The sequence below is a fragment of the Pseudomonas taiwanensis genome (assembly GCF_013393345.1).
Classification (GTDB): Bacteria; Pseudomonadota; Gammaproteobacteria; order Pseudomonadales; family Pseudomonadaceae; genus Metapseudomonas; species Metapseudomonas resinovorans_C.
In genome coordinates, this window is record NZ_QJRF01000040.1 from 172622 (window position 1) to 230292 (window position 57671).

Genomic DNA, 57671 nt, shown 5'->3' on the forward strand with positions numbered 1-57671 from the left:
GCGCATCGTCGCGCAGGTTCACCATGATCACCGTCTCGCCCGGGCGCGTGTAGCTGTCGAGCCGGTCGAGCCAGGGGATCTCTTCGAGCTTCTTCTCCAGGCGATCGGTCAGCAGCTTCGTCGTGTCGTCGATGTTCGCGCCGGGCCAGCGAGCGGCCACCACCATGGTCTTGATGGTGAAGGCCGGGTCTTCGTTGCGGCTCAGTTTCGAATAACTCATCGCGCCGCCGAGCAGCGTGATCAGCATGAGGAAGAAGATCAGCGGCTTTTGAGCGATCGACCAGGCCGAGAGATTGAAGCCGCCCTGCCCTTCCGGACCTGCCTTGTTCGAACTCATTTGGCCACCTCGCCGACATCGTAGGTGACTTTCTGGCCGGGCCTGAGTTTGCTCACACCCGCGGTGACCACGGCATCGCCTTCGCTGAGCCCGGACTCGACCAGCGCTTGCGTCGCCGTGTAGCGCGCCACCACCACCGGTTTGCGGACAAGCTCCTGGCTGGTGGGCTGGACCACGAACACCGCAGCGTTGCCAGCCTCGCTCGTCAAGGCCGAGGACGGCAGGATGATGAGCGACTTACCGGGCAGGATCAGGCGTCCACTTACCGTGGCGCCCAGCGCCATGGTAACGGGGGCGTCGGGCAGCGCGATACGGACGCGGTAGGTGCGGGTCGCCGGGTCCGCGGTTGGACTCGCATCGCGGACCCGGCCGATCACCTTGACCGAGGGATCGGAGAGGAGCGCCACTTCGACTTGCACGTCGGAGGGCACACTGGTGTAGATCCGCTCGGACACGTTGAAGACGGCATCGCGTTCATGGGTGGAAGACAGCTTGATCGCCGGCTGGCCAGCATCGACGACCTGCCCGGCATTGACCAGTACCGCGCTGACGATGGCGTCGTCGGGCGCACGGAGCTCTGTGTAGGTCAGCTTGTTGCGGGCGGTCTGCAGTCCCGTTCTGGCGACCTTGAGCTTGGCGTTGGCGGCGCGCCAGTTGGCCTCGGCTTCCTCGACCCGCGCACGCGCGACGAACTGCTTCGCGAAGAGGGTGCGCTGCCGATCGAGCTCCGACCTCGCCAATCCCTCCGCCGCCTCGGCACTCTTCACCTCGGCCTCGGCGGTCAGCACTTCGTTCTGGACGTCGTTCGGATCGAGTGTCGCCAGAACCTGCCCCTTGACGACACTCATGCCGATCTCCGCGGCACGGGTCGCGACGCGGCCGTCGATGCGGAAGCCGAGGTTGGTTTCGACATTCGCCTGGATCTCGCCCGTCTGGGCGACCTCATCGCCGATTGAGACAGACTTCGCGATGACCGTGCGGACGGGACGCGGCGCCTCTGTCGTTTGTATTTCTTCCTGACACCCCGTCAGTGCCATAGCCAGGCTGCAGGTATAACCGCAGAACAGGAATGTCTTGAGTAGCTTCATCTCGGGTCTCCTTGCTCAAGCACGAGCAGTACTGAGCGACGCACGCACTCCTGGAGTTCTGTGCGTGCGGCGCTGAAAATCGATAGAGCCTTTCATGGCACGAACCTCTGAAGCCTGTGGTGTTTTGCTGAACGGTAATCCCGGATAAATTTAACACAACACACGTTATTATTAATATTCATCAGACGAAATTAGCCCTGCTCCAGAGCTCGGCAACGGAACGGTAGTCCGGTATCAGGCATTGGCGCCTGGCTCATTCCCGCGTGGCCTGCGGGTGTCTGTTTCGCCTGTCCGGGCGAGTCCCTTTCTCAATCGACGGATGGCCCCCCGTCCTCTAAAAAGGAACCAAAGGGCTGGCCCCTGCCTCCGAACTCGGCGTCCCCGCCCAGCATCGTCGCTCCGGGAGTACGGCGCGAGGGACGATCCATTCCGCTCGCCCGCCCTGACGGAGCAGTTCGCGCGGCGTCACCTTCATTGCGTCATTTCAGGTCCGTACAGGAATCCAGGACTGCGTGGACTCCCCGGCGCGAGTCACCCCTCTCTTCTTCAGGGGTAAAGAGGCACGCTTTCGAAATCATCGCTTCCGGTGCCGATGAACGACTGAGCGCGAAGCGATCCCGCTGGGGCGCAGAGCGGGGGCGGGAGAGAGGGCAACATCCGCAGGCTTGGTTTCAGACAACGGCGCTCGCGCAACATTGCCAATCCAGTGTGAACAGACCTCTCCCCCCGACATTCCGCGAAGAACCGAAAAAAAACCGCCCCGAAGGGCGGCAAAAAGGAGCGGGCTTGTAGCCCACTATGGAGTAGTCGTCAGCGAATGCCTGAGCTTCGCAGTGCGGCGGCGGTGTACTCGGCGGCGCTGGAGGTGAAGCCGAACTGCAGCGCCTTTTTCTCCTCGTTGTGCATGCCGGACACGATGTATCGGCCGTTGATCAGGTCATACAGCGCCTCGGTGCCGAGCCAGGGGATCTGCAGGTCGTACATCGGTGAGAGGTGGCCTTCGGCGACGCGCCAGAGGGCGCCACGCGCGTCGTAATGATCGGCCAACGCAATCTGCCAGCTGTCCTCGTCGACGAAGAAGACCCGCTTGGCATAGATATGCCGCTCGCCTGGTTTGAGGGTCGCCTCGACCTGCCAGACGCGATGCAGTTCGTAGCGGGTCAGCTCGGGATTGATATGCCCGGGCTTGATGATGTCGCTGTACTTGAGGTCCGCCCCGTCGAGCCGGTAGCTGTTGTAGGGGATGTAGATTTCGCGCTTGCCGACCAGTTTCCACTCATAGCGATCCGGTGCGCCGTTGAACATGTCCTGGTTGTCGGCGACACGCTGGCCGTCAGCAGCCGGATAGGGACCGTCATAGGAGACCTGCGGCGCACGGCGTACGCGTCGCTGCCCGGCGCTATAAAGCCACGCCAGGCGCGGCTCCTTGACCTGGTTGAGGGTCTCGTGCACCAGCAGCACATCACCAGCCAGACGCGACGGAGCAGTCACCAACTGCTTGTAATAGAACAGCACGTTTCCTGGGTTCGCCGGATCAAAGTCGGCAACGCGATCACGGAAGGTGAACTGATCTTTGAAGTGCACCGGCACAAAACTGCCATCGGCCAGCGGAGTGGCCTGCACATGGCTGCGCTTGGCGCTGCCGCCACGGTAGCGGGTGATGTGGTTCCACACTACTTCCAGGCCATCCTGCGGGATGGGAAAGGGCATCGCGGTGGAGAAGTTCTCCAGACCGTTGCCGCCGTCCACCATTCTGGTTCTTGTCGCATTCTCCCTGGCCGCCTGATAGACAAAGTCAGGCGCATTGGCGGAGCGGTGGCTACGGTAGACCGGTAATTGGTAGGTGCCTGGATAGCGTTTGAGCATCGCCATTTGCCCAGGCGTCAGGTGGTCCTGGTACTGCGCCATGTTCTGCACGGTGATAGTGAACAGCGGCTGCTCTGTGGCGAAGGGGTTGCTGAGAAATCCCGCGGCATCTCGGTTGCCGGCACCGCTGGACAGTCCCCCGTCCCAAGGGGGAATGGTACCCGCGGCATTACCCGCCTTTTCGGCTCCCAGAGGCGTGAGCGACGCGCCCAACTGGGCGGCCTGCTCGACACTGACCGCCCCCAGGGCGAACTGACCGATCAGGCCAAGGCTCAGCGCCAGCGAACAATTTGAAAAGACCATCTTTCCCATGCTTTCGCTACCTCTTGTTGTTGTGCTTCGTGAGTAAGCGCTGGAGTTTCTGAATACCTGCACGCCCCCCTCGCACGTCAATCACATACTTCCGGGGAGGCATGTAGGAATCAGCACTCCGCTCAATCCATTGAACTGATGAAAAAGGGCTGTCTGCTTCCGATGGGGCGATCGTTAAAACCCAGGCTCTGACAACAACGATATCGTTGCCGTACAAAGGTATCGCCAGCATGAAGTGGAGCGTTTCTTACGGGGACAAGTTGGTGCTGTGTAGTGAGCCGCCAGACAATGGTGGCTCACTACCGTCAGACTCCAGGTCACTTACCTGGCGTGGACAAACGATTGAAACGAATTGTTCTTCGCCCGCTCCAGCGCGCCGTAGGCGTAGTACTGCTGGATTATCTGGCAACCCCAAACGGTCAGGGCGTAGATCATGAACTCCATCTTGTCCTCGTCCCCCGGGATTGGGAGGAAGTCATAGACGACCGCCACGGCCAAAGCAGCCGCCGTAGTCAAGGCATTGAGCAGTGCATGCATGAACTCGCCGGCGCGCAGCAGACGCCAAGTGAAATAGCAGAGATAGAGGGTGTAGCAGGCCCACATGATCAGGTAGAAATACGGCAGCAGCCCTTTAACGAAGTCGGCCAGTACCAGCACGAAAGTGGCGGCGAAGGTGACCCCGAAAATCATGATGTCCTTGGTAACCGAAGGCCTGTAGTTATGGGTGACCGCCATCAGGCCAAGCGTGGCCACAATCGGGACACCGAAAGCGCGGGAAAAGGCATCGAGGAAGAAAGAGATGCTGTAGCCAACCTTGAACCCCGTCACAAGGAATAGCAGTAGATTCGAAGCAGAGAAGGCCACGATCAGCCACTCAAATCCGAGCAGATAGTTCTTCCGAATGCGCACATACTTGAGGCCGTAAACCACACCGCAAGTGATCAAGAAAACGCTAGAAAGCAGCGCAAGAACTTCCTTAATTTCCATAGCAATAACCTCTATCAAATACTCTACCGATCGTTCACTTCGCCACAGGGACGAGCGCTGCGAGATAGTGGGAAAGTGCCTGACGATCATCCGCGGACAAGGTCGAGACGATGGCTGTCATCGCGCCCGTCGAATCCTTGCGCCTCCCTTCCGCAAAGGCATTCAGTTGGGCCAGCAGGTAGTCATGCCCCTGTCCGGCCAACCGCGGGAACTGGTCGCGCCCCATCAGCCCTTCGCCGTGACACGCCGCGCAGCCTCCGTTCAACGCCAGCCTCTGCCCCTTCTCCCGCAGCACGGGATCAGCCTTGAAGGAGCTGTTTTGCGCAGCCGACTGCTTGGCGAAGTACGCCGCCAACTGCTGGACGTCGGCCTCGCTCAGGGTCATAGCCAGCGGCCCCATGTTCGGATTGGCCCGCGCGCCACTGGCGAAGTTACGCAGTTGGTTGGCCAGGTAGGTAGCAGGTTGACCAGCCAGGCTGGGATACCCCTGATGCTGCGACTTGCCTTGAACACCATGACAACCTACACAGGCATCGCTCAGTCGTGGCCATGGGCCGCCGTCGGCTTCCTTGGCCTCTGTGGAAGTGCTGATGTGGTCCATCAGACGATAGAGATCAAGGGCATCCCGACCGTAAAAAGCCAGCAGCCCGGCAAGGACCACGACTACAGCCACCGCTATCAATTTCTTCATCTTCGCCTCCTATGCCCGACGCAGCGCGTTGAGCGCCTGCAGGGCACTCTGGTGGCCCGAACGCACGGCGCCATCCATGTAGCCGGCCCAGATATCAGCGGTCTCGGTACCGGACCAGATCAGGTTGCCGCAGGGTGGCCGCAGCGCCTCGCCATGGGTGGTCCAGAAGCCCGGCGGGATGGCGGATACGCAGGTTAGCGTCCAGGGGTCATCACGCCCCCAGTCCTGGTCGTGGTACACCACGGGCTGCAGCGCCTCGTCGCCCCAAACGTCGGCGAAGATTTCCGTCAGCGTGCGCTTGGCCGTTTCATGATCCGAGGGCAGATTGGCGTTGGAGAGGAAGGCATTGATGATGCCGATCTCGCCATTGGGCGGCGAGTTGTCCCAGGCCCAAATAATGGGGCCATCCATCATCATGATGTGCCCGTTCAAGCCCTTGTCCCGCCAGAACGGCCGGGAATACACCATGGCCATCTTGCGTGCCGGCGAATGCGCGGGCCAGGCACGTTGCAGTGCTGCACGCGCCGCCGGCAGGGCCGGCTCGAACTGCACCCGGTTGCACAGGGCCGGATGGATGGCCACGATGACCTTACGCGCGCGAATCGCCCCCTGGTCCGTGTGCAGGGTCACGACCTCGCGATCCCAGTCGGAAATCTTCCGCACCGGGCACTGCAAACGCAGCTTATCGCCCAATTGCTCGGCCATCTTGATGCTGAGGATCTGCGAGCCGCCAACGAAACGCGTGCCTTGCGCGCTGTCCTTGATCGAGTCGAGTTTTTCGTAGTCGCAACCGGCCGAATTGATCATGGACAGGAAATGCAGCAGCCCCATTTTGGCCGGGGTGACGCCACCAGTCAGCGTCATGCTGGCATCCCAGCCGGACCGATCCTCCGGCTTGATGTTTTGCTGGGCCAACCAGTCTCCGACCGAGAGCTTGTCCAGCTCAGCAGCCCTGGGGGATTTCCAGGGGGCCCCCGAGGGGACTTCGCGAGACATCTCGCTCAGCTTGCCAGCCACGGTCATGTCGGTGCCGAAGGTTCCTTGAAAATCGACTTCCAGCCGACCGTCACCGCCGATGACGACCGTGCGTCCTTCGTAGAACGTCGGGAAGGTGCCAACCTCCAGCTGACGCGCGAGGTCTTCGACGGCGGTCTGACCAGGCCCGATCCACTGACCACCAACTTCCGAGACGTAACCATTCACCTCGTAATTGAGGGTACGCCCCCCTACTCGATCCCTCGCTTCCAGAACCAGGAAGGACTGGTTGCCGGCCAATTGCAGGTCACGGGCGGCGGTCAGACCGGCCAGCCCCGCACCGATAATGACGACATCCAGCACGTCGTCCTGCCCGGTCGACACCATCGCGTCACCTGACGTCTCGCTGGCATGCGCCAACCCTGTGGTCAGACCGAACCCACCAATCGCTGCAGTGGCACCCGCCAGCTTCAGCAACTGCCGTCGCTTGAGATCGAGAGAAGAATTTGAGTTGGGCTTGTTCGCCATACTCGTAGCCTCACGTATTTTTTATTGAAGTCGTCGTTCTTGTTACGGCATGGGAAAGACGGCAGCGAACAGCCAAAATGGCCGGCGATGGCATGCCGCGAGATTCACCGGGGCGCCCTGGCGATCGATGTGCTTATTGGAATTCAACGAACCTCGGGGCCTGGCCCTGGGGTTCACCCTGTGGCGAGTATGAAGGTCGATCGGCGCAGCAACTGCGTGCCGAACAGGATCATCCACATCGGGAAGATCAGGACGACCAAGACCAGTAGGGCCGCCGAAAGTCCGGTCAGTTGCGGGAAGAACCCGGCCAGGAAGAAGAGGCCAAAGCACCAGCCGACGAAGCTGAGGGGCAGCAGCACCGACCGGCCCCAGCCCGCGCGCTTGAGATGGCCACCGACCACCAGTCCCCAGAACAGCACAACCGGGCCCTCGCACCACCACAGCCCTTTCTGGCTGCCGACAGCGATGCTGGTCCAGACAACTTCCGCTGCCTTGGCTGCTTCACCACCCGCCGCATGAGCGTCGGCCAGCGGGTTAAGCACGGAAAGTTGCAGGGCTGCGCCGATGACACCCAGGGCCACGTAGAGGGCGATGGCGAGCACAGCGATATCCCCAAGGGTGCCCGCCTCTTCACGAAAGACGCTCCAGAGGTAGCCTCCGATCACCAGCACCGGCAGATAGAAACCGAGAATGTCGGCGAGCATGGACAGCCGGAAAAACTCTCGAATCTCTGCCGGGAACGCCAGCATCGCCGCACCGTCCAGTGAAACGGTCATATCACCCTGGGTGACCATCAGCATGAAGCCGACATTCAGGTAGGCAAAGATGCCGCCCAGAATCGCGGTCCAGGCGGTGACGCGCACTGCCTCTTTTGAGTTGTTATTCATCATCGCTCCGCGCAAGCAGAAATGTTGTGTTCGGAACTGTGCGGAGATTCCCGCGACGTCAGTTCCGGTTCTCGGTCAGTTAGCGGCGCCGCCCTGCACCTTACGATTCACCCAGTTGTCCATCAGGTTCGCCGCCCCCAGCGCCAGCTTGACGGCGCACCACTGCAAGGGCTCAGGGAGGGTCGAGGGCGTCTTGTGGCGCAACGCGGCCAGCAGAGGATGCTCGACACCGCCAATTCGCTCGGCGAGCAGGTAGCCCATCAACGATTGGGTGGCGACGCCGTGCCCGGAACACCCGGCGGTATAAATGACGTTCTTCTGGGCGCCCGTCTCACCAACAACCGGAAGCGCGTCATAAGCCATGCTGACGTACCCGCTCCAACTCGACTGGATGCCGAGGCCGCGCAAGGTTGGGAAGCGATCGTTCAGCGCCACCGCCAGTTCTCGATAAGCGACTTCATCCGGCACATTTGGGGTTTGCGAGCCATACGCATAACCGAGCCGTTTCGTTGTGATGACCAGCGTGTTGCGAGCGGTCAGACGATGGCTCTCCATCGTCCAGTGCGAGGTGATCAAGCCTTCCCTGCCCGACCAGCCCAGCGAGGTCAGTTGCGCTGCCGACAGGGGTTCCGTCTCGATCGCCGAGACCCGTAGCGGTACCACCTTGTCCCTTAGAAGGCCGAGCTGCGGGGTGTAGGCGTTTGTGGCTAACACAACATAGGACGCGCTCGCGGTGCCCCGCCTGGTCGCACACCTGATGGTCGGACCTTCGCTGTAGGACAGCAGCGGCGTGTTCTCGTAGAGCTTCACACCGGCCCGGAGCGCCGCGCGCCGCAGCCCCATCACGTACTTGCCGGGGTCCAGGGTGCCGCCATGCTGCTGGGCATAACCGAACAGGAAGGCTGGTGGGATACCGCGCGCGCGCATGTCGGCATTGTCCAGGAACTGCGTCGTGGAGCCGAGCTCCAGACCAAGCTCCATGGCCTTGCGCATTTTCTTTTCCTGAGAGGGATGAACGCCGACGCGAATATTTCCTGATCGGTTGTAGTCGCAGTCGATGCCGAGCTCTTCGAGCCTGCGTTCTACGTAGGTGACCCCCTCGTCATAGAAGCTGACGATCTTCCGCGCCTGCTCAATGCCGACGCGGTTGACGAAGAATTCGAATTCGATCCCCAGGCTGCCACCGAGATAGCCCGCATTGCGCCCACTCGCGCCGAAGCCGGCAAATTCTTGCTCGAGGACGATTACCTTCGCACCGAGTGCAGTCAGCTCCAATGCAGTAGACAGTCCAGCAAAGCCAGCACCGACCACGATCACATCGGCGCTGACATCACCCTCCAGCTCTGGCTGCATGTCAGCCGGCCTTTCCACCCACCCACCGAGCCGACGAAAATGCGCGACTCCACAGCTGGTCTTGTTTTCCGCGTCTCGACGGGGTGCTGACATGACACGTTCTCCTATCGGCTCAGGATGTGAACTGCGACGGCGCCTTCTTCGACCCCGATAAGGCCACCGCCATTTTCCTGGATTGCATGGCGCGCGCCTTCGACCTGCCGGGCACCCGCCTCGCCACGCAACTGAGTGGTCAGTTCGTAGAGTTGGCCAATGCCGGTTGCGCCAAGCGGGTGCCCTTTGGATTCCAGCCCGCCAGAGGGATTGATCGGGACTCGGCCACCCACGGTGAAATCACCGCGCTCGGCACAGACCCCGCCCAGCCCCAGGGGCGCCAGTCCGAGGTTCTCCGCCTGAATGATCTCCCCCATGGCGGACGCATCGTGAACCTCGGCGACATGCATGTCCTGCGGCCCCAGGCCGGCGATCTCATAGGCCTGCAGCGCGGCTAGGTGGCTGACGTGCTTCTCCGGCTCGTCGATGCTCCGCAGGGTAAAGCTGCGGATCACGCTGGCGGCGATCTTCACGCAGCGCCGGGGGTCGGCTCCGATCCGCTTCAGACCGGCCTCGGTGCAGATGATCGCGGCGGCGGCGCCGTCGGTCATGGGTGCGCACATCGGCAGGGTGATCGGGTAGGTGATCGGCGGCGCCGCTAGCACTTCCTCGATGGTGAAGGGCTTGCGGAACTGGGAGTACGGGTTGTGCACCGAGTGGTTGTGGTTCTTCGCGCACACCGCCGCGATCTGCCTCTGGGTGGTGCCGTAGGTCTTCATGTGCCAACGGCAGAAGCCGGCGTAAATGGACATGAAGCGGCTGTACGGACGGTCGGACTCCGAGCCGGGCGGCGGCACGACGCCGTCGCCCATCTTCGACAGGATGGCGAAGTTCTCCTCGGCGCGGGCGACGTCCCACCCTGCTTCGAACAGGGCGAAGGACTTCGCCTTGTCGGCCACCACCATCTTCTCGCAGCCCAGGGCCAGCGCCACATCGGTAGCGCCTGCGCGCAGGCTCTGCACTGCCAGGTGAACGGCGGTGCTGCCTGAAGCGCAAGCGTTCTCGACGTTGTAGGCCGGCACCCCTTCGATGCCGATCTTGCTCATGATCACCTGCCCCGGGATGGACAGCTGGCCCTGCAACGCACCGTTGGTAATACCGGCATAGAAGACGGCACCAATGTCGGAGCGCTGCGCGCCGGAATCCGCCAAGGCGCCGTTGAGCGCCTCCAGGGCCAAGTCCTGGAGGCTGCGATCCGGATGACGACCGAACTCGGTCATGGCAATACCGGCAATGTAAATGGGTTCCATCAGAAGACTCCTCGACTTCAGATCTGCCGGTTGGCGCCTTGCCAATAACGGGCACGCAGGTCTTTCTTCAGCACCTTGCCCACCGGGCTGCGTGGCAGCGCCTCAATGACGTCCACCGATTTGGGCGCCTTCACCGAACCCAGCTTTTCCTTGCACAACGCAATCAGTGCGTCGGCGTCGACGGTCTGTCCCTCGTTCAGCTCGATGACGGCCTTGACCGCCTCACCCCATGTCTCGTCGGGCACGCCGATAACCGCGCAGTCGCGTACGGCAGGATGGCTCCAGAGCACCTGCTCAACCTCGCTCGGGTACACGTTGAACCCGCCCGAGATGATCATGTCCTTCTTGCGGTCGGTGATGTGCAAGTAGCCGTCGGCATCGATGTGGCCGATATCGCCGGTATGCAGCCAGCCATCGATGAGAGTCTCCGCCGTTTTCTGCGGATCCTTGTAGTAGCCCTTCATGATCAGGTCGCCGCGCACACAGATCTCACCCGTTTCACCCTGGGCGAGAATCTCGTTGCCGTCGTTCATGATCTCCACGCGGACCAGGGGGTTGGGCTTTCCAACAGAAGACAACCGCTCATCGCTGGCCACTTCACCATTCACGAAGTGCTCGCCCGGCGTCAGGTGCGCAATCGCGCCCGGCGCCTCCGTCTGCCCATAGCCTTCCATCATGACCGGGCCGAAGACTTCGATCGCCTTGCGCAACTTCTCCACCGACATCGGTGCAGCGCCATAGAGGAAGTAGCGAAGCGACGAGAAGTCGACCTTCTTGTTCAGGTCGGGAATATCCAGCAGCCGGTAGATGACCGTTGGCGGCAAGAAGAACTCCGTCACCCGGTACTGTGGGATCGCCGCCAGCAACAGTTGTGGTTCCGGCTTGGTGATGACCACAACCGCGCCGCCCCTGGCCGTGCAGGGCATCGACAGCATGCCGGCGGTGTGGGTCATCGGCGCTGCCGCCAGGTTCACCGGCCGGATATTGGCGGGATACGGCGTGTTAATCATGAAGTGCGCAAAGCTAGTCTGCACGCTGCGATGGGTGTTCATGACGCCCTTGGGCAAGCCCGTGGTGCCACCCGTGGGCCCGAGCCAGATCACATCGTCCGGATCGACGGAGACACGTGGATCTGTGGCCGGCTGTTGCGCGATGAATTGCTCCAGCGATTCGGCCCCCTCCACTTCACCATCTATGCAGACCCACTGACTGATCTTCGGCAGCTGCGGCCGCAGGGTAGCAATGGTCTCGGCAAATTCGCGCTGGAAGAACAGGATCTCGCAGTCGAACGCGTCCAGTACGTAGCGGTTCTCCTCGGGCGCGTTGCGCGCGCCCACCGGAATCCAGCACAGGTTGGCGCGCCACAGACCCAGGGCACAGAGCCAGGCGGTTACATCGTTAGCTGCCCAGACTGCGCCCTTCACCCCGGACGCGAATCCACTGGCCAGCAGTGCGTTGGCGATGCGGCAGGACATGTCCCCCGCTTCGGTAAAGGTCGTGACCGTGCCGTCCTGGATATAGGCAGGCCCCTGCGGATTGATCCGCCAGCCACGGTCGAAGAAATCAATGATTGCCATCGTCGTCACTTCACAGCTGGGTGATGGTTGCGCGAGCCAGGCCGCGTTGCTCGAGGAAGCCGAGCATGTAACGGTGGCCGAAGGCCTTGGAGGAGGACGCGAAGCCCACTTTGGCAACGTCGTTGTCCAGCAGCTTGACCGCAGCCGCCGCGTGCAGCGCACCGGTGGCGATATAGGGGGTGATGCCGTGCACGGTGGCACGCACCGCCGACAGCTGACCGCGACCGATGGCGAAGTCCACGGTGCGCTGCAGGGTGCTGCGCTCGCGCGGCGGCATGCTCGGGGTGGTGGAATCCACCAGGTTCTGGATCACCGCGTCCTGCTGCTCCTTCGGCAGATGCTTGTACTCGGCCTCCCACTTCTGCCCCAGGGCATGGACGGTCCTCATCACCGGGTTGTCGTAGAAGCCGACACAGGACATGCAGCTGCGCACGCGGCCGTCATTCTGGAAATAGATCGGCAGCGAGGTACCGCCCCACGGCAAGCAGAACACGGACTCGAGCAGGCTGGGGCAGACCACGTTGAAGCTGGTGTTGGGCGCGTACGGAATCAGTTCCTTCTCCCACAGGTAACCACCCGGGTGACGGAAGCCTTCGAAGATGGTGGCGGTGGAGCCAACGGTCACGCCGGCAGCGCCCACGCGCGGGCCGCGGGTCAGGGTCGCGGTTTCCAGGGAGTCGACACCGGGGGTTTCCAGGGCCAGCTCAGCGGCGATCTCGGCGAAGGTGTACATGTAGGCCAGCGAGGGCGACAGCAGCAGGCCGGCCTGGCGGTACAGCTCGCCGAACTGATCGCGCAGGGCACGGATATGCTCCTGCTCACCGGCCGGGTCCAGGTAGTGGCAGCCAGCTTTCAGGGCAGCCTCAGCGGTGGTCAGACCGAAGTTGACGAACGGGCCGACGGTGTTGCACACAACTTTTGCACCCTTGAAGACGGCAGTCAGGGACTCGACCTCGTGAGGGCACTCGACGATTTCGTAGGTGGCCGACTCCAGGCCGACGACGCGTTGCGCCATCATCTCCTGGGCACGCTTGGCGTTACGGGCCACGGCAGTGAAGGGGATCTTCTGGTCAATAAGCCAGTCCATGGTGAGCATGCCGGTGTAACCGCTCGCGCCATAGACAACGACAGGATATTTGGCCATTGGGGTGTTCCTCGCTTTTGTTCTTGGATGGATTGAATCGGGTGATCGAATCAGTTTTGGGCCCAGCCTTCGGCGTAGAGCTGCTGCGCAAGCAACCCCAGACGCATGGTCAGGATGCGGTTCTCGCCGTCTTCGATCAGGGCGGACTGGGTGTCGCGTAGCAGCTTCTCGATGGGGTACTCGAGCGTGGTGCCATTGCCGCCGAACAGGCGGAATGCCTCCTCCACCACCGCCAACGCTTCTTCGGTCACGGTGACCTTGGCCGAGGCTGTGGCATAGGGATGGGTCTGTGGCGAGAGGCGTGCAAAGCTCAGTGAGCGGCGGGCAACCGCACGGGCGATTTCCACGCGGCGGAGCATTTCGCCCAAGCGCAGGCGGGTCATCTGGTGATCGATCAGCATCCGACCACCCTGGCGGCGCTCGTGGCAGTACTGCAACGCCAGTTCGAAGGCCGCCCGAGCCACACCGGTGAAGACCTGGCTCATATGGGTACCGGCATAGGACCAGGAGGAGCTCACGGCGCCGTAGTAACCGTCCCGCTCGGCAATGGCGAAGCGGCGCGGGACACGTACGTCATCGAAGTATATTTCCCCCTGAGGCAAGGAACGTTGACCGATCTTCTCCAGGGGCTTGCCCTTGGAAACCCCCTTGATATCCAGCGGAACGATCACAGCGATGCCATTGGGCAATCCATCCTCACCGTAGAAACCGTCACCGTAGTCGGCGCACATCAGACCGAATGCCACCTGCGCGACAGCACCGTTGGAGACCCAGGCCGAGCTCTGGCCATTGATGATGATCTCGTCGCCAACGACCTTGGCGGTCAGGTTCCCGATGTTGGCCGGCGTACCTACGGGCCAATCGCGCTTGATATCGAGCAACTGGTTGTCGCTGCCGCGATCCGGCTGGGTGGCCATCCAGCAACCGATCCGCCCCTGGCACAACTCGATCAGTTCGGCGTTGCCGGCAGCGACGGCCATCTGCAGGGGGAAGCCAGCACAACCAAGGGAGACCGCCAGGCCAGCATCGCCCCACCCCAGCTCTTCGCCGATCATGGATTCGATCCGCACTGCCATCTCCGGCGGCAGCTCCGCTAGCAGTGCGGGGTCCAGCCCCAGCTTGGCGAATTCGCTGAACACCGAGTAGTAGGGAGAGCCCGGCGCAGCCACTTCTTCGGCGGTCATCCGGTCCAGCTCGCGACCCAAAGGACGCAGCACGTCCTTGGCGAAACGGTGCACAGAGGCCTGTATGGCTGCTTCTTCCTCGGAGAGAGGAGTTTCGAAACCGGACAGTCCGGCCGCAGGAAGGGTGAGGTTGGGCTTGAGCGTAATCATCAGACCACCTCCGCCGACACCGGCAAACAAATCATCAGGCACTGCACGCCCGGGCAGTTGGATTGAATGGCGAACGAAGCAATGCTCTTTTCGCCGGGAAAACCTCTGCAGACGGCGAAGCCGTCGTTGGGACGGGAACCTGTCTTGAAGCTTTTCATGCGCGACCTCCAGGGGGGTCTCTTGTTGTTTTGCAGAACTGTAATCCTGTCTTTATTTTTACGCAACAGTTGTTATGCAAAACACTTGTTACGACCCAGACAAGGCAACGCCCCGGGACGAACAATCGCGGCTCTTCAGCCGCTCCGGCGAAAATTGAACGGGCGGGCACAATCGCAACCGGCAGCAGGAAATGAATTGATTTGCGCCGTTTCCGTTCAGTGGATTGGCGATATGGGGGATGGCGCAGCGCAAATGAAACCTGCCCGACAGCATGGCCCACTGCAGATTCAGATCTCGGCATGGGAGTGGGTCAGACAGCGGGGGGGGGCGGACGCGGTCGAGAGGGTGAGTTACGTCGAACGATTCACGGCGCGCGACAAGGCAGCACTAGCCAGGCTGCGCTCAGCGCCTACCAACGGCTTGCGTGGCCCGGTAGCTACCAGGACTCATGCCGGTCCACTGGCGGAAGGCTCGATGAAACGCGCTGGGCTCCTGGAATCCGCAACGAATCGCGATCTCGGAGATGCTCAAGGTCTCATCGTTGAGGTAATCGAAGGCCAATGCCTTACGCACTTCGTGCTTGATCGCCTGATAGGAAAAACCCTCGCGCTCCAGCTGTCGGCGGAAGGCGGATTCGCTCATCGAAACCTGGCTTGCCATCTGCGTCTGGGACGGCCATTCCAGCTCAGGGGACGTCTTGAGGCGGCGATAAACGTCGGCCGAAAGCCCTGATCGATTGCGGAATCGCACCACCACACCCTCTGGCGCGTGACGGAGGAACTGCTTGAGACTGGCGAAGTTGCGGATCACCGGCAGCGACAGCTGGGCTGAACCGAACTCCACCTCGGTACGCCTGGCCTCGAACTCGATCCAGGGTCCCCAGAGCAAGGGTTCGGCGCCGTGCGGAGGCGGAGGATGGCCAAACTGGGTACGGTCGAAATTGAGCCGGCGTCCCACAAGCCAGCAGGCCACGCCAATTACCATGCTGAGGTAGATCTCCTCGGCGACTCCACGGATAGCGGGATCGTCGATACGGGTTTCCAGGACGATCGCGGTGCGATTGCCGCGCAGTTCCAGATGCGCGCGGATGTCACGCAGGAACAAGTTGAAGCCGGACAGGCACTGGCGCAGCGCGCGCCCCAGGTCCGGCTCGTGGAGCACACTGCGGCAGATGATCGCGAACGTACCACGAGGCATCCCACCCGAATCGAAAGCGAAGAATTCATCTCCCAGCTCCTCGGTGAGCAGCAGCCACAGCCGTGTCACCGATTCCGCCGGTACCCGGCGCAAGGGTTCATCGAGCCAGGAAGGCTCGATACCCGCTTCGCGCAGAATCGCCTCCACGCGCGTAGGTGCCTGCGCCAGTCGGTGCACGGCGGCCTTCACGAAATAGGCGGCCACAGAGTCATTCGTCCGGACGATGTGCTCTTCAGCGTTGCCCGTCATAGTCCTTGCCCATCAGCTGATATGTCCAAATTCGACATCCGAGTGCGCGCAATTCCGGCATAGGTGGGCAGGCCACTGCCCCCTAGACTTCCGGCCATCAATCCAGGAGCGTCTCAGATGAACAGACCTGAAGTTTTCGTTGTCAGCGCGGTGCGTACCGCCATCGGTACCTATGGCGGCACCCTCAAGGATACCCCGCCCGCGCAACTTGCCACACTAGTCACCCGAACTGCCCTCGCGCGCGCCAACTGCGATCCGCAGCAGGTGGAACATGTCGTGTTCGGCAACGTGATCCCTAGCACGCCCAAGGACGCCTACATCAGCCGGGTCGCCGCACTGCAGGCCGGAATTCCCAAGGAAACCCCGGCCTTTGGCGTCAATCGCCTGTGCGGTTCGGGCCTGCAAGCCATCGTCAGCGCCGCCCAGGGCCTGCTGCTGGGTGACGCGCGCGTCGCCATTGCCGGTGGTGCCGAATCCATGAGCCTGGCCCCCTACCTCGTGCCGAGCGCACGCTGGGGCGCTCGCATGGGCGATAGCAAGATGCTCGACTTCATGCTCGGCGCCCTGCAGGACCCGCTACACGGCATCCACATGGGTATCACCGCCGAGAACGTCGCCAAGCTGCACGGCATCACACGAGAAGACCAGGATGCCCTAGCCTTGCAGAGCCAGCAGCGGGCAGCCCGCGCCATCGCCGAAGGACGTTTCGATAGCCAGATCGTCCCCGTGGAAATCCAGACCCGCAAGGGTGTAACCCAGTTCGAGATCGACGAGCACGTGCGATCTGAGGTGACCCTGGAGCAACTGGCGAAGATGAAGCCGGCCTTCACCGAAGGTGGCACCGTTACCGCAGGCAATGCCTCCGGTCTCAACGACGGCGCCAGCGCTTTGCTGCTGGCCACTGGCGATGCGGTGAAGGACCAGGGCCTGCACCCCATGGCTCGGGTGGTGGCCTATGCCCACGCTGGCGTCGAGCCAACCGTCATGGGCCTGGGGCCGATTCCGGCGACCCGCCTGGCCCTGCAACGCGCGGGCCTGACCGTGGCCGACCTCGACGTGATCGAGTCCAACGAAGCCTTCGCCGCCCAGGCCTGCGCGGTGGCGCGCGAGCTTGGATTCGACCCGGAGAAGGTGAACCCCAATGGTTCCGGTATCTCCCTGGGACATCCGATCGGTGCCTCCGGTGCGATCATCGCCACCAAGGCCATCCACGAGCTGCAGCGGATCAAGGGCCGCTACGCCTTGGCCACCATGTGTATTGGCGGCGGCCAAGGCATCGCCGTCATCTTCGAACGCGTCTGAAGGGGGCCGGTCGGGGCACGTCAGCCGGACTTCGCCCGAGACACGACTCCAGCAGTATCCCGACCGGTTCCTTCGGCGCGTTCCGCCTTCGCGGCGGTGACATCCTGGCCTCGACCTGTCCAAACGAAAGGGTTTGAAACATGAATACAGCCAAGTGCATCGAGCCCCTCTCGCCGGCCGCCCGCGCTGGCTCGCGCTTCGAACGCAACCGCCCCAGGGCCCTGGAACTGTTCGCCCAGCGCGGTTTCGCCCAGGTCAGCCTGCGGGAGCTGGCCAGCCATCTCGAGCTCACCGCCGGTTCGCTCTACAACCACTGCACCAGCAAGGAAGAGCTGCTACTGGAATTCATCGAAGAGCACTACATGGCGCTGCTGTCGCTGTTCGACCGCCGCCACCGCCGGGAGTCCCCCAAGGCGACCCTGCAGGTCGTGATCCAGGGGCTGATCGCGCTGCATGAGTCCCATCCCTTGCACTTCAAGTTGGCGGCCCGCGACGCTGTCTGCCTCAAGCCGAGCCAGCGGCTGTTCATCGACCGCCTGCGCCAGCAGTTGCGCCGGCAGCTCGACTCGCTGCTGTGCGCCGCAGGTCTGGTCGGCCCCGGGCAAAGCAGCGTGCCGGCCCTGGAGCTGTTCGAGCACTTGCCGCTGTGGCTGTCGAGCTACCCGCTGGACGAACGGCAACGCAGCGAGATCCTCATGCGTCTGCTGATGGCTGCCCATCCCATTCCCACTTCGGAGATCCGACCATGACCGGTTACAAGGCGCCCCTGCGCGATATCCACTTCCTCCTGGGCGATGTCTTCGATGCCGGGGCACAATGGTCGGCCCTGCCCAACTTCGCCGACAGCCTCGACATGGACACCGCCGGCGCCATCCTGGAAGAAGCCGGCAAGTTCGCCAGCGAATCCCTGGCGCCGCTGAACCGCAGTGGCGATGAGGAAGGCGCGCGCTGGAGCGACGGCGTGGTGACCACTCCAACCGGATTCAAGGAGGCCTACGCCACTTACGCCGAAGGTGGCTGGGTCGGCCTTTCCGGCAACCCGGTTCTTGGCGGCATGGGCATGCCCAAGATGCTTGCCGTGCACGTCGAAGAAATGCTCTACGCCGCGAACTCCAGCTTCACCCTGTATTCGGTCCTGAGTAGCGGCGCCTGCCTGGCCATCGACACTCACGCCAGCGCCGAGCTCAAGCAAACCTACCTGCCACCCATGTATGAGGGCCGCTGGGCGGGCTCCATGTGCCTGACCGAAGCGCACGCCGGCACCGACCTCGGCCTCATCCGCACCCGAGCCGAACCGCAGGCCGACGGCAGCTACGCTATCACCGGCAGCAAGATTTTCATCACCGGAGGCGAGCAGGACCTGACCGAAAACATCATCCACCTGGTGTTGGGCAAGCTGCCTGACGCCCCGGCCGGCCCCAAGGGTATTTCGCTGTTCCTCGTACCCAAGGTACGGGTGAATGCCGACGGCAGCCTGGGCGAGCGCAATGCACTGTCCTGTGGCTCCATCGAGCACAAGATGGGCATCAAGGCCTCAGCCACCTGCGTGATGAACTTCGATGGCGCCACCGGCTGGCTCGTCGGCGAGCCCAACAAAGGCCTGGCGGCGATGTTCACCATGATGAACTATGAGCGCCTGTCCATCGGCATCCAGGGCATCGGTTGCGCCGAAGCGTCCTACCAGGCCGCGGTAGCCTATGCCCGCGACCGGCTGCAGAGCCGCGCGCCCGGCGGTCCAGTGGCAAAGAACAAGGCGGCCGATCCGATCATCCACCACCCCGACGTACGCCGCATGCTGCTGACCATGAAGGCGCTGAACGAGGGCGGCCGCGCCCTGGCCACCTACGTAGGCGCCCAGCTGGACATCGCCAAGCACGGCACAGATGCCGAGACGCGCGAAACGGCGCAGACCCGAGTCGCCCTGCTCACCCCGGTGGCCAAAGCCTTCTTCACCGACACGGGTCTGGAAAGCTGTGTGCACGGCCAGCAGGTGTTCGGTGGCCACGGCTACATCCGCGAATGGGGCCAGGAACAACTGGTGCGGGACGTACGCATCGCGCAGATCTACGAGGGCACCAATGGCATTCAGGCCCTCGACCTGCTGGGCCGCAAGGTACTCGCTGATGGTGGCAAGGCACTCGACGAGTTCCTCGCGGAGATTCGCCGCTACGCCGAAGAGCCCAGCGTCGAGCATCGCGCTGTCCTGCTCGATGCCGTCCAGAAGCTGGAGGAAACCAGCTACTGGGTGCGTGACCAGGCTGGCCAGGACAGCCGCCAAGTGGGCGCCGCCTCGGTGGAATACCTGCACCTGTTCGGATACGTCACCTACGCCTACCTCTGGTCGAAAATGGCCAGCATGGCCAAGACCAGGATGGACGCAGACCCGGAGTTCTATTCGGCCAAGCTGGCCACTGCAGGCTTCTTTTTCAACCGCATCCTACCCCGCATCGAGGGCCTGGCGGCCTGCGTGCGCGGGGGAGCTGACAGCCTCTACGAACTGGCCGAAGCACAGTTCTAACGCCCTCAGCTCAAGTTCCAGGGTCGGCATCCCAGGTGGGTGCCGACTCCCTTCCCTCTTGTCGGCACCGCACTTCCACGGGCGGCCACGCGTCGCAGCAAAGCTACAATTACAGCGAAGCGCCACCCGCTCTCCTCCCTCACGAATGGACGCCGGGCAGCCGTACGGCTGGCGCCCTAGCCATCGCGCCGAGTTTTCCGGTAGAGGACCCTGGAGATGACAGCTCTTCAGCTTCGCGACATCCGCGACCCGTTACCCGATCCCGAACTCGACGCATACGTCAGGTTGGCCGCTATCGCGTGCCAGGTACCCATTGCCATGCTGACGTTCCTCGACAGGGAGCGAGAGTGGTTTGGCGCGAAGCTGGGGCTAGAACTCGGGGAGATGCCCCGTGCGGCCTCGTTGAACGCGGTGGTCGTGGCGTCCAACGAACTGGTTCATGTGGAGGATGCCTCCACGAATGAGCTTCTCCAGCACTGCACTCTGGTGACAGGGCCAACCGGTATCAGGCTCTTCGCCGGCGTTCCGCTCGCCGTGGCGGAACGAGGCGTGATCGGCGTGCTTTCGGTAGCGGATACCGCAAAGCGCAGCCTCGATGAGTCGCAGGTCGAAGCCCTCTGCTTGCTGGCTGGACAGATCTCGAACCTGCTTCAGCACAGGACCTCCCTACGAAGCCGGCTGGAGGCAGCCAGCAAGGAGGCTGATGAGCTCGATGGCCTGAAGGAGAGCCAGCGCACTTTACAGACCCTGGTCAGCAATCTCCCTGGTGTGGCGTATCGGAGTCTGAATGATATTTCCTGGCGTCTTGAAGTCGTCAGCGAGGGCTGCCATAAGCTCATCGGCTATTCCGCCGCCGAACTCATCAAGGGGACGGTCAGGATGGTGGACATCATTCACCCTGACGATATTCCCTCGCTCAGGCGCAAGGTTTCCAGATCCTTGAAGGCCAGGACACCCTACCAATCCACCTACAGAATCAGGACCGCGACGGGGCAGACCAAGTGGGTCTGGGACAAAGGGTGCGGCGTCTACTCCGCGGACGGAACAGTGCTCGCGCTGGAAGGCTTCATCACCGACATCACCGAGCAGAAGCACGCCGAAGAATGTATCCGCAGAATGGCCTATTTCGATGAACTGACAGGCCTGCCCAATCGCCTATCCATGAGGGATACACTTAATGCAGCAATCTCCACCTCAGGCGACTCGCACGATCCTGTCGCCCTGCTTCATATCGAAGTCGACAACTTCCGTGAGATCAACGAGACATTGGGCTACCGCGAAAGTGACCGGCTGCTGCAGGAGGTTGCGACAAGGCTGCGCGAGGCTGTAGTCGCCAACGAAATGGTCGCCCGTATTGCCGAATCCGCTTTCTCGGTATTGCTTCCAGGAATGGATGCCAGCCATGCGGTGCAAGCCGCGCGAAAGGTACTGGAATCGTTGAGCTCGCCGTTCGAGCTGGACACCCTGCTGGTGCCCGCTGACTGCAGCATCGGAATCACTATGTTTCCGGGGCATGGCAGTGACCCCGATTCGCTGTTGCGTCGCGCGAATGTTGCGCGTTATGGCGCCAGGCACAGTGCGGAAAAGGTTGCCGTATATGCTGGCGCACTCGACAGTGACAACGCTCAGCGGCTGATCCTGATGACCGACCTGCGTCGCGCCATCGACGGCGACGAGCTACGTCTGATGTTCCAACCCAAGCTGCGAATGCATTCAAGGCGGGTGAGCGGCGTGGAAGCACTGGTGCGCTGGCAGCACCCTGAGCATGGTCTGATGGGCCCAGGCCAATTCATCGGTTTTGCTGAGAGCGCTGGACTGATCACCCGGCTCACACATTGGGTACTGGCGGCTGCCGTTCGCGAAAGTCATGTCTGGCATGGCTCCGGCCATGCCGTGCCAATTGCGATCAATCTTTCGCCCTATGACATTCGAGACCGGCAGTTACTCGAGCAGATCTCGAGGGCCCTGGAGACCTGGGGCGGCACACCGGACTGGATCCAGTTCGAGCTGACCGAGAGCTGCATCATGGAAGACTTGTCCATTGCGCGGCACGTCCTCACGCAGCTCCGCGAAGCAGGCTTCAAGCTGTTCATCGATGACTTCGGAACCGGATACTCGTCCCTCGCCTACCTCCGAAATCTTCCGGTCGACTACATAAAGATTGACCAGTCATTCGTGAAGGACCTCGACAGCGACAGCGACTCAGCGGCCATCGTGGAAACCATCATCAAACTTGCCCATAGCCTGGGCATCGAAGTGGTCGCTGAAGGTGTCGAGTCGGTTTCGACGATGCAGATGCTATCGAGCTGGGGTTGCGAGGAAGCTCAAGGCTACTGCATCAGCAAACCGATATCCGGGCATGACTTCCTGGCATGGAACAAGGTCTTTGTGTGAATAGCGGCCCACAACGACCTTGTCGGGCTGCTAGATCGCTCTTGAGGACAGCATTTCCTGGATCTTCTGGGTGGCCTCACGGGTCCGTGCCGCGAGCTTCTTCACCTCGTCAGCCACCACTGAGAATCCACGTCCCACATCACCGGCTCGTGCTGCTTCGATAGCAGCATTGAGGGCAAGCATGTTGGTCTGGTCGGCAATACCCTTGATCACGCCCACGACCTGCGAGATTTGATCGTAGGTTGCCTGCATTCCAGACACTTCCCGTGCATGGATGGTCTCGGCCAGCTTCTCGTCCGAGATGTCCCGTACGGCTCCAATGATGCGAGAAAGCGTGCCATTGCAGTCCATGACACCCTGCCCCCTTTCCCGGTACCAGACCTCCCCCCTGGATTTGTGCCTCATTCGGTACTCGACCGTATAGGGAAGGGAAAGGTCTCCCACACGCAGGTATTCGGTGACCACCTTCACGACCTGCTTCAGGTCATCCTGATTCACGATTGAGAAGTAGCCCTCCCAGTCGTCGTTGAAATCCCGCTCCGAATAGCCCACAAGTTCGCGGAACTGCTTTGACCAACGCAGCTGATTTCCCGGATGTTCCGGATCGCCGTCGACGATCAGCAGCTCCCAGCACACCTCGGTCAGTGCATTCCGGGTGACTTCCCAGACCCGTTCCTTCTCTCTGTACAGCGCCAACTGTTCGTTCAGTTCGGATAGCGTCAGGTTGCGCGCCTCGATCTCGCGCTGCAGCTCCTGAAATTCGTCCCGGGCCGTCTGCAGGCACGCCTTCAGGTCGCAAACCAGGGCGCTTTCAATCTCTCCCTGTAGCGGCTCACCTCCAGACGCCTCCTGGAGACTGAGCCGCCGTTCCAGCACATCGAAGCTGTCACTCAGCCAGGGATACTGCTCAATCAGCCCACCCTGGAAGTCGGGGATGGGCGAACCATTCAACAAAGACGAAATTCGCGAGCTGACTTCTTCAGCCAGACGCTTCAGCTTTCTTCCGGAAAACATGGGCCCTCCGCAAATACAGTGGATTCCATCATTGGCTCGCGCGCAAAAAAGAAGGGGCCGAACGCCGGGTCACGACGGGGCCCCAAAGGGTCACGCTCACACCTTGCGGCGCCTCGCGCAGCGGCAGGTTCCACTGGCAAGGCGAGCAATTTCTACATCACTGGGCCTGCACGGGGACCACGCCACGCCGCGAGAACAGGACGGGATTGTCATTGGCATCAAGCAGCGCAGCCGTCAGCGAAACCCCATCGGCCGTACGCTGCTCCATGAAGCTCAGCCCGCCGTCGCCGCTGCGCACCATCAACCCATCCAGGCCGACCACAACCACTTGCCGGCCGGCTACCGCCATGTCAGTGATGGAGCTCTTGCTTTTAAGGGAAACCCGCTGCCATTGCTGCCCATCCGCTGATCCATGCAGCAGCGTGCCGCGCTGGCCACCAACCAAAAGGGTCCCATCGGCCAGCACGGCGCCGGACCACAGGGTGCCTTCGTAGCCAGTGTCCAGATAGCGCCAACTTTTCCCCTGGTCATCGGAGCGCAACACCTGGCCACGTTCGGCAGTGGCAAACAGGTTGCCGTGGTCGTCCGCGAAAAGCCCCATCAGATTAAGGTCGGCGCGGCTGTATCCCTCCGGCGCTTGCAGCGACTGCTCAGTCCAGGTTGTACCGCCATCGTCGGTGGTCAGAACCAGCGACCAGAGGCCTACGGCCACGCCCTGCCGGGCATTGAAGAAATGCACAGCGAACAGCGGGCGATCTTCCTCACTGGACAGGCGCTGGACTTGCCAGGTGTCGCCGCCATCGCTGCTATTCAAGATCGCTCCCCAATGGCCGACTGCCCAGCCTAGCTTTTCATCAACGAAACTCACCCCGGTAAGAGGTGAAGAAAGCGGAACTGAGCGGGCCTGACGGAAACTTCTCCCGCGATCGTCGGACAGCAGTACGATGCCGTGATCACCCACGGCGACCAAGCGTCCATTGGCCCACGTAGCACTCAGCACAGTGGCCTGGGTGGCATAGCTCGACGGGGCCGCCGGCACGGCGTCCAAGGGCGCGGCCTGCAGAGAAGCCAACGGCAGCAGAGCGGTAAGCGCGGCCCCGGCGAGTGATTTAACGAATCTCATCATTCTCTCCTCAGTGCGCCAGCGCGCCAATCATGCGTACCGGGCGCTTGCGCGGGAACACTCGCTCCAGCCAAACGGCGAAGGCCGGTAGCACAGTCATGGCCATGACCATGTTGACCATGAACATGAAGGCCAGCAGCTTGCCCATGTCGGCCTGGAACTTGAGCTCGGAGAACGACCAGGTGGCGACACCAATGGCCAGGGTGATGGCGGTGAAGATGGTCGCCACACCGACCTCGAGCAGCGCATGCTCGACGGCCTTGGTGATCGGTTGGCCGTTGGCTTGGTGCAGTTGCAGGCGGTTGTAGATGTAGAAGGCGTAATCGACACCAATGCCCACCGCCAGCACCATCACAGGAAGCGTGGCGATTGTCAGGCCGATCTGCAGCTCCTTCATGAACCAGTAGCCGATGAAGGTGCCGATGGTCAGCGGCAGGCAGCACACCAGCACGGCACGCAAGTCGCGGTAGACCACGAACACCAGCAAGGCGATGGCCGCGTAGACGTACAGCAGCATTGGCGTCTCGCTCTTCTCCACCTCCTCGTTGATGGCCGCGAGCACCCCAGCGTTGCCCGAGGCCAGGCGCACCGAAACGCCTTGCATAGGGAACTCGGCACGGAAGGTCTTGGCGGCTTCGATCACCCGCTTGATGGTGGTGGCCTTATGGTCTGCCAAGTACAGATGTACGGCGGTCATGCTGCAATCGGCGCGCATGATTCCCGAGATACGAGCGACCTCGGTGGCCAGCGAGGAGTAGTTCATCGAGTCAATGGGGACCGTGCTCATCTTCGGATTCCCCTCGTTGTAGCCCTCGTTGAACTGGCGCATGCCGGTCGAGAACGAGGCAACCGACAGGACCCCGGGAACGCCTTGCATGGCCCACACGAAGCGGTCCTGGTATTGCCCCAAGGCCACATTCTCGCAGGCGCCGACGACCTCGCCGGACTCATCCGACTGGACCTCGAAGACCACGCTCAGCCAGTCCAGGCCGATGTCGTAGTTACTGGCGATGGACACCGCATCGAGATTGAAGCGGGAGTCCTCGCGCAGTTCCGGCGCACCGGCCTGTAGCGTACCAACCACCCGATCATGGCTTTGCCAGACCGCCACGGCGAACACCACCCCTGCCGCAACCAGCACCAACCGGGCATTGCGCCAATCGGCGAGGCGGGCCAGGCCGTGCAACCAGCGGCTGCGGCGCTCACGGGAAATTTCCTCGGCAGCGGCGTAGCGGCCGTCGACCTTCAGCATCGAGGCCACCAACGGCAGCATCACCAGGTTGGTGATGATCTTGTAGGCCACGCCAAGGGAGGCGGTGATGGCCAGCTCGCGCACCATGGGAATCGGGATCAGCAACAGCGTCACGAAAGACACGAAGGCAGTCACCAACGCCAGGGTGCCAGGAATCAGCAGGCCGCTGAAGCTGGAGCGCGCGGCCTGCTCAGCACTCTTGCCACAGGCGATTTCGCGCACTATGTAATTGATCTGCTGCACGCCATGGGAAACACCGATGGCGAACACCAGAAAAGGCACCAGCACAGCTAGCGGATCGAGGCCGTAGCCGAGCAGACGCAGGCTGCCGAACTGCCAGACCAGCGAGGTCAACGAGCAGCCCAGCGCGAGCAGGGTGAAGCGCACGGAATGGCAGTACCAGTACACCGCGGCGGCGGTCAGCAACAGCGCCAGCAGGCAGAACTCCAGTACTGCGGAAGCACCATCGGCGATGTCGCCGATCTGCTTGGCGAAGCCGATTATCTGGATCTCGAACTTGGCGTCCTCGAACTTCGCGCGAATCTGCTGCTCCAGGACCCGGTTGTAGGCCACGTAATCCAAGTGGGCGCCAGAAGCATCGACCTCGTTGAGTTCGGCGGTGATCATCGCACTGCTCTGGTCACGCGAAACCAGGGTGCCAATGAAGCCTCCCTGAGCCGTGGAGCTGGCAATCTTGCCGATGATCTCTTTGTCGAGGCGCTCCGGTGTCACCGTGCCGGGAATCAACGGGTCGGCGCGGAAGCCCTCCTCGGTGATCTCGTTGACGAAAGAGTTGGGCGTCCACAATGACTGCACGCTACTGCGCGAAACGCTGGGCAGGAAGGTCACCGCCTGGGTTACGTCATACAGGCGCTTGAGCCCCTCCACGCTCCAGATATCCCCCTCGCGCGCCTTGACGACTATGGTCAGGCGATTCGCCCCGATCAGGTCATTACGGTAGGCCCGAAAGGTCTCGACGTACTCATGACCGATCGGCAACTGCTTCTCAAAGCCAGCGTCCATGCGCAGCTGCACGGCAAACCAGGCCATGCCTAGAGTGAAGGCGGCCAGCAGCGCCAGTACTGCCCAGCGCTGCTTGAATAGCCAATCCTCCAGGCGTGGCAGCACGCCACGCCTCTTCACTTCGGTTATTTCTACAACAGGAGTGTTCACAGCATGCCTCACAGAGAGTGCGAAACCGACAGGCCAACGTAATCCCGATCACGCAGCAGTTGGTCGTATGGGGTATCGCCATCGTTGAACTTCGCGTAGTTCAGGCTGACTTGCCAGTTACCCGGGTTGCGCACGAAGTTCACATAGAAATTCATCGCGCTGGCGTCTCGGGTATAGGTCGAATAGATCGATGGCGTGCGGCCATTGCCCAGGGAGCGCTGGTAATAGACTCCCGGCGTCACCGTCCAGCCTGAGATGACCGTGCCGTCATAGGTCAGGCTGAAGTCGACATGCATCCCAGAGGAACTCTTGTCGCCGTGGGCTCTAGGCGGAAACTGCGACAGATCTGCAACCCAGGTGTTGCCCCCCGCAGCAACCAGCTCCCCGTCGTAGCTGTCATGCAGCCCCGGGTATTTCACCAGCACCAGTTCCGACAGGAAGGTACCCGTACTGGCCCCGGTGAACTCGAGGAAGTCCGGGGAGTTGGCATTGGTCAGGCTGTAGATGCCCGTCAGGTGCCACTGGAACTTCTTGGTGTCCTTCCAGCACTCCCCTCCCCGTCCCGAACAAGGAGCAGGGCCAAATGCGAGGCCGGGCAAGGGATTGAGCGGTACTGCCTCCTTGGGGCGATAGGACAGCTCGGTGCCCACGGCCCAGTCGCCGATCGGCCCGTTGGCGCTGATGCCGTAAAGCATGCGGTCTTCCGGGTAGACCCATGTGGGCGCGAAAGTCGCCTGGTTGTAGTTAACCTGCGGCAGCTTGTCGTGATATCGCATCACGTAGAAGCCGTAGTTAACGTCGCTATCCTCAGGCTGCCAGCGCACGGAGAGCCCCCATTGACCACTGTCGCGGGCATCCTTGTCGTCGTATCCATAAGCTTCCATGCCCTCGCCGATCACGTTGTAAGTCGACCAATAGCTGCCCACTGGCGGCAATTCGCTCTTGTTCCAGCCGAACTGGTAATACGCCTCGACGTTCACGCCGTAGCCCAGCCCCGTGGCGACGCTGAGCATAGGTGCCGGCAGCACGGCTTCCTTGAGCTGAACCCCTGGACTTGAAAGCGCCTGGAAGTCATAGGAGTTGGTGGCATTGATGCCACCAATTGCGAACAGGCTCTCACCCCAGTTGATGACCTGATTGCCCAGGCGCGCGCGAACCCGCTGGTCGGCCACATCAAAGCTCTTGCTTACCCACAGATCGAGTAGGCGCGCCTTGAATTTCAGTTCGTCACGCGCATCATCGGTCAACCCATCGCTGCCAATATCTGACCCCAAGGCCTGCCGGAACTGAGTTTCGGCTCCCAACGCCCCCGTCGTATCGGTAGCAGCGAAGTCACGTTTCCAGCTACCGCGCGCCATGAAGGTGAAGTCCTCGGGGAACTTCAACACCAACTCGTGGACACCCTTAACGTAGTTGGTGAACAGATCGCCCTTGCCATAGTTCATGTTGCCCTGATCGCCGATACCGGAAACGGTCGGGTCCAGGCAGCCGGCGGGCGGATTGTGGCCACCGGCACCAGCATTGATCAGGTCACACCCTGGAGACTGGGTACGCACACCCATGCCCGCCGAGATAGTTGAGTCAAAAGAGCCACGGATATTGTCCGTCTCGAAGGTAAACCCCACGGCCAGCGGTGCGGCACACGCAATGGCCAGGCCCGATGCTTGGGAAATTATTCTTTTCATGTCGGCACCCTAATTCGCGGTTATCGCTCGCTGATGGAGCGCAGGTTGTCGGAGGTATAGAAGTCGCGCTTCATGCGCGGGTTGTTGCCGCCCTCGGTGATCCAGCGGTGGTCATCCTTGCCCGCGCCAACCGAGGTCATGTCATACAGATAACGACCATCGACCAGGTTGTACTGAACCTGAGCCTCCATATCGCAGCTGCCGGTCTCGTACACCGGGATGGTGAAGCCCTCACGCACCTTCCAGATCTGCCCCTGCTTGTCGTAGTCGACCGCCATCAGGCCGTTCCAGCTGTCCTCGTCGATGTAGAACACGCGCTTCGGCGCCTGGTGACGCATACCCTGGCGCACGGTGGCCTCGACCACCCAAACGCGGTGTTGCTCGTAGCGACGGAACTCGGGCGCGATGGCGTCGTCCTTGGCGAAGCTCTCGACCTTTGCAGAGGTGTCATAGGCGCCGAAGGAGTTGTAGGGCACGATCAGCTCCTGCTTGCCGACCAGCTTCCAGTCGAAGCGATCCATCGGGCCGTAGAAGATGTTGGACTCATCAATGGTGTACTGATTGTCCAGACCGATTTGCGGTGCGTCATAGGAATAAGCCGGCATGCGACGCACCCGACGCTGGCCTGGGAAGTAATAGAAGGTAGTGGTCTGCTCACCCGCCTTGGTGGTGAGCACGCCGGCCTGACCGGCCAGCGAAACCGGATCGAAATAGGAGAAGTAGGTCGCTGTCTCCAGACCATCGGTCGAGGAAAACAGCTTGCTGCCCTTCTCGCCCCAAGGCGTGAACATTGTCCAGTCCAGTGAGGTGTTCAGCCAGTCGCCTCCGGCCTTGCGCGGGGAAATACCGGAGATGGTCTTGGTCATGTGAAAGCCGACGCCACGGTAGTGCATCTTCATGTTCCACATCACTTCCGCACCAGTAGTGGGCTGCGGGAAGGGGATGCCGGGGACGTGGGCCTCTTCCAGGGCAAGACCGCTTGCGTCGAGCTTGGCGAAGCCTACGTTCTTCCTGGTGTTTTCGGCGACGAAATCAGGCACACCGCAGCTGCGACGGGTCGGGTACACGTCCATGCGATAGCCTGGGATCTTCTTGAACAACTCCAACTGCCCAGGCGAAAGCTTGCTCGCGTATTTCGCAACGTTGTTGGAGTCGATGCTGAAGAGCGGCTTGTCATCCTTGAACTTCCAGTGCTGGCCACGCACCTGGCCGTAGCTCCACCCCGAATCCTGCTGACCCGGCGGCGCCCAGGCTGGAATCACCCCATCAGCACTCGCGGCAACCTCCCCTCCCAACGGCGTTAGCGTGGTGCCCAGCAGGGATGCATCGCTCTCCGCAGCCTGAACCGAACAGAAGGCGGCCGATGCCGCCAGCGCTACCAGTAGTTGCCTGACTCCACCTGCGATGGAGTTGCCGACATCGGGGCGCTGAATCACGTCTTTCATTGGGAGGTCCTCATGGGGCTTTAACCGGCGACCGGAGCTTCCTGGAAGGAAGAATCGGGCTGTGCCAGACTTCTGGTCATTCGACTTGATCACTTGACCAAGTCAATCGATCAAAAGCAAACCATGTGCCAATCAGAAGAAATGATTTTTCTCTTTATATATCAATAACTTAATTTTTTATAACAACTGTGATGTGGTACTTGAACACCCACCACGCACCAATTTGCGTCAAGCGCATGCACCAACCTGGGAATTTACGAAACGAGTGTTACCTAATTCAACTATGCAGAAGAAGACAGACACCGGGTACGCATTCCACGCCGAATGGCTTTGCTAAAGCATAGGCGCCATTAACAGATACATATCGCTCCATGACGCCGCGAAGTGGCATGGGGTAGCATCCGCCGGCGCTGCCCCAACCCGGGCATTGGCGGCATAGCGACAGGAACGGAGAGACTTTCATGGCCAGAGTGGGCGCTGAACTTCGCAGGCAGGATTTCGTGAAGGCGACGGTCAAGGTGATCGCCGAGCATGGCGTGGCCAATGCCACCACACGGCGAATCGCCGCTGAAGCCGGTTGCCCCCTTGCCTCGTTGCACTATGTATTCCGGACCAAGGACGAGCTTTTCTATGCCGTCTACGAATCGCTCTTCACCCTGCCCCAGCAGACCCTCGACCAAGTACCTGCCGGAACGACCCCGTCAGAGACGGCGGCGGAGATGCTGCGCCAATTGGTCAACTGGTTCTCAACCAATCCAGAACTGGCCCGGGCGCAGTCCGAACTGTTCTTCTGGACCATGCGCAACCAGCCTGAGATGGCCAGCAAGATCTACTCCGTGGGTGTCGAGGCAACTGAACTGGCCCTTGAGCGCACCATCGGCAACCGTCTCGACCAAGCGGCGCTCAAGGCCACCAGCCGCACACTCATCCTGCTGTTCGACGGCCTGCTCGTAGCCTGGACCGCCCACAGCGACCTCGAGCGCCTGAAGGCGGAAACCGAAACGGCCTGCCAAGCGCTGGCCTTGCTGGTGGGTAGTCACTGAGTCTGCAGCACTCGGGGGCTCCTACCAGCGTGAAAGCATGGGAACCCTCGCAGGATCCCCATAGGACGACAGCGTCAGTGCCCACCTGTTCGCAGGTGCCGGATGGTTCCTCTATCCAAATACAGCCGCGACTCGCCAGTAACTGCTAGGGCCATATGCTCCAGCAGCTTGTTCATGTGGGTGAGCTGGGCCAAGCGCTTGTCCTGGCTCTGGCCATGGAAGTAGCGGTAGTAGATCTGCTGGACGATGCCGGCTAGGCGGAACAGGCCGTAGGTGTAGTAGAAGTCGTTGGGCCGCTTCTTCGCGGCGCAAGGTATCGGAAGCGGCCAGTGCATCGGCCGCGACCCTCAAGCAGATGTTCCTGCACGGCGCCGGAGTCTGATCGGCGCCTTTCCGCCCCGACTACAAACTGCTGACCAGATGGCCGCCATCTACCGCTAGGACGCTGCCAGTCATGAAGGAGCCCGCATCACTGGCCAGCAGCAGGAATGGCCCTTCCAGCTCCTGAAGCTCACCTAGGCGACGCATGGGCACCATGGCGCGGATGTAATCGCTGCCCTTGTCGCCCTCGAAGAAGGTCTCATTCATTTCGGTCTTGAAGTAGCCAGGGGCAATGGCGTTGACGCGGATACCGTAGCGCGCAAGTTCCAGGGCCAGTGACTTGGTCAGTTGCACCACCCCAGCCTTGGCGGCGCAGTAGTGACTGTAGCCCGTCGCCACGCGCAGTCCGAGGATGGAGGCGACATTGACGATGCTGCCTCCGCGACCGCTGCGGGCCATGCGTTGGCCGGCGACCTGAGCCACGCGCCAGACACCATCGAGATTGGTGGAGAGCATGGCCCGCCAATCCTCTTCACTGATCTCCAGCGGTCGCTGACCATTTCCAATACCAGCGTTGTTGAGCACCACATCGACCACACCGAAGTGGGCTTCGGCCGCATCGAAGGCAGCCTCGACGCTAGCCCGGTTGGTGACGTCCAGGGTAACCGGCAGCGCATGGCCATCCTCCCACTCGATATCAGAGGCCAGTTGCTGCAACCGCTCGATACGCCGAGCCGCCAGTACCACGCGCGCGCCCGCACGTGCAGCCAGTCGAGCGAGATGCGCGCCGATGCCACTGGACGCACCGGTGATCAGTACCACGCGATTGGCAAGGGAAAAGTTTTGAACGTAACTGGAAGTCATGGGAGAACCTCGAAGAGATAGGACTGGCAATCCTCCCAGCCGGCGAACAAGCCAGGCGAAATGCCGGAGCAAAGTTGATGCGAGTACGGGACACCTCGTATCCCGGCGTGCAGAAAGCGAGGAACCAGGAAGAGCCCATCAAGCATGCGCTGCCTGGCTCCCCGCCTTCTCCGGAAGCGCTGCTGTGCAAGGGCTGGCGTGGTCACCCTTGAACTAACCCACTTCCGGAGCAGGGGGGACTCTTAGAACCGCTCTATGCGCTTCCGGCCAGCGGCCACCAGGCGCTTCAGCAGCGGTGCCGGTTTGAACCACATCTCGCCGTATTCACCCAGGCCCTGCCGGTAGCGCTGAAGACCAAGCAATACAGTATCGAGACCCAGCTGCTCGGCGTAGTGCATAGGGCCGCCCAGGTGGGCGGGGAAGCCGTATCCGTTGATCCACACCAGGTCGATATCACTTGTGCGCAGGGCAATGCCCTCATCCAACAGTTGAATGCCTTCGTTGATCAGCATGAACAGGCAGCGCTCCAGAATTTCCTGGTCGTCAATCGGGCGCCGGGATATTTGCAGCTCGTCCGCCAGGCGCTCGGCCAGGGCGATCACCTCCGCGTCGTCTTTTCGATTCCGCCCCTCATAGAGGTAGAAGCCTCGCCCGGTCTTCTGGCCATACCGCCCCATGGCGTACAGCTCGTCGCCCAGGCGGCAGTAGCTCTCGTCGTGGGCGATGGCGTCCCGGTTGGAATCGCGCACCAGGAAATTCACATCGATACCGGCCAGGTCGAGCATGCTGAATACGCCCATGTTCAGGTCCAAGTCAGTAAGCACGCGATCCACCTGGGCCGGCGTCGCGCCTTCCAGCACCAGGCGATGGGCTTCGCGGGCATATGGTTCGAGCATGCGGTTGCCAATGAAACCGAAACAAACGCCGGAAATCACCGGCAACTTGCCGATGCGCCTGGCGATGTCCAGGGTAGTGGCCAGCACGTCGGGCGCGGTGGCCCTGCCGCGCACGACCTCGAGCAAGCGCATGGCATTGGCGGGGCTGAAAAAGTGCAGCCCTACTACATCTTGAGGGCGAGCCACGGTCGCCGCGATGGCGTCTACATCCAACGACGAGGTGTTGGTCGCCAGGATCGCGCCCGGCTTGCACACCTTTTCCAGGGTGCGGAACACCTGCTGCTTGACCTCCAGCTTCTCGAAGACAGCCTCGATCACCAGGTCGGCCTCGGACAAGTCGGCGTAGTCGAGCGTGCCGAAGATCAGGTCCATGCGCGACTCCACCTGCTCGGCTTGCAGCCTGCCACGTCGAACGCTGATCTCGTAGTTACCCCGAATCTGTGTCAGGCCACGGTCCAGGGCCTTGCCATCGGTCTCCAGCAGGGCGACCGGTATACCGGCATTGGCGAAGCTCATGGCAATCCCGCCGCCCATGGTGCCGGCGCCTATCACCGCGATTCGCGCGATTTTGCGCAGAGGTAGATCGGCCGGCACGCCTGGAATCCGGGCCGCCTCGCGCTCGGCAAAGAACACATGGCGAAGCGCCTTCGACTGACGAGACGACTCTGCCTGTTTGAACAGCGCCAACTCCCTCAGAAGCCCCTCATCGAGCGGCAACAGAGAGGCCGCCTCCAGGGCCGACAGCACCAAGCGCGGCGCAAGGCGGCTTTTCCAGCTCGGCTCGTGCTCAGCGCGATAGCGGGCGAGGAAGTCATCCGGCAGGCCCTCCGCCGGCTCCGGCCAAGCTTCCGCTGGCCGCGCCGGCGCCCGGCAGGCGATCAGCTCATACGCATATTCGCGAGCTTCATCCAGCAACCGCTCCGTGCTGGGGGCGATGCGGTCGAGCAAGCCCAACAGACGAGCATTCTCGGCATCGATCTGCTTGCCCGAGAGAATCAGGTTCAGCGCGGACTCAACGCCGATCAGGCGCGGCAGACGTTGCGTACCACCCGCCCCTGGCAGCAACCCCAGGTTGATCTCCGAAAGACCGACACGCAGGCTCGGTTCGCCGATGCGGTATCCGCAAGCCAGGGCCAGTTCCAATCCACCACCCAGTGCGACCTTACCCAGGGCTGCGATCATCGGTTTATGAATAGCGGCCAGGCGCATCAGCATGCTGGGCAGGTCCGGCTCGGCGAATGACGCTTCGGTGCCGAACTCCTTGATATCGGCCCCAGCGCTGAACAGCCCACGCTCGCCATGGAGAATGATGGCCTGCACCCTGGAGTCGGCCGCGGCACGCTCACAGGCATCGGACAGGGCAGCGCGGAGAGTTTGGTCAAGCGCGTTGACCGGCGCGCGGTCCAGACCAATCAAGGCCAGACCCTGCTCAAGGCGGTAATGGATCAGCTCACTCATTAGGCATCCTGTTAACAGCGTCAGGGTAAATCGGACTGGAACTTCGAATGTTGAACAAATCTTGGAGTCCGTTCCCTGCTGGCAGACCCAGCCAGGCTTGCATTGAGTCGTGGCCCAGGTGCCGTTCACTGCTCTCAGAGATGTCTGAACACGTCGTCGATGCTGGAGATCATGCGAGCAGGCTGGGGATATGAGGCGCTAGCCTCAACCGGCGCTTTTTTGGAGTAACAGATGACCGCCGTTATCAGGGTCACGACCAGGCAAGCAAGCAGCAGTTGGCGCATGGAGACCTCCGTCATTCAGCTATTGGCCGAATGCAGAACCTTGTTGTTATTGGACTCACGGGCCTGAGTTTGCGTCTGGCCGAACGGCAAAGCTTCACAGATCACGCCACAAAATGTTCAAATCATGATTGACGTCCAAAGCAGCCATATCGCCGGATAGCAGTCGCGGGCATCCAACCTACCACCCAGCGGGAGCGCCCCATGGCTTTAGCAGTCCCCTCGCCAGGCGATTCGAAATGACCTCCTTCGTCCGGGGCATTGCCCTGTTGGGCTTCGACGATTTCGCCCGCAGCCAGGCACTGGACCCACACTCGCTCCTCGCCGAAATCGGACTGCCCGTAGACGACTTGGATGGGCCCATTTCGGGGGAAAGGTTCGCTGCTCTACTGGAGCTCTGCGCAGCACGCACAGATAACCCGCTTTTTGGCTTGCAGTTTGGACTTCACCAGGGCACCCACGCTGTGGGTGACCTGTTCTACCTGATCAACAGCTCCTGCTGCCTGGGCGAAGCACTAGAAGCGCTGATCCGCTATTACCACGTCCACAGCAGCGGCGCGGAACTCCGCCTCGAACGACACGGTAACGAAGTGCGCCTGCGCTTTGATGTAACGGACGCTGATGCGGCCTCGGTCCGTCAAACCGTGGAGCTGGCCATGGCGGTAGCATTGCGCCTCATACAGACGCTAATCGGCAGGGACTGGAAGCCCAATGAACTGCTCATGCGTCATTCCCCTGTTGAAAAAGCGGGGGTATACCGCTCACTGCTAGGCATCGCCCCTCGGTTTGACAACTCAGTGAACGCATTGGTCTTCGACGCCACGCTGCTGGCTACCAGACTCAGCGCTAGCGATGATCGCTTCCAGCGGCTCATCCGGAGACACTTCGATGAGCTCGCGAAGCTCAACTTGCAGGAGCTACCGCACTACGTGCAGAAGCTTTTGCGCAACCGGCTCCCAGGCGGCAATGTCACCGTCGAACAGGTCGCCGAATTGATGATGCTCAGTCCCAGAACGCTGCAACGCTACCTCCAGGCCGAAGGTACCGGATTTCAACAACTGCTCGACAGCACCCGGCAGTCCATGGCCATCCGTTACCTGCGAGACTCGTCCATCAGTCTGACCCAGCTCTCCGGGCTACTTGGATACAACAGCCTCGGCGCTTTCTCCCGCGCGTTCAGCCGCTGGACCGGGACCAGCCCACAGAAGTGGAAGCAACAGCAAAGGCGTCTGACACAAACAACGGACGGAGCCGCCGATGAATAACGCCGGCATTTCGCTGTCCCCCTTCGTGCGAGCCCTTAGCCTGACTGGTTTCGATGAGTTTGCTACGAGCCTGGGGCTCAACTCAGCGGAAATGCTGCGCAGGGCGTCCCTCCCCGCAGATATCCTCAGGCGGCAAGATGGCATCATCTCCTACCGCCGCTACTGCGATCTGCTCGAACTATGCGCCCGACAGTCGGGCAAATCGCTGTTCGGGCTGCACTATGGCCTTCATCAGGGCATCACGGTGTTCGGCGATCTGCTGTACCTGATCCGCAATACGGGAAGTGTCGGTGATGCCTTTACCGAACTGCGCGCGAACTTCTCCCTGTACAACGGCGCGGCAAATATTGACCTGGATGTGCAAGGCAAACAGGCCGTCCTCAGCTTCAGAGTCAACGATGCCAATACCCCCGGCCGGTACCAGGCTGAGGAGCTTGCATGCGGCGTTGCCGTGCAACTGATGCGCACGTTGGTGGGCGGCGCCTGGCAACCTGACAAGATACTTCTGGGACATCCCCCACTCGACCAGGCGCCCGCTTACATGGAAGCCCTGAGGTGCCGGCCAACTTTCTCCTCCTACTGCACCGGCCTTGCCTTCGACGCGGCGACGCTCGCTTTGCCGCTCAGTACGGGAGATGAAGGATTGCGCCAAATGATTGCGGATCACCTGGGCAGAATCGAGCGCCTTGCGGCCGATGAGCTCCCCCAATACATCAGGCAATTGCTCCGCGATCTCCTTCCAAGCGGCCGCGCCACTGTGGAGAAAGTCGCCGACTGCCTGGCCCTCCATCCTCGCGTGCTGCAGAGACGCATGACGCAGGAAGGTACATCCTTCCAAAATCTGCTGGACGACACCCGCCAGGACATGGCAGGCCACTACCTGCAGGACCCCACTATCAGCATGGCGCAGCTGGCAGGCTTACTCGGCTACTCCAACCCCAGCGGCTTCAGCCGCGCTTTCCATCGCTGGTTCAACGCGACGCCACTGGAGTGGCAACGGCAACAGAGCACCAAACGGCAACCTCGTCTATTGCGTGGCCGACGAGCGACATGATGCGGCCTGGTCGAATTTTTCCGATCGTAGCGCAGCAGGCAGTAATCGCAGAATGAAAAAACCCGACTTCACTAGGAATATCAGGGGTTTGCTTGAAACGGAAAGTGGCAGTAAAGGAGGGATTCGAACCCTCGATTTGTCCAAAGCACACAATACTTGTTTGAGAGTCCATTCTACGGGCGCTGCCAACCTACTCAAGAAGCAATGCTGTACCACTCTGCCGTCCAGTCGGAGTCAGGAGGCCAATGAGTGCCGCTGCCCAACCGGCAAACCGCTCCGCAGCGAATAGCGCGCCTTCACCCAACAGAGGTCGCAGGTAACCAAGGCCAACGCCATGATCTACCGCTCTAGCCGAGTCGCCTGCGCCACCTGCCCGCTGAAATCAATGTGCTGCCCAACACGCCGAACCGAAAGATCGTTCGCAACATCCATGAGGCTACTCGCGACGTAGCTCGACGCATCGCCAAGGCACCGGAGCATCTCGTCTCTCGAGATATGGATAGAAGAGGCAACCATCGATAGAGCACCACCGTGAACATTCAGGACGCCACCCTCGCCCTCTTCCTTGCGGGACGTACTCACGGCAACAACGCTGCCATCAAAGCTACGGCCAAGCGCTGCACCAAATTGCTACCGCGCAGCAAGCGCGACCTGATGTTTGCCATTGTCGACAGTGCCGAGCCGCTCCGCCTGGTTAACTACTTGGCGGCGCACTTGGACTAGGCAGACCCCGAACCTCGTCGACCACCAGGCTCGGCGAGAGCGGCCGCAACTGGCCGGGAAAAAAGCCGGCGCTGTCCACGTAGCGCAGCGCCGATTTGGCATCGCGCCAGCCGACATAGCCCATCAGGGCCTTCTGATCCCAGCCGCTGCGCGTGGCCCAGGTAGCGAAACCACGGCGCAGCGAATGGCTGCTGTACAGCTCGGCCGGCAACCCGGCCCCTTGCAACACCGCCCTGAGCAGCGGGATCACGCTGTGTGGGTGCAGTGCCTGCTCGCTCAGGTGCCCCCAGCGATCGATGCTGCGGAACACCGGCCCGCGCGCGATGCCGGCGACGCTGATCCAGTCGCAATACGCCTGCACCGGACACAGCCGCGCCAGCGCCGGCGCCGGGTAGGTCTGCCCCTGGTTGTCGCGGTCGCCCTTGCTCCACGGCAGGAACAGCTGCATGCCCTCCCCGGCCCGTACCTGAATGTGCTCGACCTGCAGCCGGCACAGCTCGTCGCTGCGGAAGGCGCGCCAGAACCCGATCAGCAACAGCGCGCGGTCGCGCCAACAACGCAGCAGCCGCGGCAGGTCACCCTCTGTTCGCGCCCTTTCCCCGATCTGTTCCAGCCACATGACGCACTGCTCCAACTCGCGCAGTTGCAACGGCTCGGCCTGCTTTTCGGGTTTCGGGTGCAGGGTGCGGATGCCCTTCAGCACCTGACGCACCAGCGGCGTCTTGGTCGGGTCGGGAAAGCCCTGGCTGACATGCCACTGCGCCAGCGCGGCCAGGCGCAGTTTCAGGGTGCTGCTGGCGAGGGTGCCGGCATGGTCGACCAGGTAGCGCACGATGGCGTCGCTGGTGGCCGGCAGGCGACCACCCCAGCTCACCTCGAAGTGCTCAATCGCCTGCTGGTAGCTGCGCCGGGTATTGGCCCGGGTGCTGGCCTGCAGGTAGCGCTCGACGTCCTGCTGCATCGCTCCTCCCCGCCTTGGCGTACCGCCTTTCGACACCAATTCGTTCAAAACCCGGACTGACGTTGGATAATTCGTGATTATCCAATCTTAATCTAGATATCAGCTGGCGAGAAACTTGTACAAAATTTAGAATGTAAATACATAGTATGTATATCGGTACGAAATCGTAGGAGGTCGAAATGGCGCGTGGTGGGATCAACAAGGCGGTGGTGCAGAAAGCCCGTACCGCCCTCCTCGCCCGTAGCGAGCACCCAAGCATTGATGCGGTGCGGATTGAGCTGGGCAATACCGGCTCGAAGACCACCATTCACCGCTATTTGAAGGAGCTGGAGGCCACAGAACAGGCTCGCGCCAAGACACCGATTGGCTTCAGTGAGCAGTTGGCGAACCTCGTGAACCAGTTGGCTGAGCAGATGCAGGACGAAGCGCGCGCCGCCGTGGCCCAGGAGCGTGAGCAGTTGGCCCAGGAGCGCCGCGGTTACCACGACCAGATTCACCAACTGGAAATTCGTAACCAGCAGCTTGAAACGTCCTACGCCACTCTCACCGAGCAGTTACAGGTCGTGCAGCAGGGATTGCAGCAGGAACAGCAGTTACGTCAGCTGGCGGACGTCGAGGTGGCGCGGCTGCAGCAAGCCGAGCACGACCAAGAAGCCCGCCTGCAGGACCGCGAGGGGCAGATCCGTTCGCTGGAGGAGAAGCATCAACATGCCCGGGATGCTCTGGAGCACTTCCGGCAGGCCAGCAAGGATCAGCGCGAGCATGAACAGCGCCGTCACGAGACGCAGGTGCAGCAGCTGCAATTGGAAATGCGGCAGCTGCAACAAACGCTGATGATCAAACAGGACGAGTTGACCCAGCTCAACCGCGATAACTCTCGCCTGTTAGCGGAAGCCCGTCAGCAACAGAAAGACCTGCAATCTCTGCAGCGGCAACTGGAGCAACGCGAACAGACCCTGGCGAGAGGGATGCACACTTGGGCCCAGGTTGAGCAGGAGAACAGCGCCTTGCAGGAACGCTGCGATGGTCTACAGGGTGAAGTTATCCGCCTGAGCGAAGCCCGGGACACTCAGGGTCGACAGATGCAGGACCTCCAGGAGCGCCTGATCGGAGCTCTGGGGCAGCCAAAACTCGATGGAAAGCCTCCAGCGGAGGCCGGTGAACAGAATCACACCTGAATCCGGAAGACGCTGCTGAGGTTACCGAGGAGGCGCAAATGACACGCCCTCCTCCACAAACATACCTGTGCCATAGTGCGAACCCGGGAGTTTCTTGTCGAGCCTCCCTGAAAGCTGGGCCGCAAGGAGATTATCCGGGCTGAGGTCACGCGGCTGCTTCGCAACTTTCCCACCGTGGTGATGTAATGCTCTCGGGGCCACCCCAACCTCTCGAAGAACCTACCCATACGGGCTCCGGCGATACAGGGCTAGCTAAGTTCGGCGGCGCGCGGTTGCTTCACCTACGTCACGCCCAGCGCAACAGCCAGCAGATTGACCATTGATCGCAATTGTCGACACCAGCCGTAATCCAAGTGTCTTGGTCTGATTTGTCGCCTAAATGGCCATTGCATCGCTGAAAAACGCGTGTTCTCTTTGTCCCGTGTCCTAGGACTCGGGACAGGTAGATACGATACACAAAAGTATGTCAAGACATTTATAGCGCTAAATCCATTGAAACGATGCGCATTTCTTTTCAAAGCTACCTGATTCGTCAGGAACTTTGTTTTAGCCCTGCGACGAATAGGATTAAGTTACTACCAAAAGCATCCGGACCTCGATATTTTCCTTCGAATACCTTGATAACCGAATCTCCACCCACAGCGTCGCCCGCCATACGCCCAAGATCTTTAAGGGAACGGGGCCACACAAATCTCGCTGCTTCCACTACTCTTGAGATAACTTTTACCTCACTTTCGTTGAATAGACCAACGATCCAGCCGAGCAATAACAAAGCAACCATTCTTTGATTCGGATTGCTTCTAGCAACCCCCATCCTGAGACATTCATCATACGTGAAGTCGCCATGAGCTATCGTTACACAATCATCAGAGAGAAGATATCTCGCAACACCGGCCGGGACACGAGTAGTTCTAAGCCTAAGTAGTAAAGAGAAAACCAAAATATAAACGCAGCCCAGATCTAACTCATCATCGGGTCTTCCTTCGCAAGAAGCACTCCTCAAGCCTGATGACTGCACCTGCATAAACGCTCGCTGAACACGACTGATTAGCCTATTAAATTGATTGAGCAGATTTATATGCGTTGCGTTTGGAGTTTCGAACTGCCCTCTCGGAATCCCGTAATTTACAGCATCAGAAAATGCGAGCCACGCCTTATTTTGCAGCGCCCAGGTAGAATTTAACGAGGACAAAAGGCACTTATGCTCATGGCAATAAACATATCTTACATCGCACCAACTCATTCTCCAGCATGGAAGTCCGTACTCCTTTACATCACTTAGCAAACAGTGCGGACAGTAACAAGAGCGAAAATCACTATCGAGAAGAAACAATTTTTGGCAATTGAAAACACCCCACACAATATATTCAGGAATGTTCCACCCTAAAAAGAACTCATGAAAATCTTCTTCCCTGACCGGTGCCTCAAAACGAGAATCGCTGGAGTTATAAATCTGACTTACCCTTAGCCAGGCAGCATCCAAGCACTGATATTTTCTTTGTGCACAACGAAAAGACCAAGAGTAGAGTGTCTCTCCGCAAACTGACGCAGGTAAGCCTCTTATTTTCATGTCATCTCCTGAACCCGAGCGAGGTCTCACCGATTATTTGCCGTACCCCCATCGACTGAGCTTTGCCTTCTCTAACATTTCGATTGAAATCCTCTCCTCTCCACAAAAAATCGCGTATGCCGCGGCAGACTTTATTAAATCAACCACCAACCCCATCACGCCACCGGTCTCTTTTAGCAAGAACTTAACAATCTCAGGTGAGTACAGCGCCGAGGGGTGTTTCAATGGTAGGTTTTCTTCAATGCTAGCCAAAAATCTTCGGAACGTTTCATTTTCAGTCCACGGATGCAGAAGCATCATGTGATATCGCCTCGACAACTGGGAATCATGGTTCAGCGCATGTTTAGCGTAATCGGTGCCAAATCCAATCACAGAGATAAAGTATGGAGGGCCAGAGAGACTTTTGAGAACTGAAAGATTTCGCTGCTGCTCAACCTTGCCAAGTAACAGGGCGTCGTGAAATTCATCGATGACAATTCCCCTTATATTTCTTAGGCGAATGAAAGCCGCTAGTTCCGATGGCATTGTTCCCGCCTTTCTTGAGGCAACAAGCGGGATCCCCATCGCAACCAAAATTCGCTCTTTGAACTTAAGGCTACCGACGTCCTCTGCAAGATTCATAAACGCTAATCGCGAGTCCTGTGATTTCTCGTACTTCTTCAACAATTGCCCAACAAGGCTAGACTTTCCGGTTCCAGGCTCTCCGCAAACCAGCATACACGGGGCTTGAGTTGTTCTCGGAACTTCTAAAATATTAGATATTGCTCGCAGAACATCCGACGCCTGCGGGATGTCAACCCATATTTCTTGACTAAGAACCTGCACCCTTTCTTCCATGCCAAGATCAAACAATGCCCTTCGAGACTCCTTTACGTGATTGAAGTTCACCTAGGCATCCTCACTGTCAAATGGCGAAGGCTTCTCGGAGTAGTTAATGCTCTCGACCGAAACTTGCAACTGCGGTTTAGAATAATTTTCATGAAGGTGACTTCCAAGATATTCGCGCTCGGCCGCCTCCCTTTTACGCGCTCTTCTGGTTAGCTTCTTGCTTTCCTTGACTATATCTTCATTTTTCCTCGTTTTATCAGCCCTATCTTCATGGTGCATCCATGCACTTATACTTTTGCCGCCCGGCTTAAGTTTTGAGATTCGATGCTCCTCAAAACTTATGTCAGCCTTTGTCACATCGGAGTAATTTATTGCAATATATTCACCGTCGATTTTTACCCAAACTTTCTGCATGGAGAAAGGATCATATTTTACAATTACATTTCCTCTGCCTATATATGGAGTTAGTGCAGGAGACCAGTACCATAAATTACTAATTACTACACCCTTGGCATGAATGGATCTTCGTATCTCAGGCATAAAGTCAAGCCTAAACCTAAATGGATCGTTTACCAGGGGAGGATATGTATACCCTCCTGCCGATGAGAAGTACTCAATCCATTTTTCAGCCGGAGCCATACCCAGTGCCCTGTGTTCTGCCCCATGGTATTTCTCGACCTCGCCCACGAACCACCTTGAAAACTCTCGAAATGTCATCGCAGCAGTTTTGTCACTGTCATAACCTTTCCGCTTCTGGGTGTTGGACAAGGTAGTGCCTGGCAAAAAGTGAACATGAGTCGTCATCAATGTACCGATTAACCGCTCCACGTGGCCCCCGAAATGTTTTTTCCCTAGCGGCCTCCACTTAGTATTAATATTATGTATTGCGCAGGCCTTGGATAACTTCGGAGTTTTAAACTCCTTCGCATTATCCATGTGCAGGGTTTTCATAACGCCAAAGAATGGATAATTCACATCCTCGCGATCGAGACTCTTTAGATATGGCTGTTTTGGAAATACAGAATTAGTGACTGCACATGCCACGCTCAATGTGGACGGCGCATGGTAGGCTAAGTAATATCCAATTATAACTCTAGAATAAACATCTATTAGTACTGTGAGCCATGGTCGCCCTAGCGGTTTTCGATCGATATCGCTGCACAATATTACATCCACAAGCGTGTGATCCATCTGAACCCACTCAAGTGGCGCACTTACATTGTGCCTACCGGGTTTTGCGCCATAATGGTCTTCCGCGGCCGCTGCACCATGCTTTAATTTATGAGTTTCTTTTACACCCAGCCTCTTAACTCTTAACGCGACTGACCATCGGCTAGGCACAAGAAATTTACTTTCAGCACACCTATTCTTCACATCTCTATAGACAGCGGCCACAGTGGCTGCCTTCCCCTTAAACTTCTCTTTAATTGAAATTCTAATTATTTCCTCAATTTCCTTTGGGAGACGGGTTTGCCCCAGTTTTCTCCCCCTTGAATATCTAGCTAAAGACAATATGCCAAATTCCTGATCATACCGTTTTAGAAGTTGATAAAACCTGGCCCTCTTCAAGCCCGTCATTCTCATAGAATCCTCTAGAGACTGTATACCTGAAAGATAATCTCTAACGGCCTCTTCTCTTTTTTGACAAATCTCAACTTCTTCATTAGACAGATTCTCGCTGAATTTGAAGCTGTAATGTTTTTCACCATCCCCGTCAACTTGCGATGAATTGGTGGGAATCAGAACTATTTCACTTATATCAACAGAGGTTTCTATTCTTGTAGAAAGCAAATATACGCGAACCCTTGCATTACTTTGACAGTCAATTACTTTTGCCGGTTCTCCGTCTACTACGACGTGTAAACCGGGGACAATAGAAGTCTCCATTGCTCAATCGCTCTGTCGGGATAGGATAATTTGTGTGGACGGTGTGCTTAGCTTGCGCAGAAGCTAGTTAAAAACTAGATTTTTTCAAGAATCGAGGAGGGAAAGTATGATTTTAACCCGCAATCTTTCGTTAATTTGTTATAGAACAAAGGGTTATGTAAAATCTACTTTTTATCCGCTACTGACAAATCTTTGGCCCTGCGAATCCATCATCCCCGGACTCTGTCGCAGGCATTCCAGCGGCGCTAGCTCTCAGAAGTAAATCCTGGAAAATTCTGCCCTTCGTGCGCTCCTGGACCTTGGACGCCGCCAAAGCAGGACGCCTCACGCTAACGATGCTCACGTAATCATGGGATGGCGAACGCAGCTTCGCTTTTCGAAATCCCACTGACTTCTGAATAGCTGGCGAAGCTCGAGGACGAATTGCAGCTGGAGCTTGAAGCGTCAGCGCATTTGAGGAAATGCCTGGAGCTGTTAGACGCTGCAATGCGCGGATCTAAAGATTGTCTGTGCTGCAATCTCGCAGCTCCATACGCGGCGCCTGCCAGGCAGCTGCTATCCCAAGCAGACGCGTCTGCATGGAGTTTCAAGGTCGGGTACATCAGGGCCTGCCAGATCCACCACCCAGTTTGATTGCGCAGCTAAATTGCGACCCTGCCAGGCCAGGCCTGGCCAACTGAGGGCTTTCCGCATCAACTCACTGGAAGTCTCTATTGACCATTTATGAACATGCGTGTTCAATTATGTCCAATAGAGATCTTGGAGACATCTGATGGAGCCAATGACCACCGCGCAGCGCCGAATTCATCAGACCGCACTGCGTCTGTTCGCGGAAAGAGGCGCAACCCAGCTAAGCATCAGGGATCTTGCGAAAGAAGCAGGTGTGGCGCGCGGCACCATCTACCAGTACGTGGATACGATGGACCAGCTCTTCGAGCACGTGGCAAGTCAACTGAGTGCGGACATGCATCGACGCATCAGGAAGAACATCAGCCACCTGGAAGACCCCGGACAGCGCCTGGCGAACGGTATTCGCTTCTTCATCCGGCGCGCCCATGAAGAGCCGCAATGGGGTGCCTTTCTAAGCCGCTTCGCAATGACCACCCCCATGCTCCGCGAGACGCTCTACAGCCAGGCTACAGCCGACGTGCTCAGTGGCCTTTCCAAAGGGCGCTATCGGTTCCGCCAGGAGCAATTACTCAGCGTCATCTCGATGATCGCCAGCAGCGTGTTGGGCGCGATGCTGCTGGTGATGGAAGGTCACAAAACATGGCGCGAGGCCGGTTCGGACACCGCCGAGATGATCTTGCGGACCCTCGGAATTGCCCCCGATGAAGCCGTGGCCCTGGCCACCGGAGAGCTGCCACCTCTGCCCTGCCCCGATTGATTTAGTGCCGAATCGTTAACCGCGCGCTCCTGGACAACCAAGGAGCGTTGGCATCGTTCGGCCCCAAGAAAGCCGCCGGAGAAGAACAATGTCCAATACTGCTCAACAGCCAGCTCGAAACGCAGCGCCAACGGTCAAGGCGACAGGCCTCATCCACCTGATCTTCGAGCGTCCCGACCTGGACCGCGCCGAGCGTTTCCTGACTGATTTCGGTTTGGTCACCAGTCACCGCCAAGCGGACGTGATTTACCTGCGGGGTACCGCCGAAGCGCCCTACTGCTATCGCATCCACCATGCCGAACGTCCTCGTTTCATTGGCTTCGGCCTGAGCGTGGCCACCCGTGAGGATCTGGTGCGCCTCAGCCGGCTTCCGGGTGCCACACAGATTGAAAAAGTCGGCGCCCCTGGAGGTGGAGAGCTTGTACGGCTGATCGATCCATGCGGATTCCTTGTCGAGGCGATACAGGGTCAGAGGCCCCTCCCGCCCCTGCCGCATCGCCCCCCGCTCCCACTCAATCTGGCCAATGACGCGCCGCGCATCAACTCCACCCAGCGCCCGCCAATCGCGCCACCGGAGGTCATCCGCCTCGGTCATGTCGTGCTGGAGGTGGCCGACTTTCAGGACACCTGCGCCTGGTACACGCAGCATTTCGGCTTCATTCCGAGTGACGTCCAGGTGCTGCCGGACGGCTCGCCAGCGGTCGCCTTCATGCGCCTGGACCTGGGAGACGCGCCTGCGGACCATCACACCCTGGCTATCGCCCAGGGCTTCATGGCTGCCTACAGCCACAGTGCCTATGAGGTGGTCGATGCCGACGCAGTGGGTATGGGCCAGCGCGTCCTGCAGGAACGTGGCTGGAAGCATGCCTGGGGTATCGGCAGACACATCCTCGGCAGCCAGATTTTCGACTACTGGCAGGACCCCTGGGGCGACAAGCATGAGCACTACTGCGATGGCGACCTGTTCACCGCTACGAGGCCCACGGGTTGGCATGAGGTCAGCCCGGATGCAATGGCGCAATGGGGCCAGCGCATGCCGAGAGACTTCACCCGCCCACGGATGAGCCTGGCCAATTTGCGTGCACTGCTGCGCAACTTGCGGCGCAGTCCAGACCTGACACTGCGCAAGCTGATCACTTTGGCGCGCATGTTCGGTTAGGCCCGGCCACGAAATTCTCCGTGTTGCTGGCCAGCGAAGCGCTGCTGCCAGCCCTGCCCCTACAACAAAGCTTCGCCAACCGTCGCTAACCAGCGGCCAATCGTTGTACCAGGAGCCAAATCGATGCCCGTCCACCTTGTCCGCTTCGAATACCAGAATGACACGCACTGGGGTGTAATCCGCCGGGGGCGCATTTCGCGTATCCCTGGCCGCTTCGAGACCACGGGAGACTTGATCCGACAGACACGAGCGGAGGATCTCGCTCAGATGCAGGACGGCGAGCTCGCACTCGGCGAGGTGCGGTTGCTCTCGCCAGTCACCCGCAATCAGCGCTTCGTCTGCCAGGGCGCCAACTACCGACAGCACATGATCGAGTCGGGCATGGACCCGGATGCCAAGCACTTCAACATGATTTTCACCAAGGACAGCAGCTGCATGGTCGCGGCGGACAGCGACCTGATCAAACCACACCACGTGCGTTTCCTCGATTACGAGATTGAGCTGGGCCTGGTACTCAAGCGCGAGATCAGCGGCACGGTGAAGGTCACCGACGCCAACCTCCATGAGTTCGTGGCCGGTGTGGTGATCATTAACGACTATTCCGCCCGGGACATCCAAATTCCGCAGATGCAGTTCTACAAGGGCAAGAGCTTCCGCACCTTCGGCCCGGTGGGCCCCTTCCTGTGCCTGCTCGACGCCACAGAGATGAGTTACCTGAACAAGCTCCAACTGCGCCTCACGGTGAATGGCCAGGTTCGCCAGAACGACAGTACCGCCAACCTGGTATTCGGCCCGGCGGAGACGCTATCGGAACTGTCCGGCGTGCAGGACTTCGCCGCTGGTGACCTGCTCGCCACCGGCACGCCGGCTGGCTGCGCCCTGTCGATACCATCGCCCGCCAAGCAGCGCATCGCCGCCTTGCTACCTGAGGCGGTCAAATGGAAGGCGTTCATGAAGGCCCAGGAAGCGCGCAGCGACTATTACCTCAATCGCGGCGACGTCGTCGAGGCGAGCATTCGCAGTGCCGACGGTGTGGTCGATCTGGGCGTGCAACGCAACCTCGTGGTGGAGCAAGCCTGATGGCCGTGAAAGTCCTCGCCGACATCCGGGCCCTGGAAAGCATCCCCCTCGCCCGCCGCGAACTGCCCTCCAATACTTACGCGGCCTTGCAGCAATGTGCTGCGGAACGTCCCCACGCAACAGCCTTGAGCTTCTTTCTCGACGCCAGAAAGTTCCAGCGTACTCGGGACTGGACGTACGCCAAACTGTTCGCCGACATCACCCGCGCAGCGAATGCTTTCCACGGTCTGGGGATCGGACCGACGGATGTGGTGGCTTTCCTGCTGCCGAACCTCCCGGAAACCCATTTCACTATCTGGGGTGGCGAAGCGGCTGGCATTGTCCTGGCCATCAACCCCTTGCTGGAGGCGAGTCAGATCGCTGATCTGTTGCGCGCCGCCAATGCTCGCGTGGTGGTAACCCTGGCACCGACGCCGGGGGCGGATCTCTGGCCAAAACTGGCGAGTCAACTCGATCATTTGCCCGGTGTACGCGATGTCATCTGGGTGAGTATGGCGGCGTATGTCAGCCCTCTCGCCAAGGTCGCCCTGCGCTGGATGGCGCGGCGCGAGAAAGCACGGCACAAAAATCTTCGTATTCACGATCTACGCGCGCTCATGCTCCGCCAGCCAAGAAATCGGCTGGTCAGTGGCCGTCAGATTCGATCCGACGAGGCTTCGTCCTACTTCTGTACAGGCGGCACCACTGGCTTGCCGAAGCTCGCCATCCGAACCCATGGGTCCGAGGTCTTCAATGCCTGGGCGATGGCCGCCAACATGCAGCCGCGCCCACCTGGCCAGGTCATCTTCTGCGGCCTGCCGCTGTTCCACGTCAATGGCCAACTGGTCACCGGCCTGATGCCCTGGACCCACGGCGACCGCGTGATCATCGGCACGCCACAAGGCTATCGCGGCCCTGCGGTGATCCAGAATTTCTGGGCGATGGCGGAGCACTTCGGCATCAACTTCTTCTCCGGTGTTCCCACCGTCTATTCCGCTCTGCTCCAGCAGCCGGTCGGTGACCGTGACCTGTCCAGCCTGCAGTACGCCCTGTGTGGCGCAGCACCCATGCCGGTAGAGCTGTTCCGCGAGTTCGAGCAACGGATTGGCGTGCGCATCCTCGAGGGATACGGGCTGACCGAAGGCGCCTGCGTGTCCTCGACCAACCCGCCAGAGGGTGAACGGCGGATCGGCTCCATCGGCCTGCGCCTCGCCTACCAGGAAATGCGCGCGGTGATGCTCAATGATCAGGGCGAGTACCTGCGTGATGCCGAGCCAGACGAGGTTGGCGTAATCGCCATCCATGGCCCCAATGTGTTCTGCGGCTATCTCGACCCAAGCCACAATCGGGGCGTATGGATCGAGATTGGGGGCCGTCGCTGGCTGAATACGGGCGACCTTGGTCGCCAAGACGCCGAGGGTTACTTCTGGCTCACGGGGCGCAAGAAGGAACTCATCATTCGGGGAGGTCACAACATCGACCCGAAGCAGATCGAGGAGGCACTCCAGGCCCATCCCGCGGTGGCGCTGGTGGCGGCCGTTGGCAGCCCTGATGCGCATGCCGGCGAAGTGCCGGTTGCCTACGTGCAGTTGAGCACTGGCCAGCGCACGGACAGTACCGAGCTGCTGGCATTCGCCACAGAGAGGATCAGCGAACGCGCAGCCGTTCCCAAACGCATAGAGATTCTCGATGCGCTGCCGGTGACCCCGGTTGGCAAGATCTTCAAGCCGGCGCTACAGCAGCGGGAGATCGCCCGCGTAATCCGTGAGGAAGCGTCAGCACTTGGCTTTGCAGAGGTCTCTGTGGAGGTTGTCCAGGATGCCCGGCGCGGGCTGGTCGCTCAGGTTGAAACTGGAGTATGGCGAGAGCCTTTGGCGTGCGCCTTGGGTCGCTACAGCTTCCAGATCGACTGGCTCACCCCCTCTCCCGCAGTGACCCCGTCAGCGTGACACGCGCACCAGGTGACCCGCACACAGTAACGACAAGGGGCAGTGGATGAGATGCATCCCCTGCCCCTTCGATGACATGACTTGCTGCAGCCTTACTTCCGCATATTCTGCGCCAGTGAACGAAGCGGTTGGAGCATCTGGCGCTTCATCTGTCCCGACCAGGGTTCATGGTCATACAGCGGCGCTGCAGCAACCACTTCACCCTCCAGCCTGAACCGTGGGAAGAGGCTCAATGCATGCTCACGCTCGACACCGCCGACCATTTGCGCTGACCAGAATCCGTCTTTCCCAAGCGCAGTGATCTGGGCGAGTGTCTGGCCTTCCGTTTCGTAGGGCGCATCGCTGCCGAACAGAATGCGGGATGGCTCCACCAGCTCACGTAGTGTGGCCATGGAGTAGCGCGATGCCGACGAGGCTGTGTCGAAATAGAAGCGCCGCAGGTAGTTGAGGACTCCCAATGCCGCCTTGTCGCTAAATTCCGGCATTGCGTTGGCGAGGGACACGCGCCAGGCCACGTACGGCAGAAAACCGCCTGCATGGGCCAATATCCAGCGAATATGTGGGTAGCGCTCCATGGTGCCGGAGAGAATCAGGTTCAATCCGGCCCTGGTCAGGTCACAGGAAAACTCCAGCAAGCCCGGCGGCATATCCAGGCCTAACTCGACCGTGGACGGGTGCAGATTGGGGTGGACGAACACGGTGGCCTGACGCCGATCCAGCTCGCCCATCAACTCATCGAAGGACTCATCCCCTAGGAATTTCTCGCCATTGCTTGCCAACAGCACCACGCCGTCGGCATTCAGCGTGTCCAACGCATGAATTGCTTCCGCACAGGCGTTATCGGTGAAAGGCAGTGGCACATGGGCAAAGAAACCAAAACGTCCTGGATATCGGCGCACCAGATCGGCGGAGTACTCATTACTGCTGCGGGATACATGGACGAGCTCGCTCTTTTCCAGGCTGAGCCCTGGCATCACGACTGAGGTGATTGCAGTTCGCACTCCGCTCCGCTCCATTGCCCCCAGCGATGATTCCGGAGTCCAGTCGGGGATGGCGTTACCTGCGAGCTGGTGGACGTGATGACGCTGCAAGCATTCGCGCAGCGCGGGACTGAATATGTGGTGGTGGACATCGATTCGGCCTGCCGAGATGTTTTCCGTTACTCGGCTCGATTCCGCCTCGACAGCTGGTATCGCTACGCCGGCGCTTCCCGACGAGGCACCACTTGCACTGCCCGCAAGCAGGCCTGCTCCCACAAGAGCACTCGCACCGGCAACGAATTCACGACGTTTCATAACAACCTCTTGTTCTTGGAATTATTTCCGAGGGCATTGGCAGCCCTGGCACGCGCAAAGGGCAATCAGCGGTCACGCATACTTTCAGTCAGGCTCCCCATGGGACCCGTCATGGCGCGCTTGAAGCGGCTGGAGAGGGATTCGTCTTCAAATACTGGCGCCGCCACGATCGCTTCCGACGCAAGTCGATACTTGGGGAACAACTGCAAGGCGTGACCACGGTTGATTCCGTACTGTCCAGTTGATGACCACAAGTCAGAAGCGTCCAACGTCTGGCACTGCAAGGCGGTTACCGGCGCGGGAGCGAACGGAAAATCACTGCCGAACAGGAGATGTGACGGATCGATCAGCTCCTTGAGCGCCGCCATGGAATAGCGCGAGGGCGACAACGCCGTGTCGTAGTAGAAGCGCCGAATGTAGCCAAGCATTTCCTGAGGCGTTTTTTCCCCCAGCACGGGTACTGCACCTGAATCCGCCACCCGCCCCGCCACGAACGGCAGGAAGCCCCCGGAGTGGGCAAGGATCCAGCGAACATTCGGGTACTTGTCCAGCGTGCCGGTGCGGATCAGGTTCACCGCAGCACGTGTGGTATCGCAGAGGAATTCGATCAGGAATCCGGGCATCGGCAAGCCAATGTTCACACTGGTGGCATGCAGGTTGGGATGCACGAAGACCGTGGCATCACGACGGTTCAATTCGGCCATCAACTCATCGAATCGGGCGTCGCCGAGAAACACCCCATCGGTGCTCCCCAAGAGCACAACTCCGTCGGCGTGCAAGGTTTCCAGCGCATGAATGGCTTCTGCACAAGCCTCTGCGATGAAGGGCGTAGGCAGAACGGCGAACGAGCCGAAGCGCCCGGGATAGCGCGCACTCATCTCGGCAGAAAATTCGTTGCAGCGACGTGCCAGATCACTGGCTTGCCGAGGGCCATCACCAAAATGTACGCCAGGAGCGGAAAGCGAGGTGATGGCGGTCTGGATCCCGTTGGCGTCCATCACATCGATGGATTTCGCCGCATCCCAACTTGGCAACGGTGCACCCGCCACCTTGGTAATACCCTTGGCCTGCATCACCTCCACGAAAGCAGGCGGGATGACGTGATGGTGAACATCTATGCGACCTTGTTTTACTGGCATGGAAACCTCTGGTCAGTGCGGGGAATCAGCGCCGTTGTAGCTCCGTGAGAGCTCTAGGCGCAGACGACTTCGACTTCAGTCGTCGTGCTGCAAGGCTGCGATCCGACACAGACTGAAGCGGGATAGGAGCCAGAAGCAACAACACGACAGAGCAATGGTGAACATTAGCGTTCAATTCTGTCAATCAGAGCAACGCTCTCCCGCCAACCGGACGACTGGCGGAAACCGAGCTTCTGGAAGCGACTCTTGGCTTCCGCAGGCTGCGTCACACGGGTGTTACATACGCAGCAGGCATTGTCAGATGATGCGACGCGCAAAAAAACGCTATTGACTCGACTTAAACACAAGTGTTCAATGCAGCCATTGCATCTTGATGAGAGGCTGTGCCTGATCCATGAGCCCGGTTCAGAAACGTATCCATGACGCGGCACTGCGTCTGTTCGCCGAGAAGAGCATTGGCGAGGTGAATGTCAGCGAGCTGGCGCAGGTCGCCGGGGTCGCCCGCGGCACCATCTACAACAACCTCAGCTCGGTTGAATCACTGTTCGAGGATGTTGCGTCGCAATTGAGCGGCGAGATGAACCTTCGGGTCGCCAGGAGCGCGCATCCAGACATGGATCCCGCCCAGCGTCTGGCAAACGGGATTCGCTTTTACATGCGTCGCGCTCACGAAGAGCCCTATTGGGGCCGATTCATCGTGCGTTACGCCGCAACCAGCGCCACATTGCGCGAGCTCTGGAGTGGCCCACCCGTGCAGGACATCCTCAGTGGTCTGGCCCTGCATCGCTACGATTTCCGCCAGGAGCAACTGACGTCAGTGGTCGCCATGATGGGCGGCGTAGTACTGACCGGGATGCTTCTTGTGCTGGAGGGGCACAAGACCTGGAGGGATGCCGGTTCGGATGCCGCCGAACTGGTACTGAGGGCCCTGGGCATCGGTATCAAGGAAGCCCAGGCACTTGCCGCGAAAGAGCTTCCGGCACTGCCCCCACCCGAGTAACCCCATCGGATAACCCGCACTTCAATCACCCCTCTCAGAGGGGCCGGGTTCCCTTTGCCTGTAGAAAGTCGGAGACAACAACAATGAAAGCGACGACGCGCCTCCCCTACCCCCTCGTCCAAGCGTCCCTGCTCCAAGGTATGACCGCTTACTTCAGCCCGCTCCGACGCGCCCTATCGAGCTGAACACCCCGGCGCACCGTCAGGCACCGAGGCCTGGAGCTCATGGCATGACGTTACGACCCTAGCTTTCTCGCCAACGCCCAATTTCCCGCGAATCAAGAGTACGGATTCATCGATTGCTCGATGAACTGGACGGCTTCTCACGTCCCGAAAAAAGCAAGCGCACTTAATACAAAAACAAGAGGTAGCGAAGGCATGACAACGAAACGACCCCCGTGGCAACCCGCCCGCCTTGCATGTGCAGTTAGCCTGGCGACTTGCATCTGCGCCCCGGCTCAGGCTGTCAGCTTCAAGATCGGTGAGATCGAAGGACAGTTCGATTCCAACCTGTCGGTCGGTGCCAGCTGGTCGACGCAGAGTCCAGACCCGGATCTGATTGGCGCAAACAACGGTGGAGACGGTCTGTCACAGGCGGGTGATGACGGTCGCCTGAACTTCAAGAAGGGCGAGACCTTCTCGAAGATCTTCAAGGGCATCCATGACCTCGAACTGAAGTACCGCGATACCGGTGTCTTCCTCCGTGGCAAGTACTGGTACGACTTCGAGCTGAAGGACGAGAGCCGTCCGTTCAAGGACATCGACGACAGCGGCCGCAAGGAAGGCGCCAAGTCCTCCGGCGCGCAATTGCTCGACGCCTTCGTCTACCACAACTATCAACTAGCCGACCTGCCGGGCAGCGTGCGTCTGGGCAAGCAGGTGGTGAGCTGGGGTGAGAGCACCTTCATCGGCAACAGCATCAACTCCATCAACCCGATCGACGTCTCTGCGTTTCGTCGCCCCGGTTCCGAGATCAAGGAAGGCTTGATCCCGGTGAACATGTTCTACGTGTCCCAGAGCCTCACCGACAATCTCTCGGCCGAAGTCTTCTATCAGCTGGAATGGGACCAGACCGTCATCGACAACTGCGGCACCTTCTTCTCCTCCACCGATGTGGTAGCCGATGGCTGCGACCAGAATCTCGCTGTGTTGCGTACCGAACAGCAGGTGCGTAATGCACTGCCGGCGCCTTTCCGCAATGCAGCGATGAATGTCCTGAATGCTCGAGGCGTGACCTGGGGAAATCCGGACGAAGGTGTCATCGTCCCGCGTGGCGGGGATGTGGACGCTCGTGACAGTGGCCAGTGGGGCACTGCACTGCGTTACTTCTCCGAGACGCTGGACACCGAGTTCGGCGCCTACTTCATGAACTACCACAGCCGGACCCCGGTATTCAGTGCATCTGCCGCTCCGGCCAGTGCATATAGTGGTGCGGGTCTCGTCGGATCGTTGGCGGGTGCGGGCATTCCTGTACCAGCTGCCGCGCTACTGGCCCAGAGTCTGCTACCCCTGGCCGTGATCGGCAGTAGCCAGTACTTCATGGAGTACCCCGAAGACATTCGTCTCTATGGCCTGAGCTTCTCGACCACACTCCCTACCGGTACCGCCTGGAGCGGGGAATTCAGCTACCGACCAAACGCCCCCGTTCAGCTTAACGTCACTGATGTCCTGCTATCCGGTCTGAGTCCACTGGCACCAAACGCCTCGCTGCTCACGGCTACCCCTGGCGCCACCCAGCACGGCTACCGGCGCAAGGAAATCAGCCAGTTCCAGACCACTTTCACCCACTTCTTTGACCAGGTCATGGGTGCTGATCGCCTGACCCTAGTAGGTGAGCTTGGCATCACCCATGTCGGTGGTCTGGAAAGCTCCAGCAAGGTTCGCTACGGGCGCGACCCCATCTTCGGTCCCGGCCCGCTGCCAGGCGGAGGCTGCCAGGCCTTCAACGCCCAGACCCTGGGTAGCGCGACCGCGGAGAACGTCAGCAAGTACTGCGAGGACGATGGCTTCGTCACCAGCACGTCCTGGGGTTATCGCGCTCGCGCCATCTGGGAATACAACAACGTGATCCCGGGCATCGAGTTGAAACCCAGCATCGCCTGGTCCCACGACGTTGATGGCTACGGTCCCAACGGGCTGTTCAACGAAGGCGCTAAAGCCATCAGCCTCGGCTTGGATGCCAGCTACCTAAGCACCTATTCCGCCGGCCTTTCCTACACCAACTTCTTCGGCGGTGATTACAACTCGAGCATCGATCGCGACTTCGTTGCCCTGAGTTTTGGCGTGTCGTTCTAAGCGGAGATCATAAGCATGAATAAGACGATCATCCTGGCGCACTCGCTTGCGCTGAGCCTGAGCCTTACCTGCCAATCCACCCAAGCTGCCGTCAGTGCGGAACAGGCTGGGCAGTTGGGTACCTCTCTCACCCCGCTGGGAGCGGAAATGGCCGGCAATGCCGCCGGCACCATTCCGGCCTGGAGCGGCGGATTGCCCAAGGACTCCGGCAATCGGGATGCAGCCGGCTTCCTCAGTGATCCTTTCGTATCTGAGAAGCCGCTGTTCACCATCAGCGCCCAGAACATGGCGCAGTACCAGGACCAACTGACGCCTGGCCAAGTCGCGATGCTCAAGCGCTATCCGGACACCTACCATCTGCCCGTCTACCCCAGCCACCGCACCGCGAACGCTCCGGACTTCGTCTACAAGGCCGCAAAGGAAAACGCGACCAAAACCACCATGGTGGATGGCGGCAATGGGCTGGAGAACTTCTCCACCGCCGTGCCCTTCCCTATCCCCCAGAACGGCCTGGAAGTGGTGTGGAACCATATCACCCGCTATCGCGGCGGCAGCGCCAAGCGGGTCCACGTACAAGCGACGCCATTGGCCAATGGCACCTTCGTGCCGGTGTACTTCAAGCAGGAACTCACCTTCCGTGATCGCGTCGCCGACTTCGACCCGGCCAACCCGGGCAACGTGCTCTTTTACTACAAGCAGTTGGTCACAGCGCCTGCGCGTCTGGCGGGAGACGTCGTGCTGGTACACGAAACACTGAACCAGGTGAAAGAACCGCGCATGGCGTGGATCTATAACGCCGGTCAGCGCCGTGTGCGACGTGCACCGCAGATTTCCTACGACGGCCCCTACCCTGCCTCCGAAGGCCAGCGTGTCGCCGATAACCTGGACATGTACAACGGAGCGCCGGACCGCTACGACTGGAAGTTGGTGGGAAAGCGCGAGGTCTACATCCCCTACAACAGCTTCAAGCTCGACGCGGCGAACCTCAAGTACACGGATATCGTCAAACCCGGCCACATCAACTCCGACCTGACCCGTTATGAGCTTCACCGTGTCTGGCAGGTCGAGGCAACGCTCAAGCCGGGCGAGCGCCACGTCTATGCCAAGCGCGTCTTCTACATCGATGAAGACACCTGGCAAATCGCCCTGGCGGATCACTACGACTCCCGCGGCACCCTGTGGCGCACTGCCGAAGGTCACATGGAGCCGATGTATGACCTGCAGATCGCCTGGCTGGGTACCGAAGCGCTGTATGACCTGATCAACGGCCGCTACATCGTTTCCGGGATGCGCAACGAGGAGAAGCAGCCGATCGAGTTCGGTCTGAACGCCAGTTCCGCCGAGTACACCGCAGCGGCATTGCGCAGTGCGGGAGTCCGCTGACGACTACTCCGTCGAAGGCCAAAAGCCCAAGACCTTGCCGCCCTTCGGGGCGGCCTTTTCTACCAGGCCCGACACCACCTAGGGATGACGGGCTCCAAACAGGAGCTCTGTGTGTGGGCAAGCTTTATCCACCAAATGAACAGTTGTGTTCAAATATAGACATGAATATCATCGCTAACAGAGCGACTCATCTTCCATCAGAGAGCAGCGCGCCATGAGCAGCAACGAAGCCATTCCCAAGATCACCTCCCGCTGTGTGACCGTCGGCAAACGCCAGATCTTCATCAACGAACTGGGACAGGGTTATCCGCTGCTCATGCTTCACGGCGGCGGTGCCGGCGCGTCTGGTCTGTCCAACTATTCGAAAAATATCGAAGCCCTTGCCAAGCACTTTCGCGTGTTGGTCGCGGACATGCCGGGTTACGGCAAGTCCACCAAGGGGGTGAATCGCGACGACCCCTTCGGCGACCTGGCCAGCGCGATGCTCGGACTGCTCGACGCGCTGGAAATTAAGCGTGCCCACGTGGTCGGCAACTCCCTGGGCGGAGCCTGTGCGCTTCGCATGGCACTAGACGCCCCCAAACGTGTTTCCGCCCTCGTGCTGATGGGCCCCGGCGGTATCAACACCACTCGCAGCCTTCCCACTCCGGGTCTCAACCAGTTGCTGAACTATTACAGCGGCGAAGGCCCCACGCTGGAAAAGATCACCCGCTTCATCCGCGAGTACCTGGTGTACGACGGCAG

44 protein-coding genes and 4 pseudogenes (2 of these 48 running past the window's edge) are annotated in these 57671 nt (G+C 60.1%); 18 read left to right on the forward strand and 30 right to left on the reverse strand.

Annotation, left to right across the window (positions count from 1 at the left end; all coding sequences use genetic code 11):
• The 14 genes from DM872_RS06785 to DM872_RS06850 all read right to left on the reverse strand — a co-directional run.
• Positions 1–337: the 5' end (the start) of an efflux RND transporter permease subunit gene (locus DM872_RS06785; RefSeq protein ID WP_179058741.1), read on the reverse strand. 2768 nt of this gene lie to the left of the window's left edge; 337 of the gene's 3105 nt are visible here — the first part of the coding sequence; it begins with the start codon at positions 335–337; its stop codon lies off the left edge, out of view.
• Positions 334–1425 (reverse strand): efflux RND transporter periplasmic adaptor subunit, encoded by a 1092-nt coding sequence (locus DM872_RS06790; RefSeq protein ID WP_179058742.1) that lies wholly within the window; start codon positions 1423–1425, stop codon positions 334–336. Before DM872_RS06790 ends, DM872_RS06785 begins: the two co-directional genes overlap by 4 nt.
• Positions 1426–2235: 810 nt before the next feature.
• A complete protein-coding gene (locus tag DM872_RS06795) occupies positions 2236–3603 on the reverse strand; it encodes a DUF1329 domain-containing protein (RefSeq protein WP_179058743.1) in 1368 nt (455 codons plus the stop codon).
• A 321-nt stretch (positions 3604–3924) separates the two neighbouring features.
• Positions 3925–4590 carry a hypothetical protein gene (locus DM872_RS06800; protein WP_179058744.1) on the reverse strand — a complete coding sequence of 222 codons (666 nt, stop codon included), beginning with the start codon at positions 4588–4590 and terminating at the stop codon, positions 3925–3927.
• 34 nt (positions 4591–4624) lie between these two features.
• The gene (locus tag DM872_RS06805) at positions 4625–5281 is read right to left on the reverse strand and encodes a c-type cytochrome (RefSeq protein WP_179058745.1); all 657 of its coding nucleotides are present in this window, start codon (positions 5279–5281) and stop codon (positions 4625–4627) included.
• Positions 5282–5290: 9 nt separating this feature from the next.
• Positions 5291–6784, reverse strand: coding sequence for a flavin monoamine oxidase family protein (locus DM872_RS06810; RefSeq protein ID WP_179058746.1), 1494 nt, complete (start codon positions 6782–6784; stop codon positions 5291–5293).
• A gap of 173 nt (positions 6785–6957) precedes the next feature.
• On the reverse strand, positions 6958–7674 hold the full coding sequence (locus tag DM872_RS06815) for a hypothetical protein (RefSeq protein ID WP_256873306.1): 717 nt from the start codon (positions 7672–7674) through the stop codon (positions 6958–6960).
• 72 nt (positions 7675–7746) lie between these two features.
• Positions 7747–9117, reverse strand: a complete 1371-nt coding sequence (locus tag DM872_RS06820; protein ID WP_179058747.1) for an NAD(P)/FAD-dependent oxidoreductase — start codon at positions 9115–9117, stop codon at positions 7747–7749.
• An 11-nt stretch (positions 9118–9128) separates the two neighbouring features.
• The gene (locus DM872_RS06825) at positions 9129–10367 is read right to left on the reverse strand and encodes a thiolase family protein (protein WP_179058748.1); all 1239 of its coding nucleotides are present in this window, start codon (positions 10365–10367) and stop codon (positions 9129–9131) included.
• A 17-nt stretch (positions 10368–10384) separates the two neighbouring features.
• Positions 10385–11944, reverse strand: coding sequence for an AMP-binding protein (locus DM872_RS06830; protein WP_179058749.1), 1560 nt, complete (start codon positions 11942–11944; stop codon positions 10385–10387).
• A gap of 10 nt (positions 11945–11954) precedes the next feature.
• On the reverse strand, positions 11955–13088 hold the full coding sequence (locus tag DM872_RS06835; protein WP_179058750.1) for a saccharopine dehydrogenase family protein: 1134 nt from the start codon (positions 13086–13088) through the stop codon (positions 11955–11957).
• Positions 13089–13138: 50 nt separating this feature from the next.
• Positions 13139–14422, reverse strand: a complete 1284-nt coding sequence (locus DM872_RS06840; RefSeq protein ID WP_179058751.1) for an acyl-CoA dehydrogenase family protein — start codon at positions 14420–14422, stop codon at positions 13139–13141.
• On the reverse strand, positions 14422–14580 hold the full coding sequence (locus tag DM872_RS06845) for a hypothetical protein (protein WP_179058752.1): 159 nt from the start codon (positions 14578–14580) through the stop codon (positions 14422–14424). Before DM872_RS06845 ends, DM872_RS06840 begins: the two co-directional genes overlap by 1 nt.
• A 403-nt stretch (positions 14581–14983) precedes the next feature.
• On the reverse strand, positions 14984–16027 hold the full coding sequence (locus tag DM872_RS06850; RefSeq protein WP_179058753.1) for an AraC family transcriptional regulator: 1044 nt from the start codon (positions 16025–16027) through the stop codon (positions 14984–14986).
• A gap of 117 nt (positions 16028–16144) precedes the next feature.
• Here DM872_RS06850 and DM872_RS06855 point away from each other — a divergent pair, with 117 nt between their 5' ends.
• The 4 genes from DM872_RS06855 (at position 16145) to DM872_RS06870 (ending at position 22241) form a co-directional block, all read left to right on the forward strand.
• Complete coding sequence (locus tag DM872_RS06855) at positions 16145–17329, forward strand: acetyl-CoA C-acyltransferase family protein (protein WP_179058754.1); 1185 nt, start codon at positions 16145–16147, stop codon at positions 17327–17329.
• Positions 17330–17469: 140 nt separating this feature from the next.
• Positions 17470–18078: a TetR/AcrR family transcriptional regulator gene (locus DM872_RS06860; RefSeq protein ID WP_179058755.1), complete on the forward strand. Its 609-nt coding sequence runs from the start codon at positions 17470–17472 to the stop codon at positions 18076–18078.
• The gene (locus DM872_RS06865; RefSeq protein ID WP_179058756.1) at positions 18075–19847 is read left to right on the forward strand and encodes an acyl-CoA dehydrogenase C-terminal domain-containing protein; all 1773 of its coding nucleotides are present in this window, start codon (positions 18075–18077) and stop codon (positions 19845–19847) included. The genes DM872_RS06860 and DM872_RS06865 overlap by 4 nt, the downstream gene beginning before the upstream one ends.
• Before the next feature lie 216 nt (positions 19848–20063).
• A complete protein-coding gene (locus tag DM872_RS06870; protein WP_179058757.1) occupies positions 20064–22241 on the forward strand; it encodes a putative bifunctional diguanylate cyclase/phosphodiesterase in 2178 nt (725 codons plus the stop codon).
• A 48-nt stretch (positions 22242–22289) separates the two neighbouring features.
• On the opposite strand, the pseudogene DM872_RS30860 reads toward DM872_RS06870, so the two are convergent.
• From DM872_RS30860 to DM872_RS06895, 6 genes and pseudogenes are all read right to left on the reverse strand, one after another.
• Positions 22290–22502 (reverse strand): annotated as a pseudogene (locus DM872_RS30860) (methyl-accepting chemotaxis protein); the annotation flags it as partial.
• Positions 22503–22532: 30 nt separating this feature from the next.
• Positions 22533–23255: pseudogene (locus DM872_RS06875) on the reverse strand (PAS domain-containing protein); the annotation flags it as partial.
• Positions 23256–23412: 157 nt separating this feature from the next.
• The gene (locus DM872_RS06880) at positions 23413–24378 is read right to left on the reverse strand and encodes a WD40/YVTN/BNR-like repeat-containing protein (RefSeq protein WP_179058759.1); all 966 of its coding nucleotides are present in this window, start codon (positions 24376–24378) and stop codon (positions 23413–23415) included.
• Between the two features lie 10 nt (positions 24379–24388).
• Complete coding sequence (locus DM872_RS06885; RefSeq protein WP_256873315.1) at positions 24389–26680, reverse strand: efflux RND transporter permease subunit; 2292 nt, start codon at positions 26678–26680, stop codon at positions 24389–24391.
• A 131-nt stretch (positions 26681–26811) separates the two neighbouring features.
• On the reverse strand, positions 26812–28488 hold the full coding sequence (locus tag DM872_RS06890) for a DUF1302 domain-containing protein (protein ID WP_218649105.1): 1677 nt from the start codon (positions 28486–28488) through the stop codon (positions 26812–26814).
• Positions 28489–28508: 20 nt separating this feature from the next.
• Positions 28509–29933, reverse strand: a complete 1425-nt coding sequence (locus tag DM872_RS06895; RefSeq protein WP_179058761.1) for a DUF1329 domain-containing protein — start codon at positions 29931–29933, stop codon at positions 28509–28511.
• Between the two features lie 461 nt (positions 29934–30394).
• Between DM872_RS06895 and DM872_RS06900 the strand changes: the two genes are divergently transcribed.
• The gene (locus DM872_RS06900) at positions 30395–30976 is read left to right on the forward strand and encodes a TetR/AcrR family transcriptional regulator (protein WP_179058762.1); all 582 of its coding nucleotides are present in this window, start codon (positions 30395–30397) and stop codon (positions 30974–30976) included.
• A gap of 74 nt (positions 30977–31050) precedes the next feature.
• Here the strand turns inward: DM872_RS06900 and DM872_RS06905 are convergent.
• The 4 genes and pseudogenes from DM872_RS06905 to DM872_RS06920 all read right to left on the reverse strand — a co-directional run.
• Positions 31051–31263: pseudogene (locus tag DM872_RS06905) on the reverse strand (hypothetical protein); the annotation flags it as partial.
• 115 nt (positions 31264–31378) lie between these two features.
• A complete protein-coding gene (locus DM872_RS06910) occupies positions 31379–32161 on the reverse strand; it encodes an SDR family NAD(P)-dependent oxidoreductase (RefSeq protein WP_179058763.1) in 783 nt (260 codons plus the stop codon).
• Between the two features lie 242 nt (positions 32162–32403).
• On the reverse strand, positions 32404–34515 hold the full coding sequence (locus DM872_RS06915) for a 3-hydroxyacyl-CoA dehydrogenase NAD-binding domain-containing protein (protein ID WP_179058764.1): 2112 nt from the start codon (positions 34513–34515) through the stop codon (positions 32404–32406).
• Positions 34516–34649: 134 nt separating this feature from the next.
• Positions 34650–34799: a hypothetical protein gene (locus tag DM872_RS06920; RefSeq protein WP_179058765.1), complete on the reverse strand. Its 150-nt coding sequence runs from the start codon at positions 34797–34799 to the stop codon at positions 34650–34652.
• 236 nt (positions 34800–35035) lie between these two features.
• Between DM872_RS06920 and qhpR the strand changes: the two genes are divergently transcribed.
• The 4 genes and pseudogenes from qhpR (at position 35036) to DM872_RS06940 (ending at position 37838) form a co-directional block, all read left to right on the forward strand.
• On the forward strand, positions 35036–36061 hold the full coding sequence (gene qhpR, locus DM872_RS06925) for an AraC-like transcriptional regulator QhpR (protein ID WP_179058766.1): 1026 nt from the start codon (positions 35036–35038) through the stop codon (positions 36059–36061).
• Complete coding sequence (locus DM872_RS06930) at positions 36054–37115, forward strand: AraC family transcriptional regulator (RefSeq protein ID WP_218649107.1); 1062 nt, start codon at positions 36054–36056, stop codon at positions 37113–37115. The genes qhpR and DM872_RS06930 overlap by 8 nt, the downstream gene beginning before the upstream one ends.
• A gap of 232 nt (positions 37116–37347) precedes the next feature.
• A pseudogene (locus DM872_RS06935) lies at positions 37348–37607 on the forward strand (IS5/IS1182 family transposase); the annotation flags it as partial.
• Positions 37608–37646: 39 nt separating this feature from the next.
• Positions 37647–37838, forward strand: a complete 192-nt coding sequence (locus DM872_RS06940) for a DUF7740 domain-containing protein (protein WP_179058767.1) — start codon at positions 37647–37649, stop codon at positions 37836–37838.
• Here DM872_RS06940 and DM872_RS06945 read toward each other — a convergent pair.
• A complete protein-coding gene (locus DM872_RS06945; RefSeq protein WP_179058768.1) occupies positions 37810–38799 on the reverse strand; it encodes a site-specific integrase in 990 nt (329 codons plus the stop codon). The genes DM872_RS06940 and DM872_RS06945 overlap by 29 nt on opposite strands.
• 179 nt (positions 38800–38978) lie before the next feature.
• On the opposite strand from DM872_RS06945, the gene DM872_RS06950 reads away from it, so the two are divergent.
• A complete protein-coding gene (locus DM872_RS06950) occupies positions 38979–39977 on the forward strand; it encodes a DNA-binding protein (RefSeq protein ID WP_179058769.1) in 999 nt (332 codons plus the stop codon).
• 532 nt (positions 39978–40509) lie between these two features.
• Here the strand turns inward: DM872_RS06950 and DM872_RS06955 are convergent.
• Genes DM872_RS06955 through DM872_RS06965 form a run of 3 tightly spaced genes read right to left on the reverse strand, consistent with a single transcriptional unit; the run spans position 40510 to position 44262 of the window.
• Positions 40510–41547 carry a hypothetical protein gene (locus DM872_RS06955; RefSeq protein ID WP_179058770.1) on the reverse strand — a complete coding sequence of 346 codons (1038 nt, stop codon included), beginning with the start codon at positions 41545–41547 and terminating at the stop codon, positions 40510–40512.
• Between the two features lie 33 nt (positions 41548–41580).
• Positions 41581–42435: a TniB family NTP-binding protein gene (locus DM872_RS06960; protein WP_179058771.1), complete on the reverse strand. Its 855-nt coding sequence runs from the start codon at positions 42433–42435 to the stop codon at positions 41581–41583.
• Positions 42436–44262 (reverse strand): Mu transposase C-terminal domain-containing protein, encoded by a 1827-nt coding sequence (locus DM872_RS06965; protein WP_179058772.1) that lies wholly within the window; start codon positions 44260–44262, stop codon positions 42436–42438.
• A gap of 772 nt (positions 44263–45034) precedes the next feature.
• On the opposite strand from DM872_RS06965, the gene DM872_RS06970 reads away from it, so the two are divergent.
• The 4 genes from DM872_RS06970 to DM872_RS06985 all read left to right on the forward strand — a co-directional run bounded on the left by DM872_RS06970 (position 45035) and on the right by DM872_RS06985 (position 49816).
• Positions 45035–45649 (forward strand): TetR/AcrR family transcriptional regulator, encoded by a 615-nt coding sequence (locus DM872_RS06970; protein WP_179058773.1) that lies wholly within the window; start codon positions 45035–45037, stop codon positions 45647–45649.
• A gap of 88 nt (positions 45650–45737) precedes the next feature.
• Positions 45738–46808: a VOC family protein gene (locus tag DM872_RS06975; RefSeq protein ID WP_179058774.1), complete on the forward strand. Its 1071-nt coding sequence runs from the start codon at positions 45738–45740 to the stop codon at positions 46806–46808.
• Between the two features lie 123 nt (positions 46809–46931).
• Complete coding sequence (locus DM872_RS06980; RefSeq protein ID WP_179058775.1) at positions 46932–47888, forward strand: fumarylacetoacetate hydrolase family protein; 957 nt, start codon at positions 46932–46934, stop codon at positions 47886–47888.
• Positions 47888–49816 (forward strand): acyl-CoA synthetase, encoded by a 1929-nt coding sequence (locus tag DM872_RS06985; RefSeq protein WP_179058776.1) that lies wholly within the window; start codon positions 47888–47890, stop codon positions 49814–49816. Before DM872_RS06980 ends, DM872_RS06985 begins: the two co-directional genes overlap by 1 nt.
• Positions 49817–49908: 92 nt before the next feature.
• Here the strand turns inward: DM872_RS06985 and DM872_RS06990 are convergent, their stop codons facing one another.
• Together DM872_RS06990 and DM872_RS06995 are read right to left on the reverse strand one after the other, a co-directional pair.
• On the reverse strand, positions 49909–51111 hold the full coding sequence (locus DM872_RS06990; RefSeq protein ID WP_179058777.1) for an amidohydrolase family protein: 1203 nt from the start codon (positions 51109–51111) through the stop codon (positions 49909–49911).
• A 65-nt stretch (positions 51112–51176) separates the two neighbouring features.
• Positions 51177–52250, reverse strand: coding sequence for an amidohydrolase family protein (locus DM872_RS06995; RefSeq protein WP_179058778.1), 1074 nt, complete (start codon positions 52248–52250; stop codon positions 51177–51179).
• 394 nt (positions 52251–52644) lie between these two features.
• Between DM872_RS06995 and DM872_RS07000 the strand changes: the two genes are divergently transcribed.
• The 4 genes from DM872_RS07000 to DM872_RS07015 form a co-directional block, all read left to right on the forward strand.
• Entirely contained in the window at positions 52645–53250 is a 606-nt protein-coding gene (locus DM872_RS07000) for a TetR/AcrR family transcriptional regulator (protein ID WP_077521146.1), read from the forward strand.
• A gap of 377 nt (positions 53251–53627) precedes the next feature.
• A complete protein-coding gene (locus tag DM872_RS07005; protein WP_179058779.1) occupies positions 53628–55544 on the forward strand; it encodes a DUF1302 domain-containing protein in 1917 nt (638 codons plus the stop codon).
• A gap of 15 nt (positions 55545–55559) precedes the next feature.
• Positions 55560–56927, forward strand: coding sequence for a DUF1329 domain-containing protein (locus DM872_RS07010; protein ID WP_179058780.1), 1368 nt, complete (start codon positions 55560–55562; stop codon positions 56925–56927).
• Positions 56928–57141: 214 nt separating this feature from the next.
• Positions 57142–57671 carry the 5' portion of an alpha/beta fold hydrolase gene (locus DM872_RS07015; RefSeq protein ID WP_179058781.1) on the forward strand. The gene runs 340 nt beyond the window's last position, so the window shows 530 of its 870 coding nt (coding positions 1–530); it begins with the start codon at positions 57142–57144; its stop codon lies beyond the right edge, outside the window.

Bases quoted from the DNA above. Each gene is read 5' to 3' on its own strand.
- DM872_RS06845 (WP_179058752.1), bottom strand. From the start codon at position 14,580: ATGAAAAGCTTCAAGACAGGTTCCCGTCCCAACGACGGCTTCGCCGTC.
- DM872_RS06835 (WP_179058750.1), bottom strand. From the start codon at position 13,088: ATGGCCAAATATCCTGTCGTTGTCTATGGCGCGAGCGGTTACACCGGC.
- DM872_RS06995 (WP_179058778.1), bottom strand. From the start codon at position 52,250: ATGCCAGTAAAACAAGGTCGCATAGATGTTCACCATCACGTCATCCCG.
- DM872_RS06985 (WP_179058776.1), top strand. From the start codon at position 47,888: ATGGCCGTGAAAGTCCTCGCCGACATCCGGGCCCTGGAAAGCATCCCC.
- DM872_RS06890 (WP_218649105.1), bottom strand. From the start codon at position 28,488: ATGAAAAGAATAATTTCCCAAGCATCGGGCCTGGCCATTGCGTGTGCC.
- DM872_RS06880 (WP_179058759.1), bottom strand. From the start codon at position 24,378: ATGAGATTCGTTAAATCACTCGCCGGGGCCGCGCTTACCGCTCTGCTG.
- DM872_RS07000 (WP_077521146.1), top strand. From the start codon at position 52,645: ATGAGCCCGGTTCAGAAACGTATCCATGACGCGGCACTGCGTCTGTTC.
- DM872_RS06945 (WP_179058768.1), bottom strand. From the start codon at position 38,799: ATGCAGCAGGACGTCGAGCGCTACCTGCAGGCCAGCACCCGGGCCAAT.
- DM872_RS06965 (WP_179058772.1), bottom strand. From the start codon at position 44,262: ATGGAGACTTCTATTGTCCCCGGTTTACACGTCGTAGTAGACGGAGAA.
- DM872_RS06800 (WP_179058744.1), bottom strand. From the start codon at position 4,590: ATGGAAATTAAGGAAGTTCTTGCGCTGCTTTCTAGCGTTTTCTTGATC.
- DM872_RS06950 (WP_179058769.1), top strand. From the start codon at position 38,979: ATGGCGCGTGGTGGGATCAACAAGGCGGTGGTGCAGAAAGCCCGTACC.
- DM872_RS06850 (WP_179058753.1), bottom strand. From the start codon at position 16,027: ATGACGGGCAACGCTGAAGAGCACATCGTCCGGACGAATGACTCTGTG.
- DM872_RS06795 (WP_179058743.1), bottom strand. From the start codon at position 3,603: ATGGGAAAGATGGTCTTTTCAAATTGTTCGCTGGCGCTGAGCCTTGGC.
- DM872_RS06885 (WP_256873315.1), bottom strand. From the start codon at position 26,680: ATGGCCTGGTTTGCCGTGCAGCTGCGCATGGACGCTGGCTTTGAGAAG.
- DM872_RS06930 (WP_218649107.1), top strand. From the start codon at position 36,054: ATGAATAACGCCGGCATTTCGCTGTCCCCCTTCGTGCGAGCCCTTAGC.
- DM872_RS06980 (WP_179058775.1), top strand. From the start codon at position 46,932: ATGCCCGTCCACCTTGTCCGCTTCGAATACCAGAATGACACGCACTGG.
- DM872_RS06955 (WP_179058770.1), bottom strand. From the start codon at position 41,547: ATGAAAATAAGAGGCTTACCTGCGTCAGTTTGCGGAGAGACACTCTAC.
- DM872_RS06810 (WP_179058746.1), bottom strand. From the start codon at position 6,784: ATGGCGAACAAGCCCAACTCAAATTCTTCTCTCGATCTCAAGCGACGG.
- DM872_RS06920 (WP_179058765.1), bottom strand. From the start codon at position 34,799: ATGCGCCAACTGCTGCTTGCTTGCCTGGTCGTGACCCTGATAACGGCG.
- DM872_RS06915 (WP_179058764.1), bottom strand. From the start codon at position 34,515: ATGAGTGAGCTGATCCATTACCGCCTTGAGCAGGGTCTGGCCTTGATT.
- DM872_RS06900 (WP_179058762.1), top strand. From the start codon at position 30,395: ATGGCCAGAGTGGGCGCTGAACTTCGCAGGCAGGATTTCGTGAAGGCG.
- DM872_RS06815 (WP_256873306.1), bottom strand. From the start codon at position 7,674: ATGATGAATAACAACTCAAAAGAGGCAGTGCGCGTCACCGCCTGGACC.
- DM872_RS06855 (WP_179058754.1), top strand. From the start codon at position 16,145: ATGAACAGACCTGAAGTTTTCGTTGTCAGCGCGGTGCGTACCGCCATC.
- DM872_RS06820 (WP_179058747.1), bottom strand. From the start codon at position 9,117: ATGTCAGCACCCCGTCGAGACGCGGAAAACAAGACCAGCTGTGGAGTC.
- DM872_RS06870 (WP_179058757.1), top strand. From the start codon at position 20,064: ATGACAGCTCTTCAGCTTCGCGACATCCGCGACCCGTTACCCGATCCC.
- DM872_RS06970 (WP_179058773.1), top strand. From the start codon at position 45,035: ATGGAGCCAATGACCACCGCGCAGCGCCGAATTCATCAGACCGCACTG.
- DM872_RS07010 (WP_179058780.1), top strand. From the start codon at position 55,560: ATGAATAAGACGATCATCCTGGCGCACTCGCTTGCGCTGAGCCTGAGC.
- DM872_RS06975 (WP_179058774.1), top strand. From the start codon at position 45,738: ATGTCCAATACTGCTCAACAGCCAGCTCGAAACGCAGCGCCAACGGTC.
- DM872_RS06840 (WP_179058751.1), bottom strand. From the start codon at position 14,422: ATGATTACGCTCAAGCCCAACCTCACCCTTCCTGCGGCCGGACTGTCC.
- DM872_RS06825 (WP_179058748.1), bottom strand. From the start codon at position 10,367: ATGGAACCCATTTACATTGCCGGTATTGCCATGACCGAGTTCGGTCGT.
- DM872_RS06895 (WP_179058761.1), bottom strand. From the start codon at position 29,933: ATGAAAGACGTGATTCAGCGCCCCGATGTCGGCAACTCCATCGCAGGT.
- DM872_RS06790 (WP_179058742.1), bottom strand. From the start codon at position 1,425: ATGAAGCTACTCAAGACATTCCTGTTCTGCGGTTATACCTGCAGCCTG.
- DM872_RS06910 (WP_179058763.1), bottom strand. From the start codon at position 32,161: ATGACTTCCAGTTACGTTCAAAACTTTTCCCTTGCCAATCGCGTGGTA.
- DM872_RS07005 (WP_179058779.1), top strand. From the start codon at position 53,628: ATGACAACGAAACGACCCCCGTGGCAACCCGCCCGCCTTGCATGTGCA.
- DM872_RS06865 (WP_179058756.1), top strand. From the start codon at position 18,075: ATGACCGGTTACAAGGCGCCCCTGCGCGATATCCACTTCCTCCTGGGC.
- DM872_RS06860 (WP_179058755.1), top strand. From the start codon at position 17,470: ATGAATACAGCCAAGTGCATCGAGCCCCTCTCGCCGGCCGCCCGCGCT.
- qhpR (WP_179058766.1), top strand. From the start codon at position 35,036: ATGACCTCCTTCGTCCGGGGCATTGCCCTGTTGGGCTTCGACGATTTC.
- DM872_RS06805 (WP_179058745.1), bottom strand. From the start codon at position 5,281: ATGAAGAAATTGATAGCGGTGGCTGTAGTCGTGGTCCTTGCCGGGCTG.
- DM872_RS06990 (WP_179058777.1), bottom strand. From the start codon at position 51,111: ATGAAACGTCGTGAATTCGTTGCCGGTGCGAGTGCTCTTGTGGGAGCA.
- DM872_RS06830 (WP_179058749.1), bottom strand. From the start codon at position 11,944: ATGGCAATCATTGATTTCTTCGACCGTGGCTGGCGGATCAATCCGCAG.